This window comes from Marinobacter sp. DUT-3 (genome assembly GCF_050379435.1).
Taxonomy (GTDB): domain Bacteria; phylum Pseudomonadota; class Gammaproteobacteria; order Pseudomonadales; family Oleiphilaceae; genus Marinobacter.
Genome location: NZ_JBNRMG010000009.1, coordinates 171800 through 213593 on the forward strand (window position 1 = coordinate 171800; position 41794 = coordinate 213593).

The window sequence follows — 41794 nt, forward strand, 5'->3', positions numbered from 1 at the left end:
TGCAGACTGCTCCGGCTGCCCCGCCAGTCGCGCCCGGAAACGGACGTTCTCAAGCAGGGTCAATGCCGGCATGAGGTTGGCATCCTGGAACACCACACCGATTGCGCGTCGTCTCAGGGCGGCCCAACGCCTTTCTTCATCCCGGGAATAGCCGCCAGCATTCCCCTGGAAAACGTCTCCCAGCACTCCAATACGTCCACGATCCGATGCTTCAAGACCACACAACAGGTTCAGCACCGTGCTTTTTCCGGAACCGGAACGACCGGTGAGCGCCAGCGAGTCTCCTTCGCCAAGCTCCATGTCGAGGTCAGACAGCACCTCTACGGCTTCACCTGCCCCGATATAGCGTTTAACCAATCCGGTGACCTGTACGACTGCCATTGATGGCTCCCCCGGTAAAATACATCCAGCCCACTATAAGATAGCCACTATCCGCCCCTGCTCCGACAAATCAGTACAACTCGCTACAAACATCTTATTGACATTCTTTGACAAATTTTTTGGAACCATTGTTCAGTCTTTGTCGTTTGGTCTGGCAAGGGCCGTTTCCGCCCGCATGACAATAACAATCGGAAAGGTACAGACATGGTCAACATCAGAAAAACATCGCTCCTGGCGCTTGTGGCAGGCAGTACCGCGCTGTCGGGTTGTCTCGACAGTGGCGGCCAGACTGGTAAAAATGCCAACCCGGTCTACGAGATCGACAACCCTAATCACCCTGCGGACGGCACCAAACCCATTTTTCGGCCACTGGACACCGCGTTTCCGCTGCCCAGTGATCCATTATTTTTCCTGAACCCTGAAAACGACGGTACCATGCTGAACGGTACCGACCCCGCCAACCCGGTCACTACCGGCCTTGGCTTTGTCGATGGTAACTCCATCCTGGCGCCGTTTGACGTCAAAATCAGTGACAGCCTGGACCCAAACCAGACACTGGACGCCCGTGCCTTTGTTGAAATAGATGGAGAAGTGATCCCTAACCCGGATCAGAACGTTTTCGTGCTGGAAATCGAATTCCCCTCTGGCGATAGCGTCTTCCAGCAACAGCGAGAAGTGGGCGGCGTTGTCGACGCCGAGAAGTATCGCCACGCCAGGCGCCTGGAGGAACAGGGCGATACAGCAGCTGCCGATGCGCTCTACCAGGAACTGCTGGACCAACGCTTCCGCATCGAGATTATCACCGTTGACGCAGACGGTCCTGCCGAAGCCGCCGGGGGTTCAGCCAACAACGCTATTCGAGTCCTGCCGGTCAAACCGCTGAAACCGAAAACCAAGTACGCGGTGGTCCTGAGCAATGACATCGTGGATAAGGATGGCGAGCCGCTGGTTCAGGAGCTGCGCTTCGAGACCGCCTCCAACCCCGAGTTTGTGCTTAGCAACCCGGCACTGCAGCCATTCCGGGACTCCATGCTGCCGGCGCGCGCCTTTGGCTCGGACTTCTTTGATTTCAAACGCGAGACGCTCGGCGACCTGGGCCGGAGTGCCACTGGCATCCCCACGTTCGATGATGTCACTTTCGCCATCAGCTTCACCACCACGGCGGTGGAAGACGTGCTGCTGGCCAATGCCGCACCAGCGGCCTGGTTCCGCAACCACCTGCTCACAGATCGCAAGCAATCGGTCCTGAACGCGCTGATCGCAGGAGATTTCAACCTCTCCGACCAGCCGCTCAGCGGTGCCTCTGACGAAGAGCAGCAGGTCAACTCCCGCATTTTCGAGCTGCTTACGGACGAAACCTATCGCTTATTCGACGCTGAACTCGCCAGCATCCTGACTGAAGCCAATGAGAACGGCATGACCGTGCTTTATGGCGATCTCGTGGCCTCCGAGGACGACGACCGCAGGCTGGCGTTTATCCTCCAGGACACAGCAACCCAGGCCGTGGCGGAAGTGGTTGATGTCTCCGCCCGGGCGGATCAGCTGGCCGCTGATGCTTCGAATATCCTGGACATTCCGGCTGCTTATGACCCTGCATCCGGCGAGCCTTCTCCGGTGCGGTTCTTTAGCCAGAAACTTGGCCGCGAGGTTAACCCGGCGTTTGGGCAACAAGCCAACCTAGTGCTTATTGACGACATCGACATGCAGGTCTACGAGGGCGAAATTACTCTTCCTTACCATCTGCAGACACCTGAAGGAGCGGATGGCGCACCGTTGCAAACCGGCTCTTGGCTCCCCGCGGATTTCAGTGCAAATCCGGATCTCCCTCAAGCTATATCTGACAGGGTAAGCTACCGCTTCCCCTTCGTTCAGAAACAAACTGATGTAAAAATCCCCATTGTTGTTGGTACGCCAGATCCTGCGTTTACAACGCCAGCCAATGGTTACCCTGTGATTATTTACCAACACGCGGCAACTCAAGACCGTTCCGCGATCCTGCCTATGGCAACAGCTGCGGCTCTATTGTGTCTCGCGGATGATGGCGGCCTGCCCAGCAACAGTGAAAACTGCTTTATCACTGTAGGCATCGATATGCCCTTAAACGGCGTATTCGGCGAAGCTGCCACCAGCGCCCGCGATGAAAATGATCCTGAAACCACCCCTGGCATGGTGGAAATTTCCCAGCAGCCAGGCGCCTCTGAGGACGCCACGGAAAGGCACTTTGGTTTCACCGCCAACGATGCAATGCAGGCGGTGACCCGGGATCAGGTCGACAACCCTGAATCCGGCAGCCTGTTCCTGAACTTCACCAACTACGCCAACACCCGGGATAACATGCGCCAGGGCGCACTGGATCTGCTAAATGTGAACGCCCTGTTGCCGGCCATCGAGGACGCCATCAATCAGTGCGCAACCGACGGTGACTGTGCTGACGGCACCAGCATGAACACCGACCGGGTGTACTTCATCAGTCACTCCCTGAGCGGCATGGGTGGCGTACCCTATCCGGTGATCAACAACCTGGCCTCGCAGGACAACCCGGACCTGAATCCGATCCTCGCTTCCGTCATGTTCAACACTGGCGGGCAGTTCTCGCGCCTGGCGGAAAACTCCCGCGAGACCATTGCCCCGGCGCTGCTGCCAGGGCTTGAAGCGGCGTCCGGCGGACTGCTCGCCCAGGGCAGAACCGAACTGAACATCTACTTCAACGTGTTCCAGGCCCTGCTGGATTCCACGGATCCGGTGGCCTTCGCACCGTTGTTCCAGGAAAGCGGCAATGAAGCCACTCTACTGACTTCAATCGTGGGCATTGATGGCGATGCCGATCGCCCATCTGACGGCACTATCCCTAACGCAGCCGATGACCAGCTGTACGATCAGGGACCGCTGCAGCTAGTGACCGATACCGGCTTCGAGATTAACAGCCAGCCCGCACCTCTGGCCGGCACCGATCCCATGGCCCGCTTTATGGGCGCCGTCAGCATTGATAACGGAGACGGCACTGATGACGGCTCCCGCCCCGTAATCACTCGCTACCTTGAAGGCTCTCACGGCAACCCGATTTCTGCCGGGCAAAAGGGTGCTGATGCGTTCAGCTCCAGCGCTGTGTTCGATGAAATGGCCGCTCAACTGGTCGCTCTGTTCCGCAGCCGTGTGGATGCAAACACGGCATTCACGGTGGATGTGAACAACGACTGCGTCGTCAAAGACGTGGGCAACAGCCCCGGTGACCCGGAGTGTGACGGGTCCACCGACGGTGGCGCTGAGCCAGACGACGGTGACGGATCCGGCGGCGACGGTGATGACGGCGGGGACGACGGCGGACTCCTCGGAGGTCTGCTGTAACCGACAATACCGAAACGTCTACCCCGGGACCCGCAACGTGTTTGCTGCGGGTCCCCAAGATAAAAAGAATTGGAGCAGTAGAAATGACAACAACAAATACTTCCCGGTTTTCGCGAACAAGGTTGTCGCTGGCGACAGCTGCCCTGTCGGCAATGGTATCCGCGCCTGCCGCAGCCATTAACTTTGACGTCTACGGTATCGATGCCTCCTTCAGCACAAAGCTGACCGCTGGCATTGGTATCCGTCTGGAGGATCAGGATCCGGATCTGATCTCCCAGGGTAATCTGGGACCGGAATTCGCCTACAGCGACACCGGCGCCTCGTCCAACAACTTTGATGACGGTAACCTGAACTTCGAAAAAGGCGATCCGTACTCCCAGATCCTGCGTGGCCGCTCCGAGCTGTTCCTCGACTACGCCCCCGACAGCGACTACCTGACCCGTATCGGCGCCCTGGTTCGCGGCAGCTATTACTACGATTTCGAGCTCAAGGATAACGAGCGCGCGGTGGACCCCGTGGGGCAACAGCGCACGCTCAATCCCGAAGCCAAAGACAATGCTTCCGGCGTAGACCTGCTGGACGCCTACATTTTCACCGACTGGTACGCCGGCAACACGCCAGTGTCAGTCCGCTATGGCCGACAGGTACTGAGCTGGGGTGAAAGCACCTTCATCCTTGGCGGCATCAACGCCACCAACCCCATTGACGTGCCGGCCTTCCGGGCCCCGGGCGCGGAACTGAAAGACGTTCTGTTGCCGGTCAACATGCTGTACACCTCGGTCGGGATCACACCCGAAATCAACGTAGAAGCCTACGTTCAGACCGAGTGGGAACCGTTCAAGATCGATGATTGCGGCACCTTCTTCTCCTCGGCGGATGTCGCAGCCGACGGCTGTGGCCCGGTACTCCTCGCAGGCCAGGTACCCGATTCACAAGCATTCGAGGAAGGCTTCGTCTCGCCCCGCCGGGGTGACGTCGAGCCCGGTGACAAAGACCAGTTCGGCGCCGCCGTTCGCTGGTTTGTACCGGCGCTCGATTCGGAGCTGGGGTTCTACTACATCCGCTACCACAGCCGTTTGCCGTACATCAGCGGCGTGGTGAACAACCCGGAAAACCCGGAAGCAAACCAGATCAATGATCCAAACGAGCCGTTCACCCGGTTCCCGAGCTACTTCATTGATTACCCCAAGGGCATCGACCTGTACGGCATCAGTATCAACACCACCTTGCCAACCGGGACATCCCTCGGGGCCGAGTACAGCTTCCGCCCCAACATGCCCATCCAGTGGAACACCTTTGAACTGATCTACGGCGGCCTGCAACAACGCGGCCCGGATGATCAGGTGGTGAGTAAACTGGAGCAACGTGTGCGGGACGACGACCCCAACTTCAATTACGCCGGCAAGCCTGTTGACGGTTATGACCGCTACGACGTGTCCCAGGTCCAGGCCACACTGATCCACTTCATCGACCGCGTACTGGGTGCGGGGCGGTTTATCATCGTAGCCGAGGTTGGCGCCACTTACGTCCATGACCTGCCGGACAAAAGCGAAGCCCGCTATGGCCGATCCGGCATCTACGGCGTAGGACCGGTTCCGCTCGATGGCGAGTCTTTCTCCGGTGACTTCTGTAGCGAAGGCCCGGGGGACGAGACAACCAGGCTGAACATCAACCCCACCAACTGCGGCTCGGACGGCTTCACCACGTCGTTCTCCTGGGGCTATCGCGCCCTGTTCGCACTGGACTACTCCAATGCCATTGCCGGTATCAACCTGATGCCCAAATTGTTCCTCACCCATGATGTCGAAGGCTATGCCCCGGACCCCGGCGGCAACTTCAACGAGGGCAACAAGTCGGTCAGTCTTGGTCTGGATGCCAACTACCAGAACAAATACTCCGGCTCGATCAGTTACACGAACTATTTCGGTGGTGACTACAACGTCATTTCAGACCGGGATTTCATCTCCGCCAGTGTTTCCTATTCATTCTGATTCACTAACGACAATCACAAAGGAGTTTCTTGTGAATACATACAGAAAACACCTCATCGGTAGCGCTATCGCCGTCTCCCTGTTTTCTTCCGGGGCAGCCCTTGCGGCTGTTTCCGCCGAGGAAGCAGCAAAACTTGGCAACGAACTGACGCCCATTGGCGCTGAAAAAGCGGGGAATGGCGACGAGATCCCGGCCTGGGACGGTGGCCTGACATCCCCGCCCGTGGATCAGCCTCAGGAAGGGATCTATCCTGACCCGTTCCCGAACGACGAGCGCCTGTTCGTCATCGACCAGAGCAACGTGGAGGAATACAAAGACCGGCTCTCTCCGGGCCAGGTGGCTACCATCAAGGCCTACGACGACTATTTCATTCCGGTCTACCAGACCCGGCGCACTGCGGCTTACCCCGACTTCATGATGGAAAAGGCTGTCGAGAACGCTACCAAGGTGTCTCTGACTGCCGACGGCAACGGCCTCCAGAACTATGAAACGGGCGTACCCTTCCCGATTCCCAAGAGTGGTGTCGAAGTCATTTTCAACCACATTACCCGTTATCGCGGCGGTTCCATTATCCGGAACGTTGCCCAGGTAACCCCACAGGCAAACGGTGATTACAGCCCGGTCAAATTCACCGAGCATCTGACCGACCGTGTCGCACTGGCAGACTATGAGCCGGGCCAGGATGACAACGTGATGTTCTACTTCAAGCAGGTCATCACCGCGCCCTCCCGGCTGGCGGGTAACGTGCTGCTGGTTCACGAGACCCTGAACCAGGTCAAGGAAGCACGCCGGGCCTGGCTGTACAACTCGGGCCAGCGTCGTGTCCGCCGTGCCCCGCAGGTAGCCTATGATGGTCCGGGCACCGCCGCCGATGGTCAGCGCACCTCCGACAACCTCGACCTGTACAATGGTGCGCCGGATCGCTATGACTGGGAACTGATCGGCAAGAAGGAAATGTACATCCCGTACAATTCCTACCGGCTGGGCGACCAGGACCTGAGCTACGATGACATCATCCAGCCCGGCCACATCAATCCGGAGCTGACCCGCTACGAGCTGCACCGCGTCTGGCATGTGCGCGCCACCCTGAAGGACGGCGAGCGTCATATCTATGCCCAGCGCGATTTCTATGTCGACGAGGATTCCTGGCAGATCGCCGTGGTCGACCACTACGACGGACGCAGTCAGCTCTGGCGCGTAGCCGAGGCCCACATGGTTCAGGGTTATGATGTCGTCGTGCCCAGCTATGCCGCTGAAACCCTGTACGACCTGCTGTCCGGCCGCTACCTGGTGATGGGTCTGACCAACGAGGAAGACGACCCGTACACCTTTGGCGTGAAAGCCCGCTCCAACGAGTTCACGCCCGCAGCCCTGCGCCGCGCCGGCGTGCGTTAACAGCGCCGTCAGGCACCCCATGGGGATAAACAAAAAGCCCGCTTCAGTGCTGAAGCGGGCTTTTTGTATTCAGCGATAACGCCGCTGATCCAAGGTGGTCAGCCGGTCCGGGTGGAACACCATCAGCCCGGTCACGAACGTGCCGTTCACGAAGCCCTCAGGCAACATGATCAGCGGCAGGTACCGGAGGTACTCATGGACCAGTTCTCTGAACTCATACACCCCGGCGGTCCATAGCATCAAACACATCACCACCCCGGCACACGCCACCGCAATACCGGCGCCGAAAAAGCCGCAGAAAAAGATATACGCAAAGAAATTACGAAAATTCCTGCCTCGCTCCCAGAGCATGATGCCGTGGCTGACCAGCGCCGGCACCATCACTGTGACCAGCCCGTTGGCGGCAAACATGACCAGCGGTTCCCGCCCGGTGATGACGGTAATCACCAGCGCCAGCAGGCCTGCCAGCACCGCCAGCCCCCACCCCAGCATCAGGGTAATGACTGTCATGCCGAAAATATGAATGGACAGGCCCGGCGAGATTCCGGCCCTCAGTTGCCAGAGGAACCCGAGGACTACGGCGGCGCCGAAGAAGGAATGCTGCAGGGCGTTGTCCCTGCGCAGGGCCTGCCAGTCCACCTGACGGACAGCAGTGACCAGTATCCCGAGGAACAGGAATGCCGTGATGATCAACTGAGTGGTGGACAGCAGGTTGTCCGTCATGCCCATGGAAGTTCACCCTTTCAAACCGGGCAGCCAGTGTATCAGGGCACGCTCGTTACCGGCATCTCTGAAGGTGACACCAGTGTTTGCCAGGCCTCAAATGTACTGAGGAAAACCGTTCCTTCCAGACGACTGAGCAACTGAGTATTCTTCAGCCGGTCCATCACCGGCCCCTTCACTTCAGACAGATTCAGACGCACGCCGGCATCACTCAGCCTTTCGTTGATGGTCTCCAGGCTCTCCAAGGCGGAGGCATCAATCAGGTTCACTGCCGGGCACACCAACACCAGATCCTTCAGGTCCGGCTGGCAGGTGACCAGGTCCATCACCGCTTCTTCCAGGAAGCGGGCATTAGCGAAGTAGAGGCTCTCGTCCACCCGCAGAAAGGTCACGTGACGGCTGGTTTCCACCCGATGACGCTGGATATTACGGAAATGCTCGGTGCCGGGCACCCGGCCGACCACCGCACTGTGGGGGCGACTGGTTCGAAACAGAAACAAACCGATCGACAACCCCACCCCGGCGATGATGCCCGCTTCAACGCTATAAACCAGAGTGAGCGTAATAGTCGCCAGCATGGCGCCAAAGTCGGCACGGGAATAACGCCAGGTACGCACCAGCGCCGGGAAATCAATCAGCGTGGCCACCGCCACTATGATCGTTGCTGCCAGCGTTGCCGTCGGCAGATAAGCGATCGCGGGTGTCAGCAACAACGTCGCCAGAGCGATACCCACGGCGGTATACGCACCTGCCGCCGGGGTTTGCGCACCGGCGTCAAAATTCACTACCGAGCGGGAAAAACCGCCAGTTACCGGCATCCCCCCGGAAAAGCCCGCCCCGAGATTCGCTGCACCCAGGCCAATCAGCTCCTGATCCGGATCAATGCGCTGCCGGCGCTTCGCCGCGAGCGTCTGCCCTACCGACACCGACTCCACAAACCCCACCACGCTGATTAGCAACGCGCCAACCGCAAGCTGCTTCCAGACAGACACCTCCAGGGAAGGCATCGTCAGCTCCGGCAAACCGGAGGGCACCTCACCCACCAACTGGACACCCAGCGCATCCAGCCCCAATACCCACGCAACCAGAGAGGTGACCAACACCGCCAGAACGGGCGCCGTTCTGGTGAGGATGTCCGCCATTCGGATTCCACATCCGAAGTGGATCAACAGGGGGTTCAGACGTGATCGGGCGAACATCAGGAACACCAGGGCCCCCGCACCGATCAGCAGGGTCGGCAAACTGACGTTCCCCAGGTTCCCGGCCAGTGAGCCGGCAATCTCAATCAGATTATGACCAGAGGCATCAATCCCCAATATGTGCTTGAGCTGGCTGAACGCGATCACGATGCCCGACGCGGTGATAAATCCGGAAATCACCGGATGGCTAAGAAAATTCGCCAGAAACCCCAGTCTCAGCACCCCCATTGCCGTCAGCATCAGACCTGACATGACGGCCAGCAGCACCGCTCCGGCCAGGTACTCCGGGCTACCAGGCGCAGCGATCGGCGCCAAAGCTGCTGCGGTCATTAACGCGACCACGGCCACGGGCCCCACCGACAGGGTCCGGCTGGTGCCAAACACCGCGTACAGCACCAGTGGCAGGATGCTCGCGTAAAGCCCAACCTGCGCAGGTAGTCCCGCCAGCAGTGCATAAGCCAGTGACTGGGGAATCAGCATAATGGTCACAATCACCGCAGCAATCAGATCACTGGCGGCCTGTTCCCGGCGATACTCCGGTAGCCATTGCAATACCGGAAGGTAGCGTTTGAGGCTCATCGGCGGTTCAGAACAGGTTGACCGGCACTTTGAGATAGACCTGCCCATTACCTTCCGCCGGAGGCAGTTGGCCAGCCCGCATGTTGACCTGTACCGAAGGCAGAATCAGCCGGGGCATTTCCAGGGTGGCATCGCGTTCGGTGCGCATCTTCACGAACCGTTCCTCGGAGATCCCTTCATGAACGTGCACGTTCGCACGGCGTTGCTCTGCCACGGTGGTCATATGCTGATAGGTTTCACGCCCCGGCGCCTTGTAGTCGTGACACAGGAATATGCGGGTCTCCGGCGGCAGGGCCAGGACCTTCTGGATCGACCGGAAAAGGGTTCGCGCGTCTCCTCCGGGAAAATCGCAGCGGGCGGTGCCGTAATCCGGCATGAACAGGGTATCGCCGACGAATGCGGCGTCTCCAATCACATAGGTCAGGCAGGCAGGAGTGTGGCCCGGTGTGTGCAGCACACAGACCTCCAGATTGCCGATGTCCACGCGGTCACCTTCCTCGAAGAGCCGGTCGAACTGGCTGCCGTCACGGGCGAACTCAGTGCCGGCGTTGAAGGCCTTACCGAAAATGTTCTGCACTTCGACGATGCGGGCTCCGATACCGGTTCTCCCGCCGAGATGCTCCTGCAGATACGGCGCGGCGGACAAATGGTCTGCATGAACGTGGGTTTCCAGAATCCACTCGACAGCCAGGCCTTCGCGAAGAATATAAGTAATGATGTTATCGGCGGAACGAACCTCCGTGCGCCCGGACGCGTAGTCAAAGTCCAGTACCGAGTCAATAATGACGCAGGCCGTACTGTCCGGGTCACGGACAACGTAGCTGAAGGTATTCGTTGGCTCGTCAAAAAAATGCTGCACGACTGGGCTCGTCATGGCTTCACCTCCAGGGGAGACTTAAATTTATAGGCATAAGGATATACCCATTATGAATAAGAGGTGAAATGATCTTTTTTTATGGGCGAAATACCCCTGATGCATCAACGAAACAATTCCTGCCCGCCTCCTTTGCCAGATAGAGGTGGTGATCCGCTTTGCCGATCACCGGGTCCGGACTGGAAGGAATCGTCGGCAGGTCCGTTACCGCGGCAATGCCCGCACTGACGGTGACCTCAATGGGCAAGTCTTCGAAAACAAACTCATGCCCACGCACCGCCAGCAGGATCCTGGCAACCATACCGCCCACATCGTCCGTGTCGTCCAGCGCAAACGCCACCATGAACTCTTCCCCGCCAAAGCGAGCCACCACATCCATGCTGCGGGTATTTTCCACCAGAATTCCGGCGAACTCGGTCAGCACATAATCGCCGGCAAGATGCCCCAGCGAATCATTGATCTGCTTGAAATGGTCGATATCAAACATCGCCACGGCAAACGGTTCGTGCTTCCGGGCCGCCCGTCCCAGCATTTCCTCCAGGCGCGGCATCAGGTAGCGACGGTTGTGAAGTTCGGTCAAGGGATCCCGAATGGACTGGCTGAGTAGCTTCTGCTCCAGGTTATGGCGCTCCAGTGCGCCGGACAGCAAGCCGGAAACAATGATCAGGAGATCGCCCTGATCCTCACGCCAATTTCGCTTTTGCAGTGAATCCACGCCAAAAAAACCGGTAACGCGCCCGCGGATCTTGACCGGCACAGCAAACATGGAGCTTACGCCACGGCGTTCCAGTATCTCTTTCTCCCCGCCAGCAATATCAGGCAATCCAGACGCGTCAGGTATGAAGACAACCTTATCAGTGCTCACCATTCCGCTAATCTGCTGCTGCCACCACTGCAAATTTCCAATATAGACGCTCTGCTGTCTGTCAATCAGGGCGGGAACACCAGGGCCTACCCACTCATGGGTGTTGGCCATGGACTGGTAATCGTCTGAAAAACTGAACAGGTAGGCGCGATCGACTTCAAAGAACTGCCCCATGGTTTTCAGCAGTTCGCGTATACACTCATCGATGGTTCCGAACTGCAGGTTGATAAATTCCTTCGACAGGTCGGCGATCAGCTTCTGGAAACCCGCCTGATACGAATGCTCCGTTTCACTCTCACGCAGAACCTGCTCCAATTCCTTGTATTGCTGGATATTGTGAAACTGACCGTACCACAGGGTACTGCCATCGCTCAGTCGCTCCGGTTCGGAGTGGCCTTCAAACCACTGGTACTCTCCGGTCGTGAGCTTCAGCCTGGCGCAGTGCTCCCACGTCGTCAGATTACGAGCGGAAGCCTGGATACTCTCGCCAACACCGGCCAGGTCATCCGGATGAACAATCCCAAAAATGGCATCCGCACTTTTCTGCAATGCCTCAGGTTCCAGCCCGAACCAATCAGCCACCCGCCTGCTAACATAAGGATACCGATGCTCACCCCCGTCAGCACTCAACCAGTAGGTATAGAGAATGACGGGTACGCTGGCTGTCAGCTTGTTATAAAATTCTGGCGAGTTCTGGCCTGAGCCATCGCTATCCTTTTGATCATGCATAAAACTGCGTGACTCCTCTCAAGGGAGCCGTTTTTCCGGCGGCCTTCAAAAAAAGTGTAGAGTATGGCAACAAATCCCGCGAGCATGCCCCCGGAGCAGCATTTGAGCACCCATACAAACCCCGCATCCCGTGAATGGCAGGCCTTCTGGCTCGCGATTGGTTTCCTCACCCGGATACCAATGCTGACCCAGATCGATTACTCACAACGCCTGATGAACCAGAGCAGCCTTTATTTCCCGGTCGTCGGCCTGCTCCTGGGCGCATGTTATGTCGGCGCCTACACCTTATTGACCCTTGCCTTCAGTCCGCTGATCTCGATTGTATTGGTGGTCATCCTGCACCTGTGGCTGACAGGGGCCTTCCACGAGGATGGCCTGGCAGACAGCGTGGATGCACTGGGTGGTGGATATACGCTCGAAAAACGTCTGGAGATCATGAAGGACAGCCGAATTGGCACCTACGGCACAGCGGCACTGGTGATGGCCCTGGTGCTGAAAGTCGCCCTGCTGGCCGAGGCAAGCCCCGTCTGGCTGGGACTTTTGGCCGCACCCATGGTGGCACGTCTCACACCACTTTTGATCATGGGCTACCTCCCATACGTGACCGATCCGGACAAGAGCAAGAGCAAACCGGTTGCCGATGGCTTTTCGCGAACCCGGCTGGCGATTGCCGCGACCTTCACTGTTTTTGCGTCCCTGGTACTGGTTCTGTACGAACCCTGGCTATTGTTGTGGGGGCTGTGTGCAACCCTGGGAGTTGCCCTGGTTTGGGGAAGCTACCTGCGCAGCCAATTGGGCGGCTACACCGGCGATACCCTGGGCGCCAGCGTGGTGTTCTCCGAACTTGTCCTGTTGCTGGGCCTGACCATCTGACCGCGACACGCTCAGTTCCGAATCCGGCGAGTTTTCCCGGCCAGCACTGGTACACTTTCAGACATGGACACATTGACTGATGATCTCTGCTACCAGGCGCTGCAAACCCGGGATGCCCGTTTTGACGGTCGCTTCTACACCGCCGTACTGACCACCGGCATCTTCTGCCGCCCCATCTGCCCCGCGGTAACGCCCAAGCGGGGCAATGTGCGCTTTTACCCGTCGGCGGAAGCGGCCATGGCCAATGGTTTCAGGCCGTGCCTGCGATGCCGCCCGGAAGCCGCTCCTGGCAGCCCGGCTGCTGCCGGCGTGCATACCACGCTGGCACGAGCGGTGAGGCTGGTGGAGGAAGGCGCCCTGGACACCCGTTCAGTACCGGAACTGGCTGAACGCCTGGGCATTACCGATCGCTACCTGCGCCAGCTCTATAAGCGCCACACCGGCGTAACGCCCCAGCAACATGCCCAGGCCCGACGCCTGTTACGGGCAAGGCAGCTGATCGTGGACAGCAACCTGAGCATGACCGAGATTGCCGAGATCGCCGGTTTCCGCAGCCTTCGACGCTTCAACCATACTCTGAAAGAAACCTATGGCGATGCTCCCACAGCCTATCGCCGTGGCCCTGGACGGCCGGCCAGCAACAGCCGCCGCAGCCCCGACGATCCCTTCAAGCCGGCTCGCGATGATCTCGTCCTGTTCCTGCAGGCGCGACCGCCCTTTGACAGCGATGCCCTGCTGGCGTTCTTCCGCGCCCGTGCCATTCCCGGGTTGGAAGCAGTGGGCGATCAGTATTATGCCCGTGCGATACAGTTCACTGGTCAGCCGGGGCTGGTGATCTGCCGGCCGCGCGCTGACCAGCCAGGTATGCAGGTGATTCTCAGGGGGCCGGCACGGCAGGCCATCCTCGAGGTGAGCGAGCGGATACGCCGGCTATTCGATCTGGACGCAGACCTGTCCACCATCACCAGCCTCCTGTCCCAGGATCCACTGTTGCGCCCCATCGTTACACAGCATCCCGGCCTTCGCGTACCCGGATGCTGGGACCGGTTCGAGTTCGCCGTGCGGGCTATCCTGGGCCAGCAGATATCCGTAACCGCCGCCCGCACAATTGCCGGTCGGCTGGTCGCCCGCCATGGAACTCCCCTTCCGGAAGACCTGGCGGCTGGCACCGGCATCACTCATCGATTCCCGGAGCCAGCGGACCTGGCAGCGCAACCACTGGATAAACTGGGACTGCCCCGCAGCCGGGCAGACACCCTCGCCCGGGTCGCTGCAAGGTTTGCCGAACCCGGTTTTGCCGAGTTGGATGGCAGTACCCTGCTGGAGCAGCTAGCCCCCCTTCGCGGTATCGGTCCCTGGACACTCAACTACCTGGCCCTGCGCGGCCTGTCCGACCCCGACGCTTTTCCGGCCAGCGACCTGGGCATCCTCAAGGCCTCAGCCAGCCTTGGCGGACCAGCCAACGCCAAAGCCCTTACCCGTCACGCTGAACGCTGGCGCCCGTGGCGGGCTTATGCCGCCCAGTATTTGTGGGCCACGCTGGCCGACCATCCACCCCGGCAGGAGACCACACCATGAACACAGTCATCAGTATCAGCCGCTTTCCCAGCCCCGTTGGCCCCCTGAGTCTGGCCACGGTGGATGGCAAACTGGTCCACCTGGACTTCGACGGCAACGAAGACCGTATGCACGCCCTGCAGGCCCGGCGATTCCATCATCCTCAGTGGCGGGAGCAGCCGCACTCCGCGCCCGACGCCATCACCGAGTGGCTGGAGGCCTACTTCGCCGGAGAGCTTCGGCCCCTGCCAAGAGAGCAGATCCAGCTGACCGGCACCGACTTCCAGCAACGCGTCTGGCAGGGGCTCATCGACATCCCGGCGGGTGGACATCGTTCCTACAGCGCCCTGGCCGAAACCCTGGGTAACCCCAAAGCGGTACGCGCCGTGGCCCGGGCCAATGCCCTCAACCCGGTGGCGATCCTGATTCCCTGCCACCGGGTCATTGGTGCCAACGGTACCCTCACCGGGTACGCCGGCGGTCTGGAACGCAAGGCCTGGCTGCTCGACCACGAGGCAAGGTACCTGAAGGCCGTTTAATCCAACGGGGCTGGGCATTTGCGTCGATAACGGCCACAATCACGGCACGGATGTCCCTTGTCAGGATAAGGAGCCCAGCCGAACATGCCACCACACTCGCCCCACACCCAGCCCCCGGGCGCGCAGGAAGACAAACGCGCGCTCTGGTCCTGGGCGCTGTACGACTGGGCCAACAGCGCCTTCTTTACCATCATTCTCACTTTTGTCTTTGCCCAGTACTTCAGCGTATCGGTGATGCAGGACGAGGTGGCGGGCACCAATGCCTGGGGTAACATCGTGGGCATTTCCGGTATCTTTATCGCGATCCTGGCACCGATACTGGGCGCCATTGCCGACCAGTCCGGGCGGCGCAAACCCTGGTTCATCACCTTCACCCTGCTGTGCGTGCTGTCTTCCGCCATGCTGTGGACCGTCACTCCGGAGCAGGACCAGTTCTGGAACGCCGCGCTATGGGTCGGTCTGGGCACGCTCGGCGCTGAATTCGCGTTTATCTTCTACAACTCCATGCTGCCGGACCTGGCCAGCCGGGAACGCACCGGCCGCTGGTCCGGCTGGGCCTGGGCACTGGGTTACGTGGGCGGTGTTACAAGCCTGGTAATCGCGCTGTACGGTTTTATCGAGACAGACGCCAGTCTCTTCAACCTCGACCGGGATCAGGCCGAACACGTTCGCGCTACCTTCGTGCTCGTGGCTGTCTGGTATTTGGTGTTCGCCCTGCCGGCCTTTATCTTCATTCCGGACCGGCCATCCACTGGCCTGGGTCTGGCGGCTGCCACCCGGGCCGGCTTTGCGCAACTGAAGGAATCCATCGCTCACGTCCGCCAGTACAAGGATATTGTGCGCTTCCTGATTGCCCGCATGCTGTACACCGACGGTCTGGCCACCATCTTTACGTTCGGGGGCGTGTACGCCGCCGGCACCTTCAACATGAACCCTACTGAAGTGTTGCAATTCGCCATTGCCCTGAACGTGACGGCAGGGCTGGGCGCCCTGGGGTTTGCGTGGATTGACGACGCCCTGGGTGGCCGCAACACCATCCTGTTGTCGCTAATCGGGCTGGGCAGCAGTGCGCTGGCCATCCTGGTTGTGGATGGCGCGACTGCGTTCTGGGTGTGGGGCATGATCCTGGGCATTTTCGTGGGGCCGCTGCAATCCGCCAGCCGGTCACACCTGGCCCGCGTTGCCCCACCCCACCTTCAGACCCAGATGTTCGGTCTGTTTGCCTTCTCCGGCAAGGCCACCGCGTTCGCCGGCCCCCTGCTGGTGGGCTGGGTCACAGCCGTCACCGACAGTCAGCGCTGGGGCATGAGCACTATCCTGGCATTCCTGCTGATTGGTTTCCTGTTGATGCTGACGGTACCCGCAACCGAAACCAAGGAGGTCGAAGAAACCACCTAACGCCCGCCGCTTTCCGGCGGAGCCCACAGCGGCACTTCCTCCCGGCTGGGAGGTTGCCAGTCCTGCTTCATCACGTGGCTGAGGGTGTCTTCCAGCTTCATGAACAATTCGCCGTAACGGGGGCTAAAGCTGATTCCGGATTCGATATCCTTCCAGGCTTCGTGCAGTTCAGCCTCATGGGCTTTCTCGTTGTTCACAAAGGCCCAGGTCATCTGACGGGCGCGCAAGGGGTGTACGCCAAATGCCGTCAGTGCCTGACCGCCCAGCTCCAGCGCGGAATGATAGGTTTCGCTCACCACGTCATCGGCACCCGCGTCCCGCAGATCATACCCATGGCCCCGATCAAAGGCTCGCGCCAGAATCCAGACACCCGGGAAGTGTTGTTTGACATGGTGTACCAGGGCTACTGCCCGCTCCCGGTCATCAATGGCCACCACCAGCAGGCGGGCGTCGGCGATACCGGCGGTTTCCAGCAGGTCCATCCGGCTGGCGTCGCCAAAGTAGCTCTTGATATTGATGCGCCGCAGGTTCTCAATCTGGTCCAGCGCCAGATCCAGGGCGACAATCGGTATGTTGTTGGCCCGCAGCAGACGGCAGACAATCTGGCCGAACCGTCCCACCCCGGCCACAATCACCGGCGCCTGTTCCTCGATGGTGTCCGCATCACGCTGCTCGTTACGGGCTTCGCGGTATCGCGGCAGGATCAGGCGGTCATAGGCGATGAACAGTAACGGCGTGAGGAACATGGACAGCGCCACCACCAGGGCCAGCACCTGGGCAATATCCATGGGTATCACCCGGTTCTGCATACTGTAGGTCAGCAGAACAAACCCGAATTCACCGGCCTGGGCCAGTCCCAGGGTAAACAACCAGCCGTCCCGGCCACGGAGGCCAAACAGCAGCGCCAGCAACAGCAGAACTCCGGCCTTGACCACAATCACCAGCAGCCCCAGCGTCAGCACCGTGCCCCACTGCGCCGACAACACATCGAAATTGATGCCGGCGCCCACGGTGATGAAGAACAGGCCGAGCAGCAGCCCCTTGAACGGCTCAATGTTGGCCTCGAGCTCATGACGAAATTCGCTGTTGGCCAGCACCACGCCGGCCAGAAAAGCACCAAGGGCGGGTGACAGGTTCACCACACTCATCAGCGCAGCAATGCCGATCACCAGCATAAGCGCCATGGCGGTAAACACCTCCCGCATGCCGGACTGCACCACATAACGGAACAGCGGTCGGCTCAGGTAGTGACCACCCACGATCACCGTCGCCACCGCGCCAATCACGACCAGCGCATGGGCCCAACCGGGCAGATCCGCCACCAGGCTGAAACTGCCGTGCTGGTCCGCTTCTGCCGAACCAACCGCCGCCAGCCCCGACACCGCCAGCAGCGGAATGACGGCCAGCATGGGAATCACGGCAATGTCCTGGAACAGCAACACCGAGAAGGCCCCGCGACCACCCTCGGTCTTACTCAGCCCCTTCTCGTTCAGGGTTTGCAGGACAATAGCGGTGGAGGACAGGGAAAAGATCAGGCCCACTGCGATGGTGGTTTGCCAGGGCAGGCCCAACCACCAGGCGATGGCCATGCCCGCAACGGAGGTCAGCACTACCTGTAGACCACCCAGCCCCAGTAAACGGACCCGCATGGCCCACAGGGATTTCGGATCCAGCTCCATGCCCACCAGGAACAGCATCATCACCACGCCAAATTCGGCGAAATGCTGGATTGTGGCGGTTTCCTGGCCCACCAGACCGGTCACCGGCCCGATCACCACCCCGGCCACCAGATAGCCGAGCACCGACCCCAGCCCCAGGCGCTTGGCCAACGGTACCGCGACAACCGCCGCCAACAGATAAATAAACGCCTGGATAAAGTATTCCGTCATCGATGCTATTCCGTTTCCGATTGATCGTTCGGGTCACGCCCCGCCTTCGCACTCTTCTGCTGCACCCTGTCAGGTTAGCGAAGGATCAAATTTTCGGAAACCGTTCTTTCCGGACTTCTTGACTGCATACATGGCCTTGTCAGCCTGGGACATCAGCGAACAGAAATCGTCAGCGGTGCCAGGAAACGCTGAAATGCCGATGCTGCAACCTACGGTGACCGTTCCCCTGTTCAACTCCACCGGCTCGCTGACCTGGGCGATAATGCGTTCCGCAAGGGGCTCAAATGGATAACTTTCGGAATCGTCCGCGGTGCCTTCCACCAGAAAGGCGAATTCATCGCCCCCCACTCTCGCCACCATTTCACCCGCGCGCTGGATCTTCCGAAACCGTTCCGAGATTACCTGCAGCAGGTGGTCACCAGCCATGTGTCCATACTGGTCATTGACTTCTTTGAAGCCGTCAATATCGACCAGGTAAAGCACCACCTCGCCTGCCTGGTTCCGTCGTTGCAGGGCAATGGCGGACTCGAGGCTTTCTTCAAATGCCGCCCGATTGTGCAAGTCGGTGAGTGAATCGTGGGAAGCCTTGTAGAGTATTTCCGCCTCCTTGCGGCGGTCTTCGGTGATATCGCGGGCAATGGCAAACAGTTTGGTCGTGACACTGGAAATGGCGGGACAGTACCAGGCAATCCATCGCCAGCTCCCTTCCTTGGCGCGATAGCGATTTTCAAAGCTGACGCTGTCATGCCCTTCTCCCAAGCCCTCCAGCTCTCTGGTCGTTCTGGCGACATCCTCCGGATGCACGAAGTCCAGAAACGGACGCGAGATCAACTCCTCTTTCGAATAACCCAACGTATTGGCAAACGCCGAATTCACCCGTTTGAAGTAACCATCCAATCCGGCAATGCATAGCATCTGAACAGAATGTTCAAAGAACCACTCCCACTCCTTCAGGCTGCGGTCGTATTCCTCCAGTTCGCTGGACATTTGCAGCTTGGTATCCAACAAGTCTTCACGTTCCCGCTCCAACACCCTGAGCCGGCTCTCAAGATTCTCCAACCGCTCGGCCTTTTCACGCAGCCTGGCGATAACCTTGTTATCCGGATCATCCGCCTTACCCATAGGCGCCAGCCTCCAAACTGCGATTTTCGCCTGTCGGGGAATATCGCCAGGTGCAAAAACGTAAGAGCCCACACTTTCAACATAGCACTCGCAATTGGAACTGTGAACAAATGTTCAATTATAAGGATGGGCAACCTGTGTACGGATTCGAGCCTCAACCTTTGGGCACGTACGACCGGACATCCCAGCAGAAATAGCGTTTCAGGACACTGTTGGCTTCATGCTCTTTCTGGCGCCAACCGTAGACCTTGGGCTTGCTGGTCTCAATGGCGAGTGTACCAAACACCAGCCAGTCGTAAATCGCCAGCGTGGAGGTCACATTCTTCGCTGAGTTGGGGCCACGGGCATGGTGATGATGGTGCTGGGTCGGGAACACCAGTACATGAGCCAGCGCCCACATGGTCTTGCGCACCCAGGCCCAGCGATGGTTATGGAAATACAGATCGTAATTCCAGTTGACGTGGGTATGGGCCGCCCACAAACCCTTGAATGCCGTGGCAATCAGAAAGACATCCACCAGCCCCAGGTAAAGACACAGCAACTGGAAGGTATAATTGGGCATGATCAGCCACCAGGCCCAGCCGTTGACGAATGTCTGGGTCACCGACAGCTGCCCTTTGTTATCCGTACCGCCAGACATGTGGTGTGGCCGGTGACTCATCTTGTAGAACGCCTGGACCCACTGAAGGATTCGGTTGTTGGGGCGACGCCGGTGAGCGAACAGGTGGAAGCTGCCGTGAATGAACTCCTCCACACAGAAGAAAACGATCAACGTCGGCCAAAAATACGCCTGTTCAAGCCAGGCCAGTGAACCGGCACTACCCGGGATCAAAGTCGAAAGACCCAGTGTCAGAAGCAGCAGCACCAGTGGACGCTGAACCGCCACCATCATGAAGGTGGCGAGAAATGCCATCCGCCAGTCCTGCTTGTTTTTTCGTCCCTCGCGGGTACGACCACTGACCACTTCCCACAGGGCGGTCGCTATGATGAAAGACGTTACCAGCATCGTCAGTTTTTGATCGTCCATTATTATTCTCCCAGACATTGTGTGCAGGTATGTCTTTTGACCTTAATGACGCCCGATATATTTTCCTATTCAATATTTGGTATAAGTATTATCCATGAAACTGAACTTACGCAGTGTCGACCTCAACTTGCTGCCCGTATTCGATGCCATCATGGAAGCCGGTCAGCTCTCCCGCGCCGCAGAGACTCTGGGTATGAGCCAGCCGGCCATCAGTGCCGCCCTGCAACGTCTGCGCCACACCCTGGGCGACCCTCTGTTCGTGCGCACACATCAGGGCATGCTACCTACGCCCCGGGCACGGGAGCTTCATGACAGCCTCAGCCAGCAACTGGCCGCACTGCGTGACACCCTGGACCCGGCCAACCGTTTCGTGCCCGCCACCAGCCAGCGTCGCTTTCGCGTGCTCAGCAATGACTATTTCGAGATGGTGGTGTTGCCTCCGCTTCTGGCACGCCTGCAAACGGAAGCGCCGGGGGTAGTGGTGGAAGTGGCATTGGCCGGTGACGACGTGCCGCAGACCCTCTGCACGGCACAGGCCGATCTTGCCGTGGACGCCTTTGGCACCGAGAACGACCAGCTGCACCGGCAGGTGCTGATGACGGAGAAACTGGCGGTCGTGGCGCGGCAGGGGCACCCGACACTGCGTGGCAGCTGCACCAAGCAGCAGTTTCTGGAGGCTGAGCACGTCGTACTGCCGGACCGGAACCGACGCCTGCCGCTGGATCAGATCCTCAACGAACCCGGCTGGCAGCGCCGCACCGGGGCGCGGGTCACCCAGTTCGCCAGTATGCTGGCCACCTGTAGCCGGTCCGACATGATCGCCACCGTCCCGGAGCGCATGGCACAGCAATACGCCGAGGCCCTGGGACTACAGACCCTGCCTTTTCCGATCGACATTCCCCCACTACCGGTCTACCTGATGTGGGCCCCGGTGCTCGATAACGACCCCGCCCATCTATGGTTTCGGCAGCGCTTGCTTGAAAGTGTCGTGGACTGATTGAATGGGTATATCTGGCGGCGGTCTTTCAAGACTTATGGCCCCGAAATCGGGATAATACCAGCCAGTACCCAATAGCCCGCTCAATTCTGTAAACCCGGTATCCTGTTCATGGAAATCAAAGTTAACTTCCTCGAAAACCTCAGGCTTGAAGCCAAGTTTGATGATTTCACCGTCACCACTGACCAGCCCATTCGCTACAAGGGTGATGGCTCCGCCCCGAGCCCGTTCGATTATTTCCTGGCCTCGTCGGCCCTCTGTGCGGCCTACTTTGTCCGGGTTTACTGCAAGGCACGGGACATTCCCACGGAAAACATCCGCCTGTCGCAAAACAACATTGTCGACCCGGAGAACCGCTACAACCAGATTTTCAGAATTGAGGTGGAGCTGCCGGAAGATATTTCCGATAAGGACCGCCAGGGCATCCTGCGCTCAATCGACCGCTGTACCGTGAAGAAAGTGGTGCAGACCGGCCCTGAATTCCAGATTGAAACCGTCGAAAACCTCGACGAAGACGCCCAGGCCCTGCTGATGGCCGCGCCGGAAGGCGACTCCAGCACCTACATCGTTGGCAAGGACCTGCCGCTGGAGCAGACCATCGCCAACATGTCCGGCATTCTGGCGGACCTTGGCATGAAAATCGAAATCGCCTCCTGGCGCAATATCGTGCCCCATGTGTGGTCGCTGCACATCCGCGATGCCGCCTCGCCCATGTGTTTCACCAACGGCAAAGGCGCTACCAAGGAAAGCGCCCTGTGCTCTGCGCTTGGCGAATTCATCGAACGCCTGAACTGCAACTTCTTCTACAACGACCAGTTCTTCGGCGAGGAGATCGCCAATAGCGATTTCGTGCACTATCCCAACGAGCAGTGGTTCAAGCCCGGGCCTGAAGACGAACTGCCCGAAGGCATCCTCGATGACCACTGCCGCGCCATCTACGACCCCGAAGGCGATCTGCGCGGCTCTCACCTGATCGACACCAATTCCGGCCGGCGCGACCGTGGCATCTGTTCCCTGCCCTTTGTGCGCCAGTCCGACGGCGAGGTGGTCTACTTCCCCTCCAATCTGATCGAAAACCTGTACCTCAGCAACGGCATGAGTGCCGGCAACACTCTGCAGGAGGCACAGGTACAGTGCCTGTCAGAGATCTTCGAGCGAGCGGTGAAAAAGCAGATCATCGAGGGAGAAATTGCCCTGCCGGACGTGCCCCGGGAGGTGCTTGAGAAATACCCGGACATTCTCGAGGGCATCGAGGCCCTGGAAGCCCAGGGCTTCCCGACACTGGTGAAGGATGCCTCCCTGGACGGTCAGTTCCCGGTGATGTGTGTCACCCTGATGAACCCCAGAAACGGCGGCGTGTTTGCCTCCTTCGGCGCCCACCCAAGCTTTGAAGTGGCACTTGAACGCAGCCTGACGGAATTGCTCCAGGGCCGCAGCTTTGAGGGCCTGAACGACGTACCAGCTCCCACGTTCAACAGCCTGGCCGTCACCGAGCCCAACAACTTCGTCGAACACTTTATCGATTCCACTGGCGTGGTGTCCTGGCGCTTCTTCAGCGCCCGCTCCGATTACGAGTTCCGGGAGTGGGATTTCTCCGGCACCAACGCCGAAGAGGCCGACGGTCTGTTCAGCATCCTCGCGGACCTGGGCAAGGAAGTCTATGTCGCGGTTTACGAGGAGTTGGGCGCGCCCGTCTGCCGCATCCTGGTGCCGGATTATTCCGAGGTGTATCCGGTCGAGGACCTGATCATGGACAACACCAACATGGCCCTGGACTACCGGGAGGACATCCTCAACCTGCACCGCCTGAGCGACGAGCAGCTGGCCGATCTGGTGGAGCGCCTGGAAGCCAGCCAGCTCGACAACTACATGACCATCATCACCCTGATCGGCGTGGAGTTCGACGAAAACACCGTCTGGGGACAGCTCACCATCCTGGAGCTGAAGATCCTGATCTGCCTCGCCCTGCAATGGCACGAGGAAGCACTCGAGTTTGTCGACATGTTCCTGCAGTTCAACGACAACACCGTTGAACGCGGCCTGTTTTATCAGGCAGTGCAGGCGGTACTGGAAGTCACCCTCGACGACGAGATGACGCTGGACGACTACCTGACCAACTTCCGACGCATGTTCGGGGACGACACCATGAACGCCGTGGTCGGGTCAGTAACCGGCGAGGTGCGTTTCCACGGCCTGACCCCGACCAGCATGCAGCTGGAAGGGCTGGACAAACACCTGCGGCTGATTGAAAGCTACAAGAAGCTGCACGCAGCCCGGGCGGCCAAAGCGGGGTTGTAGCGCTTAAGGCATCAACTCCCCTGACACCCGGAGAAGCACGTGCTTTTCCGGGTGTATGGCCAACAAGGTCACCCGGCGGGGCCGGGAACTTCCTGGCTAAGCCATTCCCGCAGACTGTCACCCAGGTGTGACTGGGGATAGGACCAGTTTTCCTCCTCCATACCGATCTCTTCTTCCCAGGTTCTGATTTGCGTGTTGATCTGCTCGAACATGGCCTCGGGATCGTCGAGTGACAGGCCCACGCTCTGATACACGGCCTTGGTGAACCAGGTCATTTCCGAGTCGTCGCCGCAGCCGAAGGACGTGCGGTCTTCCCGGGCGGAGGTCATGATCAGTGTATCGCTGTCTTTGAGTTGGTTGAGCCAGTGGCCGGAGTAGCACGCAGAGACCACCAGCAGTTTCCGGCGGGCGTTCAGTGGCTCCAGCATCTCCGCAAAGGCCTGGGGCGACAGGTCCGGCAGTTCGATACCGGGTTGCTGCAACAGCAGTTGCCCATCCTGCCGGCCATGGCTGACCAGGTGAATGACAAGCAGGTCTTCCTCCGGGTTCATTTGCTGATCCAACGCCTTCAGGGCCGTTGCGATGGATGGCCGGGTAGCCAGGGGGAAGGTCTCGTAATCCCGGTGATTGAGCAGCATGATGGCGCGTTTCTCCACATCAAACTGCGCCTGCAGGCCTGTTCTGGCCACCTCGATATCGCGCATGAAAACCGACTCGGTGCCGTCTCCGCCCACGGCGAGGAAATAGGCGTCAGTCACACCAGGCCGTTCGGGTGCCAGGCTTTCAATCTGGCTGTTCAGGCGCTGGCGATCCTCGGCCAGGATCTTTTCGGTGAGGGGCGCTGGCGGCTCTTCCGGGGTGTATTCCTCCCTATCCAGGAACTCACCGTATTCCCAGGTGCCCGATAGGCTCTCCATACCCTTCGATTCGTCAGGAAAGGAGTAGGTGCCTTCCCCGTGGTAATACCAGTCGCGGAACTCCCCCTCATAGCTGCCATAGTCAGTGATGTGCTTCCCCTTTACCGGGGCGCCATCTTCGAACTCGGCGATATAGACGCTGCCACTGGCTTCGTAGCGGCCTTCACCATGGAACTCATTGTTCCGGAATGCTCCCTCATAACGACTGTCGTCATCTTCAAGCATACCCTGCCCCGACATCAGGCCTTTCTTGAACTCGCCTTCGTAACGCCAACCCGCCGGGGATTCGAGTGTACCCTGACCATGCCAGTACCCCTCCCGGAACTGGCCGCTGTAGACCGTGCCACTGGCAAACTCCTGAACGCCCTCACCATGAAAGAGACCGTCCCGGATATCGCCGGAATAGGTACTGCCATCCGGCAGGCGAGCATCGGGCGACAGCAGTTCTGGCGCGTCGCAGGCTGCAAGTACAAGAACGGCGATCAGTGGCAGGGTCATTCGCAAGGGGCGCTGTAAAACAGTCATCATCTTGTTTTCTTGGTCCTGGGAGGTGTATGGAAGTTTGCAGTCGCATCCTATCAACATTGGAGACAGGAAATCGCGGAGTGGTTCACTGCACACCGATAGCAGATGTGAGGCCGTTATAGTAACCTTGCCATCACATTCGTGTAACGAATAAACCATTGCTCCAGGGATAGGATGTCATGGAAAGGAAATCCGGGAAATTGCTGGCTGCCGGCCTGGCCTTCGTGCTTTGGGGTAGCTGGGCACTGGTGGTCAACTGGCAGGCCGGCGCGCAGGCGGCGACCATTGCCGCTCTGATACAGGGCTCTACCAGCTTTGTGGTTACCCTGCTTATGGCCGCTGCGGTCACCTGGCAGGTTCGACGTTTCAGGCATCCGGTCTGCCGGGTGCTGGCACCTCCCCTTATTACTGTGTCGGTGACAGGCTCCTTTCTCTTTCTCGTGCATTCGCTGGGGCAGACCCCCGGCTTGTGGCAGACCATTCTTCCGCCCACCACGATCGCTTTTTGCTACTGCCTGTTGCTGAGTGTGCAACTTCAGCGCGAGGCTTCCCTCTCATCAACCCGGTTACCGGTTTCGGATCTCAATAATGATGGATGACGTACAGGGCCAGAGAAGGCCGCTCAAGGTTCGACAGAAACAATGGGCCGGCGGCCTTGCCCGCTGGCTGGGGCAGCGCGGGGTAACACCGAACCAGATCTCACTGGCGAGCATCGCCTTTGCCCTGGTGGGAGCAGCCGCCTTCCTGGTCAGCGGGAACCTCGACGGCGGCTGGCGCTGGTGGTCCCTGCTGCTGGCGGCGACGATGATCCAGGGGCGTCTGCTGTGCAACCTTTTTGACGGCATGGTTGCCGTTGAGGGCGGCAAGAGCACGCCCGCGGGTGAGCTGTTCAACGAGGTGCCAGACCGGGTCAGCGACTCCCTGCTGCTGGTGGCGCTGGGCTATTCCCTGCCAGGTTTTGAATCAGCGATATGGCTTGGCTGGCTGGCCGCCTTGCTGGCCGTGCTGACGGCCTATGTCCGGGTGCTGGGCAGTGCTCTCGGCGTGTCGGCGGATTTCCGGGGTCCGATGGCCAAGCAGCACCGCATGGCATTGCTGACGGCTGCTTGCGTATTGTCCGTATTCGACAGCCTGTGGGCCGAGCCGGGAATGGCGCTTTGGTTCGCCCTGGCACTGGTGGCGGCAGGCAGCGCCGCAACCTGTGGGCGGCGGCTGGCAGGCATACACGCGCAACTGAATCACGGGGAGGGCTGAACATGGACCTGTCGTTCCTGCTGATCCTCTCACTGCCGACCAGCGTCCAGTACGCCATTGCAGGATTGTTCCTGCTGTTGGTCGCCGGCTCCGTGGCCGAGCGGATTCTGGCATCCCGTATGGAAGCCGGGGCCCATCGCGAGCTGCGCCAGCGCATCAACTCCTGGTGGATCATGGTCGGGATCCTGCTGGTGGTGCTGATCGTCGGTCGCGGGGCCTCGCTGGTGTTCTTCGCGGTGCTGAGTTTCCTGGCCCTGCGAGAGTTCTTTTCCATCCTGCCGGTGCGCCATACCGACAGGCGGGTAATCCTGGCCCTGTACCTGATGATCCCGGTGCACTACTACTGGATCAGCCTGGAGTGGTACGGCGTGTTCATCATTTTCATTCCGGTGTACCTGTTCCTGTTCATCCCCTTTGCGTTACTGATGCTGGGGGAAACCAAAGGCTTTATCCGCTCCGCCACCTCTTACCAGTGGGCGGTGATGACCACGGTCTTTGCCATCAGCCATGTGGCCTACCTGCTGATCCTGCCCGCGGAGCGGAACCCCGCTGGAGGGCCCATCGGGCTGGTGCTGTACCTGCTGTTCCTGACCCAGTTCAACGACGTGGCCCAGTATGTCTGGGGCAAGACCCTGGGCAAACGCAAGATCGTGCCGAAGATCAGCCCCAACAAAACCTGGGCCGGGTTTGTCGGTGGCGTGGCGACCACCATGGCACTGGCCATGCTGCTTGCCCCCTGGCTTACCCCCCTGTCCATGCCGGAGGGATTGCTGGCGGGGCTATTGATCGGGGTTGCGGGCTTTGTCGGCGATCTGACCGTATCGGCGACCAAGCGGGACCTGGGCATCAAGGACACCGGGCAGCTGATTCCGGGGCACGGCGGCATCCTCGACAGAATCGACAGCCTGATGTACACCGCACCGCTGTTCTTCCATTACCTCTACTACCTCAAGTACTAGGGGATAACCATGTTTAGCAACGCACTGAAGAAACTGTTCTTCCTGATCATCGTCAAGCCTGTGGTCTTCATTGGTCTGGGGGTCAACCTGTTCAACCGGGAAAAGCTACCGGGTTCAGGACCGGCCATTATCGCGGCCAATCACAACAGCCACCTCGATACCATGGTGTTGATGTCGCTTTTCCCCCTCGGGCAACTGCCCAGGGTACGCCCCGTTGCCGCTGCGGATTATTTCCTGCGCAACAGGCTGCTGGCCTGGTTTGCACTAAGGGTGATCGGGATCATCCCCCTTGACCGCCAGGGCCAGGCAGCGCGGGATGAGCTGTTTGCAGAATGCCGGGCGGCACTGGAGCGGGGCGAGATACTGCTGGTGTTCCCGGAAGGCAGCCGGGGCGCACCGGAACAGCTGCAACCATTGAAGAAAGGGATCTACCATCTGGCAAAGTCCGCGGGCAGTACCGGCGTCACTACCGTGGTAATGCATGGCCTTGGCAGGTCAATGCCCAAGGGTGGATCCATGCCGGTACCCTTCAACTGTGACGTGGTGGTGGGGGAAACCCACTACCCCGGTGACAATGCATCGACCTTTATCGACACCCTCAATGGAGCTTTCGAAGAGCAACTGGCCCAGTGCCTGACCCGAAGGATTGAGGAATAGAGTGTTTTAACGAATGGGGCCGGCCCCTCTGCGCTCAACCGCTGTTTTAGGGTTACCTGTCCTGTTTGTTTTCTTTCGAATGTATGAGGCGCGAAAACTTAGGCACCACATACAGTACGACCCAGGCCAGAAGGGTACACAAGATTGCCGTCTGCTCGCGCCCCAGGCCGACCGCAATTCCTATCGCGGCGGTAAACCAGATGCCCGCCGCCGTAGTCAGTCCACTTGCATTTTGTTCATCATTGCCATTGATGATCGTTCCCGCGCACAGAAAGCCAATGCCGGTAATGACGCCCTGGATAACACGGCTCATTTCCGAATCAGAGATGCCCACTTGCTGGGGAATCAAGATAAACAAAGCCGCCCCCATGCAAACCAGCATATGAGTGCGCACGCCGGCGGCCTTGCCTCGCTGTTCCCGTTCAAGCCCCAGCACACCCCCTAAAAGCACAGCGAGCAGGAGCCGGATCAGAACAATGAGCATTTCGCCCAGGTCATTGAGGTCTGAAAACTCGGAAACAACGGTATTGCCTATCAGTGTCATTTCGTCGTTCATAGACGTCTCTTTCATGTGGAAAAGGGGCGGCACCTGTTTAAGTCTAGACCAAGGCGAAACTTAGTAAGGGTTATGATGTCCGGTTACCCGTTATTTCCGCACGTACATCAACTAAAGACGCGAAACGGTCTGAATGTCACGGACTTGCACCGGTACAACCATTGAGCCTCCGTGTATATGCCGTCGAAGTTTTACAGCGTCTCCGTCAATCCTCAGGATAACGCCCTCCATTCGCTGACCACTTTTCAGGGTGATGGAAACATCCCGCTGGAGGTACTGCTTCAGATCCGCTGGCGACTCCGGGTTTCTGCTGCTTACAGAGTCGGCAGGCGCGGTGCTTTTCTTGTCGGTGGTGGGCGATTCAGGTTGCTCTGCATCGCTCGCGGCAATGTCCTGCTCGGCCAAAGCGATGCTGACAGGCTGCATCCCCGTTCTTTCCGTGCCCATTTTCGGGTTCAGGCGGCCGCTCAGGTACACCGGGTCGGGGCTGAGATAATTGTCGCCAAGATCCAGGGCGGGAAAGGGCTCCATTTCAAAGACCAGCTTACTGCCCGGATTGCCGATGTAGTCGCGGTATACCTCGACGAAACTTTCGCTCGGCTTCAGACCCATCTTCTGCCACTGGGCAACCCAGGCGTCCATGTGATGTTTTTGATACTCGGCGGTGGTCATGCCGGTCTCCCCGGCACACAGCTCGAGCATGTGACCGAGCTGACCGTGATCCTCAATACCAATACTGGCGGAGGATAATGACATTGAGCTGGCGGTTTCGGCAGACAAGCCAGCCTCGTTAATGGAATTCGAACGGTCCAATACCATGTCGAGGCTGACGGCCATCAGATCGCGGAACAGCATCCGGTTGGTAAAGCGTATCCGCGTGCCCCCTTCAGACAGTTGGTAGCCCATGGTCATATCCAGCACCAGGCGATCAAAGCCCATGGCGCTGATATCACGCCGACTAAACCTTGAACGCCCATTGCATCCCGCCGTTTCCAGTTTGGTGTAGAGGCTATCGGTAACCGCGGTGTTTTGCAGGTTGGTCATGAACTCCATATCCGCTACCAGGCCTTCTATCGAAAACTCGAGGCGGTCCGGAATTTTGTTCTCACGCAGTTTGTCTTGCAGGTTCATCAATACCCAGAGATTGCCGGTGTTCAACCCAATCTTGTCGGCGACAATCTCCTCGTTATTCCTCAACGAAACGAAGCGAAGGTCCGTCACCTCAATATTGCCAGACCAGGTGGTGGAAACATCGCCGTATTCCATCCGGACGAATGGCGCGATGGTCCGCTTGATGCTTTCGAGCCCATCAGAGACAGAGCTGGTGACTTTGTATTGAACGAAGGCGAAACCGACCGCAACAGCGACCACGACGATAAGCAAAAAGCGCTTCATAAAGTTCCCTTTTTACAGCATTCCTTAACGGATTCAGGGTTATGGAGAAAGGCGTTCTGAATTTGATGGCACGAAAAGATCATACCTTAACTTTACGTAATGTGGGAAGGCGGGGAGAGGGGCGCGGAAGGAGAGGCACATCCGCGCCGGGGGCGTCCCCTGAGAGCACTTGTTACACATTGACTGAGTACTTGAGGTCACGCGCTTCGTCTCCAGTCATGCCACGAAATCCCCAGCAGTGAGCTGGTTGTTCCTTTATCGTCACCTCGACGTCCACGGGTGAAATACCAACCTCCGACTCAATCCTACTAAATAGCTCCTTTATCAGAGCCTTTTGGGTCTCCGGAGTACGACCCTGCATCATGTTGATCTCAATGACCGTGTAGGCGGGCGTTCTGCCACCTGGATAATAAAAATCCTCGGCGTCCATTGGGATGAAACGATGAGCCCGTTTGTCTTCTGGCATGCCCAGAACTGACCGCATACATCCATGAATGACCTCAGAAAGCTGGGCCTTGACCGGATTAAGATATTCCTTGATTCCATAGATGACTATCACTATGCCTCCTGCATTGTGTAACGCCGCTCAGCACACGCGGTTACGAAATGGATGCGGAGCTGCCGCTAATGGTGGTATCGACTGGCATGCGCCAGCTGCGGAACATGCTTTTTCTACTAGACTTACCCCGCAACTCCAGAAGCCAGTAATAACATAGCGGGTCATTAACGGGCAGCCCGGCGGGCACATCAAAACTGAATCTTACAATGCTTTCCCTGCCTTCGGGTTGCACCCGGATCTCCTGTTTTACGCTCCAATATTCGGCATCCCGCGACGAATAATCATTACTCGCTATTGCGTCTTCCTCATAACAAACCAGCTTGATCTCCACCGACTGGCACCCTCGCATAGGCTTCAAAAAACGTATGATCCCCGAAGCCTCCCCACCAACCTCAGGATGAGCACCGAGTTTTAGCAGCGTAGCTCCGTTTTTGAAAAGCTTCCGGCTTGTGTTCAGTCGAGAGGAGAGCATAAAAATCCCGAAAAGCGGGCCACATAACAAATACGGATGAAAAAAATTGCCCAGCGTCACGGCGTAGACGATCAGTGGCAACAGCAGAAAAAACAGCCCTAGAAGATACTGTGGCTTTGCCCCTGTTGCCTGCGCACTGCGCGTCCATCGGTCAACTCCCGGATACCCCTGCTCTTTGCGGGATTTTGGTTTCAGGCCGGGTATCGGAATGCTTTTTTTAAATATCACTCGATAGCCTCGGCTCGGGCCCGGTTTGCTTACTGAAATGATTTTTGGGCTTTCATCGCCAAAGTCTGTTCCTGACATATATATTTTCTGTCCCTGAAGTAAATCGGACGCTGAGGTTGCCATAGCCAAAGATTACTTTCTCTGTTTCAGCTAACAAATATGAGCCTCAGTGGGCTTACCCCGACAGAGGTCTCCGGTGGCCGGTCCGAACTGGAGCCTTTAAAAGAATATTGCCGTATCTGTCAGTAATTCCTCGGAGCGTTCGAGAGCTTCGGCAAGCATCTCTGGCGTCAGGTAGTCTTCGTAAGCTTTGATCGCATCGAGTGTCGCTGGTCGCCCTGTGTTTCTATGGAGCGCCAGTAGCAAGGCTGCTCCTTCGATCGGACGTGGCGCTTCAAAGTGATATGAGATCGTGGGCGAGTACACCTCTGCGATATCGGGCCCCATCATAATTTGGGCACCCGCTTCAAGCACGGCATCGTAATAATCGGTTTGAGCCATGGCTTCGACCCAGTAGCGAGCCTCTTCCAATTCTCCCTGCTCCCTAAGCTTAATAGCGAGTTTCGACATGGCCTTTGGATAACCATTTTTCGCTGCTTTTTGGAGCCATTTCCTGGCGTCCTCTTGTCGACCGGCTTTCGTCCAGTAAAAACCCTTCTCCTGACCATCAATCAAGTAAGCAAGCCGATATTGAGAGTAAGCGTGACCGGCCTCCGCAGCGCGCTGGATCCATTCCCACTCATCACCTGAATTATTTTGCGCCCGATAGATGGAATGAACCGCTTTCATGGCCTCGGGGTTGCCAGACTCGGCTCGTGGTAATACCAGATCCAAAGCTTTATCAAGCCATTCATCCTGATCCATCCAGCAGCTCCAGAGCCCGCTGCAGTCGTAATCTTTTTGCGCTAATCGCAAAAGGGCGTATATACGACCGCGATCGGCTGCCTGCTGGTAGAATGCCTCGGCCTCCCTATTTAGCTCGCCGCGCCTTTGGATGAATCTCCCCGCATAGTAGAAGGCCTCGGTATAACCCAGATCTGCTGCTTTCTCCAATTTCGGGAAAGCTTTTGAAGGGAAACCGCGTTCATGCCAGGCAAGTCCTTCCCGGAGCATCGTTTCAGATTTTTCAGCGTCGGCTTGCGCCTGTAAGGGAAGGCCTGTAACTAGAAGGGTAGAATACAACAGAAGCTTTATTATCGGCACCAGAAACGGCATTTGGTTCCTCCCTGACCAATGGTGGCCATAGTGTCTCAAAAGCCGTGTACCAAGGGTATATCCATTTCGGCTATTCTATCGCGAACAGTTTTAGTCAAAGGATTGATTAAGTGCGCTATTTTTTAACTTTATTCATTGGTTTAATTATCAACTCTTCTTCACTGGCGTCCCAGCCTGAGCTCCTTGGAGCCATCTCTGAAGAGAATCTGACGAAAGCGCAAGAACTGGTCAGGCTGGGCGCCAATCCATTCAAGTCTAATGAAAACGGCGATTCGGCGGTCTCCGTCGGCCTGAAGATGTCCGAGGGCAGTGAAGTGCGGCAGTGGGCTGAAGCGCTGGCTGATGAAAGTGCACTTAAAGCGAGAGTCCTTCGAAACCTTATTGAATACAACATCCTGACGGTTGCCAAGTTCAGAGCGGAGTTAGAGGAAGCTTCTTTTTACATCGATGCCATTTTATGGGATGGGGAAACCTTGCTGGGGCACCTATGTCGCCTTAAGGGGAAGGAAGACTATATCTCTGTGCTTTTGGACTTCGGTGCAGATACTGAGATTGCGGGTCCGGATGAAAGGCCCCCGCTTTTCAGCGCTATCCATGTAGGCAACGCAAGAGCAAGTGACATTCTGATTTCAGCAGGAGCCAATCTTGGAGCGTTGGACGATCGCGGGCTTACGCCTTTGCACTTTACCGCAGACGACTGGGGGGATCAGTCTAATGATGCAAAGATTGCTCTCTTACTCATTAAAGCGGGCGCCGACATTAATGCCGCAACCGAATCTGAAGACACTCCTCTGTATTACGCAATATTGTTCGATCGCCCCGAAATTTTCGAAGTGCTTCTAGATGCAGGGGCTGACCCGGACATCCCTTCCGAACGCGGCATGACGCCTCTTATGCAGATTGTTTCGCAACATACTTCCTCCAGATTAATGATGGCTGAAGCACTCATTAAAGCAGGAGCCAACCTCGACGCAAGAAACGTATCCGGCCGGACAGCCCTCCACACAGTCGCCCTGATGGATGTGCTCGGAGGGGAAGGATGTTGCGAGACTTATGAAGAAGCTGATGCCAAGGTTGCTCAGTTGATAATTGACGCGGGAGCGGATATCAACGCCAGAGACGTAAATGGGATGACCCCTTTGTTATTCTCAATTGTAGAAAAGCATCGGAGAGTAACCGAGGTATTACTTGAAGCAGGTGCCGACACCAATACCCCAAATCATTTTGGCCGGACGCCTCTTGAAATCGCCACATTGTATCGCGATAAGGATTTGGCCAAGTCTATTATTATGGCTGGCGCAGATATCACGCCTGAGATCTGGCGCCGTCTTTCTTCGCAATAATGGAGCTTGCTGGCCGGAAGTTGCGCAGGGGGGGGGGGCGCTTTATGTCCTATAACCATGTACCGTAGAGCCCGATGGCTTGTAATTTACTCCGATCAGAAATTTAACGCAGAGCGAAGCGGCGTAAAGGCCACCTGTGTGACGCGTATGTATTGTTATGCACTGTTAGACATCCCGCCGCTGCCCGATGCACAGCAATGCCGTAGGTTCCAAGTCTGAAGGCAAACTCAATGCTTCCTTCACCCTTGAATCCTCGAACCCTGCCACGAGAACACAACCAATTCCGAGAGCAGTACTCTGGAGATGGACATTTTGTGCTAAAGCACCGGTTTCCATATAAACATAGCGAGCACCGCGCTCTCCCTGGGGTGGCTGACGTTCAAAGTGCCTAACCGCGTCTCCGAGTTTCGCTGTAACTCCGATGACGATAGCCGCCTCCTTCAACCATGGCTGATCACCAATACCTAGCTCGTGCATGGCTTCTTCCGGAATACGGTCACCGACAAGCTTCAGCGAATGGCTGTCAGCCATATACTCATAGGTGCCGGGCTCAAGGTCCGATACATGCTGCACCACAATTTGTAGATGCAACGGATAAAGACCACCCGCCGATGGTGTTGCTCTTTTTTGGTCAGGACCTGTTACTCCTTGGGCCGACCAAAGCAATTGGGACAAAACACTTATAGGTAGCGCTGTCTTTGTGTACTCCCTTGTGCTGCGTCGAGCCTCAATACAACCAACCAATGACTCGGAGTCTTGCAATTCCGGTGCAGGTAGCTCGAAGACCATGCATTTACTCCCTATGCGTAACGCCCGGCTAGACATTATGACTCACCACCAGGCGCTGAAGGTGCAAACCGACGACTGAGAGTGCCATCACAGCAATGTTGGTTGTCACAGGATTGAATGCAGCACCTAGCAGCACAGGCTGGAACATAGCTACAAACACCAGCAATCCAAACATTGCCACTGCTGTTAGAAGCAAAGGCCAACGTTGGCGCCAAAATAACAGAACAGCAACGGACATTCCGATCTCGAACGCTCCACCAATGATTGCCAACTGTTCTGCACCGGCCCTTGAGAGACCGGTGGCCATACTCATTGCCAGCTCATCTTCATGCAGATAGAGCAATTTGGGAACCAAGCCATGATAGAACCAAATAAAGGCGATAGTGCACCGGCAGACTGCATAGCTTAAAAATGTACTACTCACCCAGGAACCTTGAATTGTGATCTTTATTCGGAATAACGCAGGCCTCGTAGCGACCGAATAGTCTGTAACGATTCAGTGCGACACGATCGTAAAGCCAATCCCGAATAATCGAAGGCACTGCCCAGCCGATACACATGATTGGCCAAGGCCACGGCAATCGCTGCATCACTCTAAAGAATGCTGACGATTTCGTATAAATATTGACCCCTTCAACCAGAAACATGGTTTCGTAGTGATCGGTTGGAAAACCGTGCCATTGCAGAATGGCCTTACCTTCCGGTGACTGAGCGGTTGCTAACTTGAATTGGCGCTTCCTATCAAACCTGATAAGAAAACGTGCCCAAACCGAACACAGCCGGCATACACCATCAAAAAGGACCACCCGATCTCCGGCTGCCACACCTGGTGCGATTTCCGATTCTTGAATCATGAATAAGCTAATGCCTGCAGAGGGAATCAAAAGCGGTACGCTTTGTTAACACTGCACCGAGGAGAACGCGTCTCCCCAGGGCAGCAACCTACTGATTAATGGCAGTGGTAAGGCTTTGAACCCGCATGACAGCCATTTTCATCAGTTCCGCCAGAGTGAGCATGGGCTACGCCAACGATCATCATTGAAGCAAACAGGAAAGCGACTAGCTTTTTCATAGAAACACCTTTTTGTTGGAGATATTTTCCATAGTGCCTTCCTTTGCAATGAATCACCCAAATCCGTTGTGAGTGTTAACGCTTTTATTTAGCGGCGACTACGGAGCGCAGTGTAGTAGGCGTCCGGTGTAGGGCCGCCAGGCCCGGAACGCGCTACAACAATTTGTTATGCAATGCCCAGTCTTCGCAAGTCATTCGATACACCCGCACCGGTCGGTTATGAAATTCTTGGAGTGTGTAGTCTCCGAACCCTGCCTTTTCCGTCACCTTAACGGATGCTGTATGCTCCGGCTCGATGATAACAATTACCGACTCACAGTGTTTTTGATCGAAGGCATATTGGAGAACACCTTTGACAGCTTCTGTCGCAAACCCCTGATGCCAAAATCTGCGCGCCAAGCGATAACCTAGATTGACTTCTTCAGCCTCGCCAACCAATTCCGGCCCAACGCCACAGAAGCCAATAAAATCACCTGACTCTTTCTCGCACAATGCCCACGGCCCGATTCCATGAGAGGCATAGCACTCAAGGCACCAATCTATAAATTTTTTGGTAGCTTCTTCATCACAAACTCCCCGAACGGAAAACTTCATGACTTCCGGATCACTGAGAATTGCGGTGAGCACTGGAACGTCTTGATGGGATAACTTCCTTCCAATCAACCTCTCTGTTTCAAACAATTGCACCGAACTCTCCCTGTGCTGGTCCTACCCACGAAAAGGAGCCATGGAAAGGGCGTCCGGCGGCCGCGAACTGCTGCGACTTGTTAAGTGTTTCTCTCACTCCGCATACTGAGGACTTTGCTTGCTTAGCCCTCCCCCTACAACAATTGCGGCACTCAAAAGCACAAAGTTCTTCATGATGTACTGACCCTCCAGGGTGAGCCCGTAAGGAAATTGCGTGAAGCACACCTCCGGCACCAAAAACAGAGGCAATACCGTTCCGAACAACTGCAGAAAAAGAAGGCTCAATGCAACCCTCAGCAGTGGTCGAAAAATCAAGCAGACACCAATTAGAACTTCCCAGTAACCGAGAAACGGGATAAAAATGCTCGAAGGAAGCCAGAAAACTGTGTTCGTAATCAGGTCATTGACTGGACTGATCCCTAAAGGCTTGAGCGCACCCAGCCAAATAAAAACGGCCGCAATAGAATAACGCAGAAATATTTGGCCATGCTTGTGCATCCATTCTGCGGCCATCTTGTCGCATCTTCCAAACGTGAACCCGCCTAGCTTTGGTTCCATCGACATCCTCATAGCAACACTTAACGTCCGGCTCAAGCGCCGGTTTAGAGCCGCGAAGCGGCGGAAAACCGGTCGCTGTGCAGCCGATTGTTAAATCCTTTGGCGTACGGTATCCTGACCATGATCAACATCCTGTACAGGAGCAACCTTATGGATGCCATTAGCTACACAGCCGCTAGAACCAATTTAGCAAAAACCATGGAACAGGTCTGTGAAGACCATTCCCCTGTGATCATCACCCGGAGCAAGTCGCAGTCAGTGGTAATGATCTCCCTGGAGGACTACGAGGCGCTGCAAGAAACGGCATACCTCCTGCGCGCACCCAAAAACGCACGGCGTTTGCTGGAATCCGTTGCCGAGCTGGAGCAAGGCGGTGGTCAAGAAAAGGAACTTCTTGAATGAAACTCATCTTCTCCGAGAACGCCTGGGAAGATTATCTGTACTGGCAAAAAACCGACAGAAAGATTCTTAACCGAATCAACAAGCTGATCAAAGAGACCAAGCGAGAACCGTTCGAAGGTGTTGGCAAACCAGAGCCCCTCAAACACAGCCTCGCCGGGTACTGGTCTCGCCGGATCAACGAAGAACACCGAATAGTTTACAAAGTCACGGATGACGCTTTGCTTATCGCCCAGCTCCGGTATCACTACTGATTTAATGCCAGCCATGCATTCTTTTTCTGGTAGCCACGGATCACCCCCTTTCCTTTAAGCCCATCCAGAAATGCAGCTGAGACACCGGAGTAGGCTACCGTGCATTCACGATGAAAATTATCATATCCTCCAAAAACTAACTTCCCATCGCTCTCGATTTGGACATGGATGATTCCCTCCCTTGCCAGGTGATCCTTCTTCGACAACTCCTTCCAAATGTCAGAAAGCGTCTGATCGGTTAATGGGATCACGACGAAATTAAGCTCTGGCGAAACTGTTTGGCGCTTGAGCGTCGACGTTTCTACATACGAGGCGATTGGCCAATCATAAAACTCTAAGTTGGCTAGCGCCCCCTCAAAAGAGATATACGAGTGGTTCGCAAACTCCTTCATCATTGAGAGCAAAAGTCCTGGCTTGTCTCTGGGGTCGATCCAAATCACTGAGTCAGCGTCCCTTGCCTGTACTTGTTATGTGCTGAACTATGAATTACCTGAAAGCTCAATGAGCTTGCTAAAAAAGTAGTGTGCGTTATTGATATCATCCTGGGTATCACCATCCCAGCCTGGAGTATGTTCAAGCTCTTGTTCTAACTCCTTAAGTCGATCATGTAATTCCAAAATCTCAGGAGCTTTGCATTGAGCAGCGATTGTCGGCCACTCGGATTCTGGAATTGGCTCCCAGGGAGCCCGACCTTTTTTCGCTTTTGTTAGCACCTCTTGCAACATACTCATAGCTTTTCACGCATAACATCCGAGTTACCCATAAACAGTAGACGTCGCGTGCCTGGCCTTGTTAGTAGTCTTTGCCACTTTTAACAAAGTAAACAATTTGTTCTTTTTTTGACATCTCGTCATAACTCACAACTTGATTCTCGGTTGGTTCCTTGAAGCTATGGCTAATACGGTAATAACTACAGATAACCTCGTTCCCCAAAGCCTTAAACCTCACAAACTCTCTCAAGGTGAACCAGCTTCCACTCTTCTTGCAGTTGCTCGGAGAACCCTCACGAGGACAAAACTTTGTCGGTTTCGAATAATCGAAAATGTTCTTGCTGCCTTTCGACACAAATTTATTGTCGCTCAGTACTATTCGAGTGCCTCCGGCCTCCGTACCTTGAACTTCACATTCATGGTCTTTGTCTGCCACTGCAAAACTCGACACAAGCAACATAGGTAAGCAAATTGACTTCTTCATGGTCTCACTACTAACGCCGCTCAGCACGCGCGGTTACGGAATGTAGGCGCAGCCGCAATGTAGTAGACGCCGCCGTGACTGGCCTGGTTATGCATTTTCCAATTTTGTGGCTGCTTGTTGGGGTGTAAGCTCTTCCCCCAGCCATATTTCCACTTTGTGGGCCCCAGTACCAAGAGCGATTTCCCGCAGGACTTTCGCCTCTACTTCAGACAATCCACCCTCCGTCATCTCAAGCGGGTGCATCAGTATTTCTGGGCTCTTTTTGAGAAATTGCTTTGGCAGAACTTTCTTTATGCCTTTCGACAAATGGCGTTCTGCTAATTGGAACTCCCCTATCAGAAGTCGAGATGTACTGAAGGGTTCCGGTGAAGAAACAACCTCGACAACAAGATCACCTGAGACCTTTATGATCTCAAAACGATTTTTCGAGATTTTCACGTAGAGCTTTTCTGTGAACAGCTTTTTGATCAAACTCGTTTCCTATACATAACACAGATGGTAACCGGCGACCTTTTTGGAGCGCAGCGGAGAAAAGGGCGTCCGGTGGACGGTCGCCAGGCCGGGAACGAACTTGAACATTGGTTATGCATCCTTTCCAGCATAGGCCTCTAGCTTTTCAGGAACATAAGGCCAAAACACTACCCAATTTTCTGGTTTGGGGTAGCGCCTCCGGTACTCCTCCCTTTCTCTTTCATTAAGCCTGCCATACCAGTCAACGAATCGGTACCAGTAGTCTTCGCCGGCCCCCATTCGCCAGCCAATAGACCCCAAGGGTATCTCGGGGTGCTGAAGCCATGGCGGCAGCATCTCATTATCCATTAGCCTGCCCCTGCGTCCGTAGTGAGCGCTGCATAACGCAGAGCGCACCGGTGGCCTTGGCGTAGCGAAGCGGAGACAAGGGCATCCGAGTGACGCGTATTGTTAGTGATCACGGCTGAGGACTGCCTCCGCTTCCGTAATCCAACGTCTTAAAAATGTTTGATCCGCCTCAAAGGTGCCGGAAAGTGTTGGACCAAGACTGAAACAATCGGGACTAAATCGGTAGCTTATTTCCAGCGCTCCGCGAGGATTAGCTGAGAACGAGAACTCGATGTTCTCTTCCATATTTACCCACACAGCGTCCGCCTTCTCTCCAGCAGTGCTATCGAGCTTCCTCAAAACCTGGACGAAGCCTTTCCATTCCTCGACCTCGATTGTGCAGGAAAAGCCGCCCTCAAAGGAAGGCGCTTTTAGGGAAACTGTAGTGTGCATCCAGCCTTCAACATCGGGCATGGAAAAGCCAATTTCACACACAAGCCCATGGCCAGAAAATTCCATCATCTCCACACTAACGCGGAGCACAGCGGCGGCCCGTCAGGGACGTCCGGCGGCCGAAGGCCGCGTACTGATGCGAATTGTTAGAGATTTTGCTCAAGATACTCATCCGTTGCGCGTACCAACTCCCTTAGAAATCTGATCACCTTTTCCAATTCATCTTTCTTAATCAGATGAGCCGCGGGTGATCCGTTATTGATCGGCTTGGAGCGATGAACGGCGTCTCCCCGCTTGGAAATCCACTGATTTAGTGATTTTCGCGCCTTTTCCGGGGTCACGTTTGCCCAACACCATGCTGATGTCACGTCTAACCCAAGATAGTCCTGGAATATTTTTTTGGTCTTATCTGAGGTTGGGTTGTGAAACTGCTTGAGCTCTTGTTGGAGTTTTTTCTGAATAAACTCACCAACGTAACTACCCGAAACGACACTGAGGCGTTTATCCATGGCCTCGGTGATACGGTCTTCAACGTATGTTTCCCAAGCTGTCAGGGCCATCACCAAACCAGCTCGCTTTAATACCTCAGCATTCGCTGGAGGCGGATTGCAGTTGATCGCATCGAAATGAGCAAGGAGCTCTTCCGCGTCTTTTATTCCATGTTCGAACGAGCTCTTTGCTTGAGACATATTCCCTTCTTTAACGTTGAAGCTGTGCGGCGCAAACGAAGCGCAGCGTAGTTTGCGTCCGAACGAGCGCCTTGTTAGGCATGTTGCTTACCGCCGCGTACCAATTGGCCCGGCCCATGCTCTTGATTCTTTAGCCACTCGGCAGGGTGATAGCCGAGCTCTTCCCAGCGAGCATAAAACTCTTCGATCATTGGTTGGTGCTTTTCGAAGCCAATGTGAACATCTGTGTCGTTGCAGAAGCGGAACTCAACATCCACAAGTTGGACGAAGACATCGTTGTGTCCGAATTCGCCGAACCCTCGGCGCTCCAAGTCCTGAATTCTTGCCTCCAAATCTTCAAGGGGAAAAGTCTCGGGGACCCACTCGTTTCCAGGATAATATTCGTTTCCCCAAGCAAAGCCGAACAGAACCGAACACTCGCTGACGCCTTTATCCCGGAAATACGCCACGAAGTGACGAAGCTCTTCCCAGAACTGCTCTTTGCTGAGCGGATAGGTGAGGATTTCTTGCTTCATAATGAATGATGCCTAACGCCGCTCAGCACGCGCGGCTTTGTAGTGGAGGCGAAGCCGCAACGAAAAAGGCGTCGCCGTGCCTGGCCTGGTTATGTTTTAAACGTGCCGAGGCGACTCGATAAGACAAACACGGCCAAAATACAACCTACCGATATGAGTGTCAGATTTTCAATGCTGGCAAGCAGGCTTGTCTGTGGTGCATAGTCTGCCATGAGCCACTGGGCGCCCAGAACAATCAAATTACTGCCCAAAAAGACATACCCCGCCCACTTTTTCAAGAACGCTAAAAAAATCGCTGAAATAAAGGCCATGGCTAGCAGGGCTGTGCTTACATTTGCCCATAAAGACTGAAGTTGCGTGCTCGGCTGTGAATACCACCATTGCATATACCACAGAACCTCCTGAGGCAGGTCGCTTTGTGGGCTGAAAACGAGCCAGAAGTAGACCGCTAACGATGCGCAATAAACCATTGATGCAATTCTAAGAATGGCTCGATCCACGACTACTCCTTAAAACATAACGCT

44 protein-coding genes (1 of these 44 only partly in view) are annotated in these 41794 nt (G+C 56.5%); 16 read left to right on the forward strand and 28 right to left on the reverse strand.

The window, feature by feature from the left end; genetic code table 11:
- On the reverse strand, positions 1-381 hold the 5' portion of the coding sequence (locus tag ACQUWM_RS14200) for an ABC transporter ATP-binding protein (protein ID WP_407001543.1). It extends 315 nt beyond the left edge of the window; 381 of the gene's 696 nt are visible here — the first part of the coding sequence; it begins with the start codon at positions 379-381; its stop codon lies beyond the left edge, outside the window.
- A 204-nt stretch (positions 382-585) separates the two neighbouring features.
- Here ACQUWM_RS14200 and ACQUWM_RS14205 point away from each other — a divergent pair, with 204 nt between their 5' ends.
- The 3 genes from ACQUWM_RS14205 to ACQUWM_RS14215 all read left to right on the forward strand — a co-directional run bounded on the left by ACQUWM_RS14205 (position 586) and on the right by ACQUWM_RS14215 (position 7113).
- Positions 586-3726, forward strand: coding sequence for a hypothetical protein (locus ACQUWM_RS14205; protein WP_428922598.1), 3141 nt, complete (start codon positions 586-588; stop codon positions 3724-3726).
- 83 nt (positions 3727-3809) lie between these two features.
- On the forward strand, positions 3810-5717 hold the full coding sequence (locus ACQUWM_RS14210; protein ID WP_428922599.1) for a DUF1302 domain-containing protein: 1908 nt from the start codon (positions 3810-3812) through the stop codon (positions 5715-5717).
- Between the two features lie 31 nt (positions 5718-5748).
- Entirely contained in the window at positions 5749-7113 is a 1365-nt protein-coding gene (locus ACQUWM_RS14215) for a DUF1329 domain-containing protein (protein ID WP_428922600.1), read from the forward strand.
- A gap of 69 nt (positions 7114-7182) precedes the next feature.
- Here ACQUWM_RS14215 and ACQUWM_RS14220 read toward each other — a convergent pair whose 3' ends face one another.
- The 4 genes from ACQUWM_RS14220 to ACQUWM_RS14235 form a co-directional block, all read right to left on the reverse strand.
- Positions 7183-7842 (reverse strand): energy-coupling factor ABC transporter permease, encoded by a 660-nt coding sequence (locus ACQUWM_RS14220; RefSeq protein WP_407001547.1) that lies wholly within the window; start codon positions 7840-7842, stop codon positions 7183-7185.
- A gap of 35 nt (positions 7843-7877) precedes the next feature.
- The gene (locus ACQUWM_RS14225) at positions 7878-9614 is read right to left on the reverse strand and encodes a SulP family inorganic anion transporter (protein WP_428922601.1); all 1737 of its coding nucleotides are present in this window, start codon (positions 9612-9614) and stop codon (positions 7878-7880) included.
- A gap of 7 nt (positions 9615-9621) precedes the next feature.
- Positions 9622-10488: an MBL fold metallo-hydrolase gene (locus ACQUWM_RS14230; RefSeq protein WP_407001549.1), complete on the reverse strand. Its 867-nt coding sequence runs from the start codon at positions 10486-10488 to the stop codon at positions 9622-9624.
- A gap of 79 nt (positions 10489-10567) precedes the next feature.
- Complete coding sequence (locus tag ACQUWM_RS14235; protein ID WP_428922602.1) at positions 10568-12082, reverse strand: diguanylate cyclase; 1515 nt, start codon at positions 12080-12082, stop codon at positions 10568-10570.
- Between the two features lie 102 nt (positions 12083-12184).
- Between ACQUWM_RS14235 and cobS the strand changes: the two genes are divergently transcribed.
- The 4 genes from cobS (at position 12185) to ACQUWM_RS14255 (ending at position 16449) form a co-directional block, all read left to right on the forward strand.
- The gene (gene cobS, locus ACQUWM_RS14240; protein WP_428922603.1) at positions 12185-12955 is read left to right on the forward strand and encodes an adenosylcobinamide-GDP ribazoletransferase; all 771 of its coding nucleotides are present in this window, start codon (positions 12185-12187) and stop codon (positions 12953-12955) included.
- A 63-nt stretch (positions 12956-13018) separates the two neighbouring features.
- Positions 13019-14533 carry a DNA-3-methyladenine glycosylase 2 family protein gene (locus tag ACQUWM_RS14245; protein WP_428922604.1) on the forward strand — a complete coding sequence of 505 codons (1515 nt, stop codon included), beginning with the start codon at positions 13019-13021 and terminating at the stop codon, positions 14531-14533.
- A complete protein-coding gene (locus ACQUWM_RS14250; protein ID WP_428922605.1) occupies positions 14530-15051 on the forward strand; it encodes a methylated-DNA--[protein]-cysteine S-methyltransferase in 522 nt (173 codons plus the stop codon). Before ACQUWM_RS14245 ends, ACQUWM_RS14250 begins: the two co-directional genes overlap by 4 nt.
- A gap of 84 nt (positions 15052-15135) precedes the next feature.
- Positions 15136-16449, forward strand: coding sequence for an MFS transporter (locus tag ACQUWM_RS14255; protein ID WP_428922606.1), 1314 nt, complete (start codon positions 15136-15138; stop codon positions 16447-16449).
- On the opposite strand, the gene ACQUWM_RS14260 is transcribed toward ACQUWM_RS14255, so the two are convergent.
- The 3 genes from ACQUWM_RS14260 to ACQUWM_RS14270 form a co-directional block, all read right to left on the reverse strand.
- The gene (locus tag ACQUWM_RS14260) at positions 16446-18338 is read right to left on the reverse strand and encodes a monovalent cation:proton antiporter-2 (CPA2) family protein (RefSeq protein ID WP_407001555.1); all 1893 of its coding nucleotides are present in this window, start codon (positions 18336-18338) and stop codon (positions 16446-16448) included. The genes ACQUWM_RS14255 and ACQUWM_RS14260 overlap by 4 nt on opposite strands.
- 69 nt (positions 18339-18407) lie before the next feature.
- Positions 18408-19460 carry a diguanylate cyclase domain-containing protein gene (locus tag ACQUWM_RS14265; RefSeq protein WP_428922607.1) on the reverse strand — a complete coding sequence of 351 codons (1053 nt, stop codon included), beginning with the start codon at positions 19458-19460 and terminating at the stop codon, positions 18408-18410.
- Between the two features lie 154 nt (positions 19461-19614).
- Positions 19615-20487 carry a sterol desaturase family protein gene (locus tag ACQUWM_RS14270; protein ID WP_428922608.1) on the reverse strand — a complete coding sequence of 291 codons (873 nt, stop codon included), beginning with the start codon at positions 20485-20487 and terminating at the stop codon, positions 19615-19617.
- Between the two features lie 94 nt (positions 20488-20581).
- On the opposite strand from ACQUWM_RS14270, the gene ACQUWM_RS14275 reads away from it, so the two are divergent.
- Positions 20582-21484 carry a LysR family transcriptional regulator gene (locus ACQUWM_RS14275; RefSeq protein WP_428922609.1) on the forward strand — a complete coding sequence of 301 codons (903 nt, stop codon included), beginning with the start codon at positions 20582-20584 and terminating at the stop codon, positions 21482-21484.
- Positions 21485-21595: 111 nt separating this feature from the next.
- Positions 21596-23782 carry an OsmC domain/YcaO domain-containing protein gene (locus ACQUWM_RS14280; protein WP_428922610.1) on the forward strand — a complete coding sequence of 729 codons (2187 nt, stop codon included), beginning with the start codon at positions 21596-21598 and terminating at the stop codon, positions 23780-23782.
- A 68-nt stretch (positions 23783-23850) separates the two neighbouring features.
- On the opposite strand, the gene ACQUWM_RS14285 is transcribed toward ACQUWM_RS14280, so the two are convergent.
- The gene (locus ACQUWM_RS14285) at positions 23851-25227 is read right to left on the reverse strand and encodes a C13 family peptidase (RefSeq protein WP_428922611.1); all 1377 of its coding nucleotides are present in this window, start codon (positions 25225-25227) and stop codon (positions 23851-23853) included.
- A 176-nt stretch (positions 25228-25403) separates the two neighbouring features.
- Between ACQUWM_RS14285 and ACQUWM_RS14290 the strand changes: the two genes are divergently transcribed.
- Genes ACQUWM_RS14290 through ACQUWM_RS14305 form a run of 4 tightly spaced genes read left to right on the forward strand, consistent with a single transcriptional unit; the run spans position 25404 to position 28094 of the window.
- On the forward strand, positions 25404-25823 hold the full coding sequence (locus tag ACQUWM_RS14290; protein WP_428922612.1) for a hypothetical protein: 420 nt from the start codon (positions 25404-25406) through the stop codon (positions 25821-25823).
- Positions 25813-26478 (forward strand): CDP-alcohol phosphatidyltransferase family protein, encoded by a 666-nt coding sequence (locus ACQUWM_RS14295; RefSeq protein ID WP_428922613.1) that lies wholly within the window; start codon positions 25813-25815, stop codon positions 26476-26478. The genes ACQUWM_RS14290 and ACQUWM_RS14295 overlap by 11 nt, the downstream gene beginning before the upstream one ends.
- 2 nt (positions 26479-26480) lie before the next feature.
- Positions 26481-27437 carry a phosphatidate cytidylyltransferase gene (locus ACQUWM_RS14300; protein WP_428922614.1) on the forward strand — a complete coding sequence of 319 codons (957 nt, stop codon included), beginning with the start codon at positions 26481-26483 and terminating at the stop codon, positions 27435-27437.
- Positions 27438-27446: 9 nt separating this feature from the next.
- Positions 27447-28094, forward strand: coding sequence for a lysophospholipid acyltransferase family protein (locus ACQUWM_RS14305; RefSeq protein ID WP_407001564.1), 648 nt, complete (start codon positions 27447-27449; stop codon positions 28092-28094).
- A 52-nt stretch (positions 28095-28146) separates the two neighbouring features.
- Here ACQUWM_RS14305 and ACQUWM_RS14310 read toward each other — a convergent pair whose 3' ends face one another.
- The 5 genes from ACQUWM_RS14310 to ACQUWM_RS14330 form a co-directional block, all read right to left on the reverse strand.
- Positions 28147-28650, reverse strand: a complete 504-nt coding sequence (locus ACQUWM_RS14310) for an MgtC/SapB family protein (protein WP_407001565.1) — start codon at positions 28648-28650, stop codon at positions 28147-28149.
- A 111-nt stretch (positions 28651-28761) separates the two neighbouring features.
- Entirely contained in the window at positions 28762-30045 is a 1284-nt protein-coding gene (locus tag ACQUWM_RS14315) for a hypothetical protein (protein ID WP_428922615.1), read from the reverse strand.
- Between the two features lie 172 nt (positions 30046-30217).
- Complete coding sequence (locus tag ACQUWM_RS14320) at positions 30218-30604, reverse strand: tautomerase family protein (protein WP_406985801.1); 387 nt, start codon at positions 30602-30604, stop codon at positions 30218-30220.
- 40 nt (positions 30605-30644) lie between these two features.
- A complete protein-coding gene (locus tag ACQUWM_RS14325; protein WP_428922616.1) occupies positions 30645-31382 on the reverse strand; it encodes a hypothetical protein in 738 nt (245 codons plus the stop codon).
- A gap of 141 nt (positions 31383-31523) precedes the next feature.
- A complete protein-coding gene (locus tag ACQUWM_RS14330; protein ID WP_428922617.1) occupies positions 31524-32519 on the reverse strand; it encodes a tetratricopeptide repeat protein in 996 nt (331 codons plus the stop codon).
- 110 nt (positions 32520-32629) lie between these two features.
- On the opposite strand from ACQUWM_RS14330, the gene ACQUWM_RS14335 reads away from it, so the two are divergent.
- Positions 32630-33862: an ankyrin repeat domain-containing protein gene (locus ACQUWM_RS14335; RefSeq protein WP_428922618.1), complete on the forward strand. Its 1233-nt coding sequence runs from the start codon at positions 32630-32632 to the stop codon at positions 33860-33862.
- A gap of 165 nt (positions 33863-34027) precedes the next feature.
- Here the strand turns inward: ACQUWM_RS14335 and ACQUWM_RS14340 are convergent, their stop codons facing one another.
- From ACQUWM_RS14340 to ACQUWM_RS14365, 6 genes are all read right to left on the reverse strand, one after another.
- A complete protein-coding gene (locus ACQUWM_RS14340) occupies positions 34028-34651 on the reverse strand; it encodes a SagB/ThcOx family dehydrogenase (protein WP_407001568.1) in 624 nt (207 codons plus the stop codon).
- 28 nt (positions 34652-34679) lie between these two features.
- Positions 34680-35075: a DoxX-like family protein gene (locus tag ACQUWM_RS14345; protein WP_428922619.1), complete on the reverse strand. Its 396-nt coding sequence runs from the start codon at positions 35073-35075 to the stop codon at positions 34680-34682.
- Positions 35068-35505 (reverse strand): thiol-disulfide oxidoreductase DCC family protein, encoded by a 438-nt coding sequence (locus ACQUWM_RS14350; RefSeq protein WP_428922620.1) that lies wholly within the window; start codon positions 35503-35505, stop codon positions 35068-35070. Before ACQUWM_RS14350 ends, ACQUWM_RS14345 begins: the two co-directional genes overlap by 8 nt.
- Before the next feature lie 95 nt (positions 35506-35600).
- Positions 35601-35723, reverse strand: coding sequence for a YHYH domain-containing protein (locus tag ACQUWM_RS14355; protein WP_406985808.1), 123 nt, complete (start codon positions 35721-35723; stop codon positions 35601-35603).
- A 153-nt stretch (positions 35724-35876) separates the two neighbouring features.
- Complete coding sequence (locus ACQUWM_RS14360) at positions 35877-36410, reverse strand: GNAT family N-acetyltransferase (RefSeq protein ID WP_407001571.1); 534 nt, start codon at positions 36408-36410, stop codon at positions 35877-35879.
- Positions 36411-36503: 93 nt separating this feature from the next.
- Positions 36504-36968, reverse strand: a complete 465-nt coding sequence (locus ACQUWM_RS14365) for a hypothetical protein (RefSeq protein WP_407001572.1) — start codon at positions 36966-36968, stop codon at positions 36504-36506.
- Positions 36969-37118: 150 nt separating this feature from the next.
- Here ACQUWM_RS14365 and ACQUWM_RS14370 point away from each other — a divergent pair, with 150 nt between their 5' ends.
- Both ACQUWM_RS14370 and ACQUWM_RS14375 read left to right on the forward strand, forming a co-directional pair.
- Positions 37119-37370: a type II toxin-antitoxin system Phd/YefM family antitoxin gene (locus ACQUWM_RS14370; protein WP_012137510.1), complete on the forward strand. Its 252-nt coding sequence runs from the start codon at positions 37119-37121 to the stop codon at positions 37368-37370.
- The gene (locus ACQUWM_RS14375) at positions 37367-37621 is read left to right on the forward strand and encodes a Txe/YoeB family addiction module toxin (RefSeq protein ID WP_428922621.1); all 255 of its coding nucleotides are present in this window, start codon (positions 37367-37369) and stop codon (positions 37619-37621) included. The genes ACQUWM_RS14370 and ACQUWM_RS14375 overlap by 4 nt, the downstream gene beginning before the upstream one ends.
- Here ACQUWM_RS14375 and ACQUWM_RS14380 read toward each other — a convergent pair.
- The 8 genes from ACQUWM_RS14380 to ACQUWM_RS14415 all read right to left on the reverse strand — a co-directional run bounded on the left by ACQUWM_RS14380 (position 37615) and on the right by ACQUWM_RS14415 (position 41770).
- Positions 37615-38016 (reverse strand): hypothetical protein, encoded by a 402-nt coding sequence (locus tag ACQUWM_RS14380; protein WP_406985811.1) that lies wholly within the window; start codon positions 38014-38016, stop codon positions 37615-37617. The two genes, ACQUWM_RS14375 and ACQUWM_RS14380, sit on opposite strands and share 7 nt — an antisense overlap.
- Before the next feature lie 84 nt (positions 38017-38100).
- On the reverse strand, positions 38101-38352 hold the full coding sequence (locus ACQUWM_RS14385; RefSeq protein ID WP_406985812.1) for a hypothetical protein: 252 nt from the start codon (positions 38350-38352) through the stop codon (positions 38101-38103).
- Between the two features lie 550 nt (positions 38353-38902).
- Positions 38903-39286, reverse strand: a complete 384-nt coding sequence (locus tag ACQUWM_RS14390) for a hypothetical protein (RefSeq protein ID WP_428922622.1) — start codon at positions 39284-39286, stop codon at positions 38903-38905.
- A gap of 111 nt (positions 39287-39397) precedes the next feature.
- Positions 39398-39634 (reverse strand): hypothetical protein, encoded by a 237-nt coding sequence (locus ACQUWM_RS14395; protein WP_406985814.1) that lies wholly within the window; start codon positions 39632-39634, stop codon positions 39398-39400.
- A 102-nt stretch (positions 39635-39736) separates the two neighbouring features.
- Entirely contained in the window at positions 39737-40135 is a 399-nt protein-coding gene (locus ACQUWM_RS14400) for a WapI family immunity protein (protein WP_428922623.1), read from the reverse strand.
- A gap of 77 nt (positions 40136-40212) precedes the next feature.
- The gene (locus ACQUWM_RS14405; RefSeq protein WP_428922624.1) at positions 40213-40755 is read right to left on the reverse strand and encodes a HEPN domain-containing protein; all 543 of its coding nucleotides are present in this window, start codon (positions 40753-40755) and stop codon (positions 40213-40215) included.
- A gap of 74 nt (positions 40756-40829) precedes the next feature.
- Complete coding sequence (locus ACQUWM_RS14410; protein WP_428922625.1) at positions 40830-41270, reverse strand: hypothetical protein; 441 nt, start codon at positions 41268-41270, stop codon at positions 40830-40832.
- 89 nt (positions 41271-41359) lie between these two features.
- Entirely contained in the window at positions 41360-41770 is a 411-nt protein-coding gene (locus ACQUWM_RS14415; protein ID WP_428922626.1) for a hypothetical protein, read from the reverse strand.
- Between the last annotated feature and the right edge of the window lie 24 nt (positions 41771-41794).

Coding starts and splice junctions, on each gene's coding strand:
- ACQUWM_RS14205 (WP_428922598.1), top strand. CDS start 586: ATGGTCAACATCAGAAAAACATCGCTCCTGGCGCTTGTGGCAGGCAGT.
- ACQUWM_RS14210 (WP_428922599.1), top strand. CDS start 3,810: ATGACAACAACAAATACTTCCCGGTTTTCGCGAACAAGGTTGTCGCTG.
- ACQUWM_RS14220 (WP_407001547.1), bottom strand. CDS start 7,842: ATGGGCATGACGGACAACCTGCTGTCCACCACTCAGTTGATCATCACG.
- ACQUWM_RS14225 (WP_428922601.1), bottom strand. CDS start 9,614: ATGAGCCTCAAACGCTACCTTCCGGTATTGCAATGGCTACCGGAGTAT.
- ACQUWM_RS14230 (WP_407001549.1), bottom strand. CDS start 10,488: ATGACGAGCCCAGTCGTGCAGCATTTTTTTGACGAGCCAACGAATACC.
- ACQUWM_RS14235 (WP_428922602.1), bottom strand. CDS start 12,082: ATGCATGATCAAAAGGATAGCGATGGCTCAGGCCAGAACTCGCCAGAA.
- ACQUWM_RS14245 (WP_428922604.1), top strand. CDS start 13,019: ATGGACACATTGACTGATGATCTCTGCTACCAGGCGCTGCAAACCCGG.
- ACQUWM_RS14250 (WP_428922605.1), top strand. CDS start 14,530: ATGAACACAGTCATCAGTATCAGCCGCTTTCCCAGCCCCGTTGGCCCC.
- ACQUWM_RS14255 (WP_428922606.1), top strand. CDS start 15,136: ATGCCACCACACTCGCCCCACACCCAGCCCCCGGGCGCGCAGGAAGAC.
- ACQUWM_RS14260 (WP_407001555.1), bottom strand. CDS start 18,338: ATGACGGAATACTTTATCCAGGCGTTTATTTATCTGTTGGCGGCGGTT.
- ACQUWM_RS14265 (WP_428922607.1), bottom strand. CDS start 19,460: ATGGGTAAGGCGGATGATCCGGATAACAAGGTTATCGCCAGGCTGCGT.
- ACQUWM_RS14270 (WP_428922608.1), bottom strand. CDS start 20,487: ATGGACGATCAAAAACTGACGATGCTGGTAACGTCTTTCATCATAGCG.
- ACQUWM_RS14275 (WP_428922609.1), top strand. CDS start 20,582: ATGAAACTGAACTTACGCAGTGTCGACCTCAACTTGCTGCCCGTATTC.
- ACQUWM_RS14280 (WP_428922610.1), top strand. CDS start 21,596: ATGGAAATCAAAGTTAACTTCCTCGAAAACCTCAGGCTTGAAGCCAAG.
- ACQUWM_RS14285 (WP_428922611.1), bottom strand. CDS start 25,227: ATGATGACTGTTTTACAGCGCCCCTTGCGAATGACCCTGCCACTGATC.
- ACQUWM_RS14290 (WP_428922612.1), top strand. CDS start 25,404: ATGGAAAGGAAATCCGGGAAATTGCTGGCTGCCGGCCTGGCCTTCGTG.
- ACQUWM_RS14295 (WP_428922613.1), top strand. CDS start 25,813: ATGATGGATGACGTACAGGGCCAGAGAAGGCCGCTCAAGGTTCGACAG.
- ACQUWM_RS14300 (WP_428922614.1), top strand. CDS start 26,481: ATGGACCTGTCGTTCCTGCTGATCCTCTCACTGCCGACCAGCGTCCAG.
- ACQUWM_RS14305 (WP_407001564.1), top strand. CDS start 27,447: ATGTTTAGCAACGCACTGAAGAAACTGTTCTTCCTGATCATCGTCAAG.
- ACQUWM_RS14310 (WP_407001565.1), bottom strand. CDS start 28,650: ATGAACGACGAAATGACACTGATAGGCAATACCGTTGTTTCCGAGTTT.
- ACQUWM_RS14315 (WP_428922615.1), bottom strand. CDS start 30,045: ATGAAGCGCTTTTTGCTTATCGTCGTGGTCGCTGTTGCGGTCGGTTTC.
- ACQUWM_RS14325 (WP_428922616.1), bottom strand. CDS start 31,382: ATGTCAGGAACAGACTTTGGCGATGAAAGCCCAAAAATCATTTCAGTA.
- ACQUWM_RS14330 (WP_428922617.1), bottom strand. CDS start 32,519: ATGCCGTTTCTGGTGCCGATAATAAAGCTTCTGTTGTATTCTACCCTT.
- ACQUWM_RS14340 (WP_407001568.1), bottom strand. CDS start 34,651: ATGGTCTTCGAGCTACCTGCACCGGAATTGCAAGACTCCGAGTCATTG.
- ACQUWM_RS14350 (WP_428922620.1), bottom strand. CDS start 35,505: ATGATTCAAGAATCGGAAATCGCACCAGGTGTGGCAGCCGGAGATCGG.
- ACQUWM_RS14355 (WP_406985808.1), bottom strand. CDS start 35,723: ATGAAAAAGCTAGTCGCTTTCCTGTTTGCTTCAATGATGATCGTTGGC.
- ACQUWM_RS14365 (WP_407001572.1), bottom strand. CDS start 36,968: ATGGAACCAAAGCTAGGCGGGTTCACGTTTGGAAGATGCGACAAGATG.
- ACQUWM_RS14370 (WP_012137510.1), top strand. CDS start 37,119: ATGGATGCCATTAGCTACACAGCCGCTAGAACCAATTTAGCAAAAACC.
- ACQUWM_RS14375 (WP_428922621.1), top strand. CDS start 37,367: ATGAAACTCATCTTCTCCGAGAACGCCTGGGAAGATTATCTGTACTGG.
- ACQUWM_RS14380 (WP_406985811.1), bottom strand. CDS start 38,016: ATGATGAAGGAGTTTGCGAACCACTCGTATATCTCTTTTGAGGGGGCG.
- ACQUWM_RS14385 (WP_406985812.1), bottom strand. CDS start 38,352: ATGAGTATGTTGCAAGAGGTGCTAACAAAAGCGAAAAAAGGTCGGGCT.
- ACQUWM_RS14395 (WP_406985814.1), bottom strand. CDS start 39,634: ATGGATAATGAGATGCTGCCGCCATGGCTTCAGCACCCCGAGATACCC.
- ACQUWM_RS14400 (WP_428922623.1), bottom strand. CDS start 40,135: ATGATGGAATTTTCTGGCCATGGGCTTGTGTGTGAAATTGGCTTTTCC.
- ACQUWM_RS14405 (WP_428922624.1), bottom strand. CDS start 40,755: ATGTCTCAAGCAAAGAGCTCGTTCGAACATGGAATAAAAGACGCGGAA.
- ACQUWM_RS14410 (WP_428922625.1), bottom strand. CDS start 41,270: ATGAAGCAAGAAATCCTCACCTATCCGCTCAGCAAAGAGCAGTTCTGG.